The sequence below is a fragment of the Pseudomonas sp. NPDC090201 genome, assembly GCF_044746825.1.
Lineage (GTDB): Bacteria > Pseudomonadota > Gammaproteobacteria > Pseudomonadales > Pseudomonadaceae > Aquipseudomonas > Aquipseudomonas putida_AD.
Genome location: NZ_JBIVCX010000006.1, coordinates 225,870 through 268,686, shown reverse-complemented (window position 1 = coordinate 268,686; position 42,817 = coordinate 225,870). Strand labels below are relative to the sequence as shown.

At 62.8% G+C, this 42,817-nt stretch carries 35 protein-coding genes and 1 rRNA gene (1 of these 36 running past the window's edge); 20 read left to right on the top strand and 16 right to left on the bottom strand.

Annotation, left to right across the window (positions count from 1 at the left end; translation table 11 throughout):
• The 4 genes from rrf to recD all read left to right on the top strand — a co-directional run.
• Positions 1-85, top strand: a 5S ribosomal RNA gene (rrf, locus tag ACIPOO_RS18840); the annotation flags it as partial.
• 449 nt (positions 86-534) lie between these two features.
• On the top strand, positions 535-4,014 hold the full coding sequence (recC, locus tag ACIPOO_RS18835) for an exodeoxyribonuclease V subunit gamma (protein WP_400608931.1): 3,480 nt from the start codon (positions 535-537) through the stop codon (positions 4,012-4,014).
• A 2-nt stretch (positions 4,015-4,016) separates the two neighbouring features.
• Positions 4,017-7,715 (top strand): exodeoxyribonuclease V subunit beta, encoded by a 3,699-nt coding sequence (gene recB / locus ACIPOO_RS18830; RefSeq protein WP_400608929.1) that lies wholly within the window; start codon positions 4,017-4,019, stop codon positions 7,713-7,715.
• The gene (gene recD, locus ACIPOO_RS18825) at positions 7,712-9,799 is read left to right on the top strand and encodes an exodeoxyribonuclease V subunit alpha (protein ID WP_400608927.1); all 2,088 of its coding nucleotides are present in this window, start codon (positions 7,712-7,714) and stop codon (positions 9,797-9,799) included. The genes recB and recD overlap by 4 nt, the downstream gene beginning before the upstream one ends.
• A gap of 185 nt (positions 9,800-9,984) precedes the next feature.
• Here recD and ACIPOO_RS18820 read toward each other — a convergent pair whose 3' ends face one another.
• The 6 genes from ACIPOO_RS18820 to ACIPOO_RS18795 form a co-directional block, all read right to left on the bottom strand.
• Positions 9,985-10,257, bottom strand: coding sequence for a Rho-binding antiterminator (locus ACIPOO_RS18820; RefSeq protein ID WP_400608925.1), 273 nt, complete (start codon positions 10,255-10,257; stop codon positions 9,985-9,987).
• A 41-nt stretch (positions 10,258-10,298) separates the two neighbouring features.
• Complete coding sequence (locus ACIPOO_RS18815) at positions 10,299-11,849, bottom strand: amino acid ABC transporter permease/ATP-binding protein (protein WP_400608923.1); 1,551 nt, start codon at positions 11,847-11,849, stop codon at positions 10,299-10,301.
• A gap of 141 nt (positions 11,850-11,990) precedes the next feature.
• Complete coding sequence (locus tag ACIPOO_RS18810) at positions 11,991-12,806, bottom strand: ABC transporter substrate-binding protein (protein WP_400608952.1); 816 nt, start codon at positions 12,804-12,806, stop codon at positions 11,991-11,993.
• Between the two features lie 59 nt (positions 12,807-12,865).
• A complete protein-coding gene (locus tag ACIPOO_RS18805) occupies positions 12,866-13,930 on the bottom strand; it encodes an isopenicillin N synthase family oxygenase (protein WP_274135902.1) in 1,065 nt (354 codons plus the stop codon).
• Between the two features lie 13 nt (positions 13,931-13,943).
• Positions 13,944-14,795, bottom strand: a complete 852-nt coding sequence (locus ACIPOO_RS18800) for a sugar phosphate isomerase/epimerase family protein (protein WP_400608921.1) — start codon at positions 14,793-14,795, stop codon at positions 13,944-13,946.
• 362 nt (positions 14,796-15,157) lie between these two features.
• Positions 15,158-16,105 (bottom strand): LysR family transcriptional regulator, encoded by a 948-nt coding sequence (locus ACIPOO_RS18795; protein WP_400608919.1) that lies wholly within the window; start codon positions 16,103-16,105, stop codon positions 15,158-15,160.
• A 259-nt stretch (positions 16,106-16,364) separates the two neighbouring features.
• Between ACIPOO_RS18795 and ACIPOO_RS18790 the strand changes: the two genes are divergently transcribed.
• The 3 genes from ACIPOO_RS18790 to mmsB all read left to right on the top strand — a co-directional run bounded on the left by ACIPOO_RS18790 (position 16,365) and on the right by mmsB (position 20,288).
• Positions 16,365-17,699, top strand: coding sequence for an MFS transporter (locus ACIPOO_RS18790; protein WP_400608917.1), 1,335 nt, complete (start codon positions 16,365-16,367; stop codon positions 17,697-17,699).
• Positions 17,700-17,732: 33 nt separating this feature from the next.
• Positions 17,733-19,259, top strand: coding sequence for a CoA-acylating methylmalonate-semialdehyde dehydrogenase (locus ACIPOO_RS18785; protein WP_400608915.1), 1,527 nt, complete (start codon positions 17,733-17,735; stop codon positions 19,257-19,259).
• A gap of 141 nt (positions 19,260-19,400) precedes the next feature.
• A complete protein-coding gene (gene mmsB / locus ACIPOO_RS18780; RefSeq protein ID WP_400608913.1) occupies positions 19,401-20,288 on the top strand; it encodes a 3-hydroxyisobutyrate dehydrogenase in 888 nt (295 codons plus the stop codon).
• Between the two features lie 104 nt (positions 20,289-20,392).
• Here the strand turns inward: mmsB and argH are convergent, their stop codons facing one another.
• The 3 genes from argH to ACIPOO_RS18765 form a co-directional block, all read right to left on the bottom strand.
• On the bottom strand, positions 20,393-21,820 hold the full coding sequence (gene argH, locus ACIPOO_RS18775) for an argininosuccinate lyase (RefSeq protein ID WP_400608911.1): 1,428 nt from the start codon (positions 21,818-21,820) through the stop codon (positions 20,393-20,395).
• A 230-nt stretch (positions 21,821-22,050) separates the two neighbouring features.
• The gene (gene cynS, locus ACIPOO_RS18770) at positions 22,051-22,521 is read right to left on the bottom strand and encodes a cyanase (RefSeq protein WP_274135890.1); all 471 of its coding nucleotides are present in this window, start codon (positions 22,519-22,521) and stop codon (positions 22,051-22,053) included.
• 30 nt (positions 22,522-22,551) lie between these two features.
• Complete coding sequence (locus tag ACIPOO_RS18765) at positions 22,552-23,214, bottom strand: carbonic anhydrase (RefSeq protein WP_274135888.1); 663 nt, start codon at positions 23,212-23,214, stop codon at positions 22,552-22,554.
• A 125-nt stretch (positions 23,215-23,339) separates the two neighbouring features.
• Between ACIPOO_RS18765 and cynR the strand changes: the two genes are divergently transcribed.
• Positions 23,340-24,233, top strand: coding sequence for a transcriptional regulator CynR (gene cynR, locus ACIPOO_RS18760; protein ID WP_400608908.1), 894 nt, complete (start codon positions 23,340-23,342; stop codon positions 24,231-24,233).
• Here cynR and ACIPOO_RS18755 read toward each other — a convergent pair.
• Together ACIPOO_RS18755 and ACIPOO_RS18750 are read right to left on the bottom strand one after the other, a co-directional pair.
• Positions 24,230-24,544: a cupredoxin family copper-binding protein gene (locus ACIPOO_RS18755; RefSeq protein ID WP_274135886.1), complete on the bottom strand. Its 315-nt coding sequence runs from the start codon at positions 24,542-24,544 to the stop codon at positions 24,230-24,232. The genes cynR and ACIPOO_RS18755 overlap by 4 nt on opposite strands.
• 26 nt (positions 24,545-24,570) lie before the next feature.
• Complete coding sequence (locus ACIPOO_RS18750; protein WP_400608906.1) at positions 24,571-25,542, bottom strand: metallophosphoesterase family protein; 972 nt, start codon at positions 25,540-25,542, stop codon at positions 24,571-24,573.
• Between the two features lie 151 nt (positions 25,543-25,693).
• On the opposite strand from ACIPOO_RS18750, the gene ACIPOO_RS18745 reads away from it, so the two are divergent.
• Both ACIPOO_RS18745 and ACIPOO_RS18740 read left to right on the top strand, forming a co-directional pair.
• On the top strand, positions 25,694-26,206 hold the full coding sequence (locus ACIPOO_RS18745) for a sigma-70 family RNA polymerase sigma factor (protein ID WP_400608904.1): 513 nt from the start codon (positions 25,694-25,696) through the stop codon (positions 26,204-26,206).
• Positions 26,199-26,945, top strand: coding sequence for an anti-sigma factor family protein (locus tag ACIPOO_RS18740; protein WP_400608902.1), 747 nt, complete (start codon positions 26,199-26,201; stop codon positions 26,943-26,945). Before ACIPOO_RS18745 ends, ACIPOO_RS18740 begins: the two co-directional genes overlap by 8 nt.
• Positions 26,946-27,105: 160 nt before the next feature.
• Here the strand turns inward: ACIPOO_RS18740 and ACIPOO_RS18735 are convergent, their stop codons facing one another.
• Together ACIPOO_RS18735 and ACIPOO_RS18730 are read right to left on the bottom strand one after the other, a co-directional pair.
• Positions 27,106-27,450, bottom strand: coding sequence for a cupin domain-containing protein (locus ACIPOO_RS18735; protein WP_274135881.1), 345 nt, complete (start codon positions 27,448-27,450; stop codon positions 27,106-27,108).
• Positions 27,451-27,511: 61 nt separating this feature from the next.
• Complete coding sequence (locus ACIPOO_RS18730) at positions 27,512-28,435, bottom strand: LysR substrate-binding domain-containing protein (protein ID WP_400608900.1); 924 nt, start codon at positions 28,433-28,435, stop codon at positions 27,512-27,514.
• A gap of 204 nt (positions 28,436-28,639) precedes the next feature.
• Here ACIPOO_RS18730 and ACIPOO_RS18725 point away from each other — a divergent pair, with 204 nt between their 5' ends.
• Positions 28,640-29,404 carry a sulfite exporter TauE/SafE family protein gene (locus tag ACIPOO_RS18725; RefSeq protein WP_400608898.1) on the top strand — a complete coding sequence of 255 codons (765 nt, stop codon included), beginning with the start codon at positions 28,640-28,642 and terminating at the stop codon, positions 29,402-29,404.
• Position 29,405: 1 nt separating this feature from the next.
• Here ACIPOO_RS18725 and ACIPOO_RS18720 read toward each other — a convergent pair whose 3' ends face one another.
• Positions 29,406-29,720: a putative quinol monooxygenase gene (locus tag ACIPOO_RS18720; RefSeq protein WP_274135875.1), complete on the bottom strand. Its 315-nt coding sequence runs from the start codon at positions 29,718-29,720 to the stop codon at positions 29,406-29,408.
• Positions 29,721-29,854: 134 nt separating this feature from the next.
• Here ACIPOO_RS18720 and ACIPOO_RS18715 point away from each other — a divergent pair, with 134 nt between their 5' ends.
• Positions 29,855-30,751 carry a LysR family transcriptional regulator gene (locus ACIPOO_RS18715; protein WP_274135874.1) on the top strand — a complete coding sequence of 299 codons (897 nt, stop codon included), beginning with the start codon at positions 29,855-29,857 and terminating at the stop codon, positions 30,749-30,751.
• A gap of 99 nt (positions 30,752-30,850) precedes the next feature.
• On the opposite strand, the gene ACIPOO_RS18710 is transcribed toward ACIPOO_RS18715, so the two are convergent.
• Positions 30,851-31,732 (bottom strand): LysR family transcriptional regulator, encoded by an 882-nt coding sequence (locus tag ACIPOO_RS18710; protein ID WP_274135872.1) that lies wholly within the window; start codon positions 31,730-31,732, stop codon positions 30,851-30,853.
• 103 nt (positions 31,733-31,835) lie between these two features.
• Here ACIPOO_RS18710 and ACIPOO_RS18705 point away from each other — a divergent pair, with 103 nt between their 5' ends.
• The 3 genes from ACIPOO_RS18705 (at position 31,836) to ggt (ending at position 35,747) form a co-directional block, all read left to right on the top strand.
• Positions 31,836-32,753: a DMT family transporter gene (locus ACIPOO_RS18705; protein WP_274135870.1), complete on the top strand. Its 918-nt coding sequence runs from the start codon at positions 31,836-31,838 to the stop codon at positions 32,751-32,753.
• 220 nt (positions 32,754-32,973) lie between these two features.
• Complete coding sequence (locus tag ACIPOO_RS18700) at positions 32,974-33,873, top strand: NAD-dependent epimerase/dehydratase family protein (protein WP_400608895.1); 900 nt, start codon at positions 32,974-32,976, stop codon at positions 33,871-33,873.
• Between the two features lie 203 nt (positions 33,874-34,076).
• A complete protein-coding gene (gene ggt / locus ACIPOO_RS18695) occupies positions 34,077-35,747 on the top strand; it encodes a gamma-glutamyltransferase (RefSeq protein WP_400608893.1) in 1,671 nt (556 codons plus the stop codon).
• A gap of 183 nt (positions 35,748-35,930) precedes the next feature.
• Here the strand turns inward: ggt and ACIPOO_RS18690 are convergent, their stop codons facing one another.
• The gene (locus tag ACIPOO_RS18690; RefSeq protein ID WP_274135308.1) at positions 35,931-37,514 is read right to left on the bottom strand and encodes a peptide chain release factor 3; all 1,584 of its coding nucleotides are present in this window, start codon (positions 37,512-37,514) and stop codon (positions 35,931-35,933) included.
• Positions 37,515-37,847: 333 nt separating this feature from the next.
• Between ACIPOO_RS18690 and ACIPOO_RS18685 the strand changes: the two genes are divergently transcribed.
• From ACIPOO_RS18685 to ACIPOO_RS18665, 5 genes are all read left to right on the top strand, one after another.
• On the top strand, positions 37,848-38,561 hold the full coding sequence (locus ACIPOO_RS18685; protein WP_274135310.1) for an ABC transporter permease: 714 nt from the start codon (positions 37,848-37,850) through the stop codon (positions 38,559-38,561).
• A gap of 26 nt (positions 38,562-38,587) precedes the next feature.
• Positions 38,588-39,556 carry a glycine betaine ABC transporter substrate-binding protein gene (locus tag ACIPOO_RS18680; RefSeq protein ID WP_400608891.1) on the top strand — a complete coding sequence of 323 codons (969 nt, stop codon included), beginning with the start codon at positions 38,588-38,590 and terminating at the stop codon, positions 39,554-39,556.
• Entirely contained in the window at positions 39,553-40,206 is a 654-nt protein-coding gene (locus ACIPOO_RS18675) for an ABC transporter permease (RefSeq protein ID WP_274135314.1), read from the top strand. Before ACIPOO_RS18680 ends, ACIPOO_RS18675 begins: the two co-directional genes overlap by 4 nt.
• An 11-nt stretch (positions 40,207-40,217) precedes the next feature.
• Entirely contained in the window at positions 40,218-41,375 is a 1,158-nt protein-coding gene (locus ACIPOO_RS18670) for a betaine/proline/choline family ABC transporter ATP-binding protein (protein ID WP_400608950.1), read from the top strand.
• A gap of 452 nt (positions 41,376-41,827) precedes the next feature.
• Positions 41,828-42,817, top strand: partial view of a type III PLP-dependent enzyme gene (locus tag ACIPOO_RS18665; protein ID WP_274135315.1) — the 5' portion only. 174 nt of this gene lie beyond the right edge of the window; only the first 990 of its 1,164 coding nucleotides appear in the window; its start codon is at positions 41,828-41,830; its stop codon lies off the right edge, out of view.

Below are 42,817 nucleotides of genomic sequence, written 5' to 3'. Positions count from 1 at the left end.
ATCCCATCCCGAACTCAGAAGTGAAACGATGCATCGCCGATGGTAGTGTGGGGTTTCCCCATGTGAGAGTAGGTCATCGTCAAGATTAAATTCCAGAACCCCAATCGCTAACGCGGTTGGGGTTTTGTTTTTGCGCCTGGAAAAGTTTTCCACCCTGACGCCGCCCTGTAGGAGCGCGCTTGCCCGCGACCCAGGCATGACCGCCACCGCAACGCCGCCTGACCCACCGCCATCGCGGGCAAGCGCGCTCCTACAGGCGATTGTGGCGCCTATCCCGTAGCAGTCCGGCTTACCGGCGAGGCGATCTCAGGTCCGCCATCGTCTGAATGCTGCCCTTGACCCCTGTAGGAGCGCGCTTGCCCGCGACTGCGCCAGAACAAACACCACCGCACCGCCTGACCCACCGCCATCGCGGGCAAGCGCGCTCCTACACGTTGTGGCGCCTATTCCGTAGCAGCACGGCAAGCCATACCGCTACAGGTCGTCATGCCCCTCTGTTAGTCTTCTCCCTCTCCAAATGCCAAGGAAGCAGCTATGCCGGTGACATCCAGCCTCAATCCCGGGTTCATGGTGGTGCATGGCAACCGCCTGGATGAACTGCGCAGTCTTGTCGTGTCGTGGATGCGCCGTTATCCACTCACGCCTCTTGAAAACGAAGTCGCACTCGTCCAGAGCAACGGCATCGCCCAGTGGCTCAAACTGGCCCTGGCCGAAGACACCCAGGATGACGATCAGGGAGGTTGTGGCATTGCCGCAGCAATCGACGTGCAACTGCCCGGCAGCTTCATGTGGCAGCTCTACCGCGCCGTGTTGGGCAAGGACGAAATTCCGGAAACCTCGCTGCTGGACAAGGCCCCGCTGACCTGGCGCCTGATGCGCCTGTTGCCGACCCTGATCGACCAGCCTCACTTCGAGCCGTTGCAGCGCTTCCTGACCGCCGACACTGATCTGCGCAAGCGTTATCAATTGTCCGAGCGGCTGGCCGACCTCTTCGACCAATACCAGGTCTATCGCGCCGACTGGCTGGAAGACTGGGCCCAAGGCAAGCACCAGCTCAAGAACGTGCGCGGCGACATCACGCCGCTCAAACCCGAGAACTGCTGGCAGGCCGAACTGTGGCGAGCCTTGCTCCATGACGTAGGCGCCGAAGGCATGGCCCAGAGCCGCGCAGGGGTGCACCGGCGCTACATGGAACGTATCAACGCCCTGAGCGAAGCCCCAGCCGGTTTGCCTGCGCGGGTGATCGTGTTCGGTATCTCTTCGTTGCCCGCCCAGGCACTTGAGGCCCTGGCCGGGCTGGCTCGATTCAGTCAGGTGCTGCTGTGCGTGCACAACCCCTGTCGGCACCATTGGGCCGACATCGTCGCCGACAAGGACCTGCTGCGCCACGAATACAAACGTCAGTCGCGCAAGGCTGGCATGCCCGTCGTTCTCAACCCCGACGCGCTGCATCAGCATGCGCACCCTCTGCTGGCCGCCTGGGGCAAACAGGGGCGTGACTACATCAACCTGCTCGACAGCCACGACGATCCCAACAGCTACCGTTCGGTGTTCCGTGACGGCCGTATCGACCTGTTCAGTGAAAGTGATCCACAGACCGTCCTCAATCAGTTGCAGGACGACATCCTCGAACTGCGCCCCCTGAGCGAAACCCGCGAGCTGTGGCCCGCCGTCGATATAAGGAAAGACCGCTCGATCCGCTTCCACGTTGCCCACAGCGCCCAGCGCGAAGTGGAAGTGCTGCACGATCAGTTGCTTGCGCGCTTCAGCGCCAATCCTGAACTTCGCCCCCGTGACGTCATCGTCATGGTCCCGGACATCGACAGCTACGCGCCGCACATCCGCGCGGTGTTCGGGCAGCTGGATCGCGAAGACCGGCGCTTCATTCCGTTCACCCTGGCCGACCAGGGCCAGCGTGGTCGAGATCCGCTGCTGATCGCCGTCGAGCATCTGTTGAAGATCCCTGACAGCCGCTTCCCGGTGAGCGAGATTCTCGATCTGCTCGACGTCCCTGCGCTGCGTGCACGTTTCGGCATCGACGAGCGCGACCTGCCCACCCTGCACCGCTGGATCGAAGGTGCAGGCGTGCGGTGGGGGCTCAACGCCGGGCAGCGTGAAGGCCTGGGTCTGCCCGAAGCACTGGAGCAGAACAGCTGGCATTTCGGCCTGCGCCGGATGCTGCTGGGTTACGCCGTGGGTGCCGGAACAGCCTATGACGGCATCGAACCCTACGATGAAATCGGCGGGCTGGATGCGGCGCTCATCGGTCCGCTGGTGGCTTTGCTCGATGCCTTGGAAGTGGCCCATAACGAACTGTCCAGGGAGGCGACACCCGCAGAGTGGGGGACGCGTCTGCAAGCGCTCATGCAGTTGTTCTTCACTCCAGACAGCGAGCATGACGACTACCTGCTCAGCCAGCTGGAAACCCTGCGTGAAAACTGGCTCGAGACCTGCGAAACGGTCGGCCTTCTGGAGCAACTCCCGCTCACCGTCGTGCGTGAAGCCTGGCTCGCAGGCCTGGACCAGGGGCGCCTGTCGCAACGTTTCCTCGCAGGTTCTGTGAACTTCTGCACCCTGATGCCGATGCGGGCCATTCCATTCAAGGTCGTTTGCCTGCTGGGCATGAACGATGGCGACTACCCACGGGCGCAACCGCCGCTGGACTTCGACCTGATGGGCAGCGATTACCGCCCCGGTGACCGTTCGCGTCGGGAGGACGACCGCTACCTGCTGCTTGAGGCACTGCTCTCGGCGCGTGATCAGCTGTACATCAGTTGGGTGGGCCGCAGCATTCGCGACAACTCCGAGCGACCTGCGTCGGTGCTGATCGGCCAGTTGCGCGACCACCTCGCCAGCGGCTGGAAGCTCGCCGACGCCCAGGAACCTGAAGACGCCAGCAAGCGCGATCCGGGCCAGCAACTGTTGCATGCCCTGACGCTCGAACATCCGCTGCAACCCTTCAGCGCCAAGTACTTTCAGGAAAACATGGAGTACTTCAGCTTCGCCCGGGAATGGCAGGTGCTGCACGAAGCTGCCGACGAACGCAGCGAGGTCGGACCGCTGACGCGCCATGAGCAGGAAGAGCCGTTGAGCCTTGCGCAGTTGCAGGATTTCCTGCGCAACCCGGTCAAATACTTCTTCAGCCAGCGCTTGAAGATCTTCTTTGAAGTGGCCCAGGCGCCATTGGCCGACGATGAGCCGTTCGTGCTCGACGCCCTGCAGCACTACGGCCTGAGCGACAGCTTGTTGCAGGCCGCGTTGATCGACCCGGATCAGGCGCTGGAGCGACTCATCGCCCAGGCCGCTCGCTTGCAAGGCAGCGGCCTGCTGCCCATGGCAGGTTTCGGCGAACTGCTGCAGGACGAGTTGATCGAGCCGCTGCCAGCGCTTGTGCAGCGCTATCACGAGCTGCTGTCCCGGTGGCCGGAAAGACTGCACAGCGCAACTTCGGTGAAGTACCAGCATCAGGGGATCGCCCTGGATGGCTGGCTCGACGGCCTTCATCGCAATGCTCAGGGTGAGCTGCTGGCGGTCACGGCCATCCCGAACGCCATCGGCGGCAAGAAATCACGCAAGTGGCATCGCCTGGGCAAGCCTTGGGTCAACCACCTGGTGGCCTGCGCCTGCGATCTGCCGCTCACCACCGCCCTGGTGGCCAGCGATGAGACGCTGCTGCTGCCGCCCCTGGAGGCCGAGCAGGCGAAACGAACCCTCAATGACCTGCTGCTGGCCTGGGAGCAGGGCATGCACCGGCCGCTGCCTGTGGCGATGAAAACCGCCTTCGCGTGGGTCGGTCAGAGTGACGAAATCAAGGCCGAAGGCGCCGCCCGCAAAGCCTATGACGGCGATGGGCAGAACATGGCCGGTGAGCACGCCGAGAGCACTGCGCTGGCCCGCCAGTACCCGGATTTCGACGCGCTGCTCGACACCGAGGAGTTCGTCGGCTGGTGCGAGGCATTGTACAAACCGATATTCGACGCGCCCTGGCAGTCTCTGTCCAGCGAGGAGGCCTGAGCATGAGTGACGCACAACAACCCCTGGCCCTGCGCTTTCCGCTCAAGGGCAGCCAGCTGATTGAAGCCAGCGCCGGTACCGGCAAGACCTTCACCATTTCCGCGCTGTACCTGCGCCTGGTGCTCGGCCATGGCAATGAAGTCTCGGGCTTTGGCCGCGAGTTGCTGCCGCCGCAGATTCTGGTGGTGACCTTCACCGATGCCGCGACCAAAGAGCTGCGCGATCGCATTCGTACGCGCCTGGCTGAAGCGGCGCGATTCTTTCGCGAAGAGATCCAGGCCCCTGATGCGTTGATCGCCGATCTGCGTGACGAGTTCGCACCCCAGGCGTGGGCCGGGTGCGCAAGCCGGCTGGACATCGCCGCCCAGTGGATGGACGAAGCCGCGGTCTCGACCATCCACAGTTGGTGCCAGCGCATGTTGCGCGAGCACGCGTTCGACAGCGGCAGCCTGTTCACCCAGAGCCTGGAAACCGACCACAGCGATCTGCTCGGCGAAGTGCTGCGCGATTACTGGCGCAAGTTCTGCTATCCCATGTCCGGCGACGCCCTGGCCTGGGTGCGCAAGCACTGGGTCGGTCCTGTGACTTTGCTGCCCAAGGTTCGGGCGATGTTCGGCAGTGAACGTGCGCCGGGCACTCAGACGCCGGCACAGCTGATCGAAGCATCGGTCGGTGCCCGTCGTGAAGCGCTGAACATGCTCAAGGCACCCTGGGTCGAGTGGGTACCGGAGCTGTTGGCGATCTGCCGGGAGGCGTCCCGGACAAAGGCTGTCGATGGCACTCGCTTCAAGTCCAATCACTACACCTCCTGGTTCGACCAGATCAGCGCCTGGGCCAATGATCCGGATCAGGACAAGCTCGACATTCGCACCGGTTTCACCCGCCTGACTCCCCACGGCCTTGCCGAGGTATGGAAGTCCGAGCCGCCGGTCCACCCGGGCCTGGAGGCCATGGTCGGTCTGCAGGAAGCACTCGCCAAGCTTCCGACCCCTGACGCCGCCGTGCTCGAACACGCCGCGCATTGGGTCGGCGCGCGTTTCGAGGAAGAAAAACGCCGGCTTGCCGAAATGGGTTTCGACGACATGCTGTTGCGGCTGGACGCTGCCCTGCGCGGCTCGGGCGGCGAGCGTCTGGCAACCTTGATTCGCGAGCAGTTCCCGGTGGCCTTGATCGATGAGTTCCAGGACACGGACCCGGTTCAGTACCGGATTTTCGACAGCATCTACCATCTGGAAACCAACGACGAAAGCACCGGCCTGTTCCTGATCGGCGACCCCAAGCAGGCGATCTATGCCTTCCGTGGCGCAGACATCTACACCTACCTGCGCGCCCGGACTGCAACCACCGGGCGCCTGCATACCCTGGGCACCAACTTCCGCTCCAGCCACTCGATGGTCGAGGCCGTGAACCATGTGTTCGTGCGGGCCGAAGAGAACCCGGTAGGCCGGGGGGCCTTTCTGTTTCGCAGCCCCGATCAAAACCCGGTGCCGTTTCAGGCGGTGCGCTCCCAGGGCCGCAAAGAGCTGTTTCAAGTCGATGGCCAGGTGGTCGCCGCGCTGAACGTCTGGCAACTGGAGAGCGATCAACCGGTCTCGGGCACGCTGTATCGTCAGCAACTGGCCGCCAGTTGCGCCAGCCAGATTGTGGGGCTGCTCAACGCTGGCCAACAGGGGCGTGCAGGTTTTGCCAGAGAGGGGGAGCCGGTCAAAGGCCTGCTGCCTGCCGACATCGCGATTCTGGTGCGCGATGGCAAGGAGGCCCAGGCAGTCAGGGGCGAACTGACGGCTCGTGGCGTACGCAGCGTCTACCTCTCCGACAAGGACTCGGTATTTGCCGCGCAAGAAGCCCATGACCTGCTGGCCTGGCTCAAGGCCTGCGCCGAGCCCGACGCCGAGCGCACGTTGCGCGCGGCGCTGGCCTGCATCACTCTGGACCTGCCGTTGGCCGAGCTTGAGCTGCTGAACCGCGACGAGCTGGCGTGGGAGCGCCGTGTCATGCAGTTCCGCGACTATCGGCGGATCTGGCGCAGCCAGGGCGTGCTGCCGATGCTGCGGCGCCTGCTGCACGACTTCAAGCTGCCCCAGGCGTTGATCCAGCGCAACGATGGCGAACGGGTGCTGACCAACCTGCTGCACCTGTCCGAACTGATGCAGCAGGCTGCTGCTGAACTGGACGGCGAGCAGGCGCTGATTCGTCACCTGAGCGAGCACCTGGCGCTGTCCGGTCAGGCGGGCGAGGAGCAGATCCTGCGCCTGGAAAGCGATGAGCAACTGGTCAAGGTGGTGACCATCCACAAATCCAAGGGCCTGGAGTACCCGCTGGTGTTCCTGCCGTTCATTTGCTCCAACAAGCCTGTGGATGGAAGCCGCCTGCCGCTGCATTATCACGACGCACAAGGCCAGGCGCAGATCAGCCTGCAGCCTACCGAGGCTTTGATCGAGCAGGCCGACGACGAACGCCTGGCCGAAGACCTGCGCCTGCTCTACGTGGCACTCACCCGGGCGCAACACGCCTGCTGGCTGGGCGTCGCCGACCTCAAGCGCGGCAACGCCAACAGCTCGACCCTGCACCGCTCGGCGCTCGGGTATCTGCTGGGTGGCGGGCAGGTGCTGGCCGAATCGACTGGCCTGGGGCAATGGCTGCGCTCGCTGGCTGAAAACCAGCCAAGCGTCAGTGTCCAGGCCGTGCCCGAACCCACCGACGCTACCTTCAGCGCGCCGCGTAGCGAAGTCGCGCTGAGTAAGCCGCGCATGCCGCGCCGCAGCGCTCGGGAAAACTGGTGGATCGCCTCCTACAGCGCCTTGCGCATTGGCGACATCATCACCGACAGCGGTGACCAGTCCCCCGACAGCCCCCAGGCCCAGAAGCTGTTCGACGACGAACGCCTGGACCCGGATGCACCACGGGAAACGCTGGTCAGCGGCGGCGATATCCACCGCTTCCCGCGCGGACCAAACCCCGGCACCTTCCTCCACGGCCTGCTGGAGTGGGCTGGGGAGAAAGGTTTCGCTGCGGCTGCGAGCGATCGGGAGCGGCTGGAAAAGGTTGTCGCCCAACGCTGCAATCGGCGGGACTGGACCGGCTGGATCAACACCCTGACCGACTGGCTCTCGCACCTGTTGAACATGCCATTGCGCCTGGGCGGCGATGCTGCTCCCGTGGCCCTGCGTGAACTCGACCAGCCCAACCAGTACCGCGTCGAAATGGAATTCTGGTTCGCCTGCTCGAAAGTCGACGTCGCGCAGATGGACGCACTCGTGCGCCGCTACACCCACAACGGGGCACCGCGCGCGGCGACCGATACCGTCTCGCTCAATGGCATGTTCAAGGGCTTCATCGACCTGACGTTCGAACATCAGGGGCGTTACTACGTGGCCGACTACAAGTCCAACTGGCTGGGTGTCGAAGACGATGCCTACACCACCCAGGCCATGGAAAACGCCATTCTGGACAACCGCTACGACCTGCAATACGTGCTGTATCTGCTGGCCCTGCATCGCCAGCTCAAGGCGCGGTTGGCCGATTACGACTATGACCTGCACATGGGCGGCGCGGTCTATCTGTTCGTCCGTGGCAGCCGTGCGGCCAGCCAGGGCGCGTGGTTCACAAGGCCTTCCCGAGAACTGATCGAGAGCCTGGACGCGCTGTTCCAGGGCCGCCCCGTGAATGCAGATGCCGTACTGTCAGGAGACCTCGCATGAACCGCACCTTTGCCCATCTGCTGCCCACGCCGCTGGATGCCGAGAGCCTGGCCCGTCTGGCGCCGCTTGCGCGTGTCGACGACTTGCTGCTGTTGCTGGAGCGCTGGGTCGAGCGCGGCTGGTTGCGGGCGCTGGACAAGGCCTTCGTGGCTTTTCTTGCGGACCTCGATCCGACCGCCGATTCCCTGGTGCTGCTGGCGGCGGCCCTGACCAGTCATCAACTGGGCCACGGCCATGTGTGCCTGGATCTCTTTGAAACCCTGAAAGAGCCGGACTTCGCCCTTTCGCTGCCGCCCGAAGGTGATCTGCTGTCCACGCCCATGCTGCTCCCCTCGGCGCTGCTCAAGGCGCTGGACGGTGCGACCTGGTGCCAGGCGCTGGCTGACAGCGTGCTGGTGGCCAGGGCCGGGGATGACAGCGCCAGCGCCGCGCAGAAGCCGCTGGTGTTGTCCGAGCGGCGCCTGTACCTGCGCCGCTACTGGATGTACGAGCGGCGTATCGATGCCGCGCTGCATCTGCGCCTTAACCAGGCTGAACCTGCGCCCGGTGATCTTGCACAACGGCTGGATGCGCTGTTCGGGCCGGCCGATCATTCTCCCGAGGCGCTGGTGGACTGGCAGAAACTGGCCTGCGCACTGGCCACCCGTGGTGCGTTCAGCATCATCACCGGCGGCCCCGGCACCGGCAAGACCACCACCGTGGTGCGCCTGCTGGCGTTGCTGCAATCGCCTGCGGTGGAGCAGGGCACGCCGCTGAGGATTCGCCTGGCCGCACCCACCGGCAAGGCGGCTGCGCGCCTGACCGAGTCCATCAGCCATCAGGTGCAGTCACTGCACGTGCCCGACAACGTGCGCGAGAAGATTCCCAGTGAGGTGACCACCGTGCACCGCCTCTTGGGCAGCCGCCCCGGCACTCGGCATTTCCGTCACCACGCGGGCAACCCGTTGCCGCTGGACGTGCTGGTGGTGGACGAAGCGTCGATGATCGACCTGGAAATGATGGCCAACCTGCTGGACGCCTTGCCGCCCCACGCGCGCATGGTGTTGCTCGGCGACAAGGACCAGCTCGCATCGGTGGAAGCCGGTGCGGTGCTGGGTGATCTGTGCCGTGATGCCGAGGCGGGCATGTACAGCCCCCAGACGCGGGCGTGGCTGGAATCGGTCAGCGGCGAGGACCTGGAAAAGAGTGGCCTGCAGCCCGGTGACGAAAACAGGCATGCGTTGGCCCAGCAGGTGGTGATGCTCCGTCATTCCCGGCGTTTCGGCGAGGGAAGCGGCATCGGCCAGTTGGCGCAACGGGTCAACCGGCAGCAGGACAAGGAAGCGCGTGCGCTGTTGGCGACCCGCACGTATCCGGACCTGTTTTCCCTGGCGCTCAAGGGCGAGCAGGATCGGGCCTTGTCGCGGCTGTTGCTCGACGGGCACGGTAACGGGCCGCAAGGCTATCGGCATTATCTGGGCGTCATGGGGTCGCAGAGGCCGCAGGGCCTGACAACCATCGACGACCCGCGCTGTGTCGAGTGGGCGCGAACGGTGCTCGGTGCGTTTGATGAGTTCCAGTTGCTTTGTGCTGTACGAAAAGGGCCGTGGGGCGTCGAGGGTTTGAACCAGCGCATTACTCAGACGCTGTACGCCGCCGGGCTGATCGAGAGTGACCAGCAGTGGTACGAAGGTCGCCCGGTGCTCATGACCCGCAACGACTACGGGCTGGGCTTGATGAACGGCGACATCGGCATTGCCCTGCGTTTGCCTGAGGGTGCGCCCGAGGAGAATCGCCAGGCCTTGCGCGTGGCTTTCCCGCGCAACGATGGCAGTGGCGGGGTGCGTTTCGTGCTGCCGAGCCGGCTCAATGATGTCGAGACGGTGTACGCCATGACCGTGCACAAGTCCCAGGGCTCGGAATTCGCCCACACCGCGCTGATCCTGCCCGAGGCGTTGAACCCGGTGCTGACCAAGGAGCTGATCTACACCGGCATCACCCGCGCCAAGCACTGGTTCAGCCTGATCGAACCGCGACAGGGCGTGTTCGAAGAAGCGTTGCGGCGCAAGGTCAAGCGCTTGAGCGGGTTGATGCTGGAGTTGTAGCCATACCCATCCCGTAGCAGTCCGGCTTGCCGGCGTCGGCGATCTTTCGGACGCTGACGCCGGCAAGCCGGACTGCTACGGGGTGTGCGACGCCTGTAGGAGCGCGCTTGCCCGCGACGGCGTCCTTGAAATCGCCCCCGCCGGCAAGCCGTGCTGCTACGGGATAGAGGACGGCCAACACCCGCTCACGTGGCACAAAACGAATTGCCCAGCTCGACCCGCCCGAAACTCGCCCCGGCATCCAGCGGGGTGATGGCCGCGAGTTGATCCAGGCGCACCTCGGCCAGGCCGTCGGCGAACAGCAGAAACTCCTCTTTGCTCGGCGCTGTCCGGGAGGTGAGCGGCTTGCCCTCGAACGTCTGGCCGTCCACCAGCTCGACCTTCAACCGGTAACCGTGCATGCAGGCGATCTCCAGGTAGTCGTAGAGATCGCAGTTCATCGGTGTATAGCTGTCCATTTCAGGCATCCCCTGGGGCGTGGTAGGGCTACGATAGCCGCTCACGCCTCCTTGCGCACGGGCTCCTGCGGGACAACCACGTTATCGAGCCCCATGAACTTGCGCACCCGCTCGCCGCACTGGTCAGCGAGAATGCTCTGCGGCGCGGCATCGACCTGCACCACGCCGTTTTCCATGAAGATCACCCGGTCGGAAATCGACAGCGCAAAATCCATCTCATGGGTGACGATGAGCATGGTCATGCCTTCCTTCGCCAAATCACCGATGACCTTCAACACATCGCCCACCAGTTCCGGGTCCAGCGCCGAAGTCGGTTCATCGAACAGCATGATCTGCGGGTCCATCGCCAGCGCCCGGGCAATCGCCACGCGCTGTTGTTGCCCGCCCGACAACTGATGCGGGTATTTGTGGGCGTGGGCCAGCAGGCCGACCTTGTCGAGCAGCGCATAGGCACGCTGTTCGCTGATGGCCTTGTCGCGGCCGTGATAACGCGGGGCCAGGGTCACGTTGTCGAGAATGGTGCGGTGGGGAAACAGGTTGAAGCTCTGGAACACCATGCCGATGCGCTGTACCCCACGGCGGATCTGCGGCGCGTTGTGGTTGTCGCCGGCGCGAATGAAGCTGCCGCCAAACAGGATGATCTCGCCCTTGTCGATGCTTTCCAGGCTGTTGACGGTGCGGATCAGCGAGGTCTTGCCGGAGCCTGACGGGCCGATGATCGAAATCACCTGGCCGGCATTCACGTCCAGGTTGATGCCCTTGAGCACCTCATGCTGGCCGTAGCTTTTATGAATGTCCACCAGTTGCAGGGCGGGCGCCGCACCGGGCGCTGCGTCGGCTTGCCGGATTTTGCCAGGCTGGCCCAGCACGCGGGCGCGCAACAGGGTCAGGGCGCTTTCATCGAGGGTTTGCGGCTTGCGGTTGTTCAGTTCCAGATGCTGTTCGAGCCAGTGAAACAGCCAGCCGAACACGGTCACGATCATCACGTAATACACCGCCACTGCCGACAGGGTTTCCATGACCAGAAAGTTCTGCGCGTACAGGCGCTGGCCCACGGTGAGCAGCTCGGTCAACGAGATCACCGACACCAGCGAGGTCAGCTTGACCACCGTGATGTATTCGTTGATGAGGGTCGGCAGGGAGATACGAAAGGCCTGGGGAATGACGATCAGCCGCTGCATGCCGATCAGCCCGATGCCCAGCGCACGGCCGGCTTCCTTCTGGCCGCGGGCGACCGAGATCAGGCCGCCGCGATGGATCTCGGCCATGTACGCAGCCTCGGTCACGACCAGCGCCAGCAGCCCGGAATAGAAGGGATTGGACAGCACTTCGCGGGTGATCGGAAACATCTGTGGCAGGTTGTAGGTGAACACCACCAGCACCAGTAACGGGACGCTGCGGAAGAACCAGATATAAACGGAGGCGGGCACGCTGATCCAGCGCGAGCTTGAGAGTTTGGCCGAAGCCAGCAGGAACCCCAGCAGCATGCCGATGAACCAGCCCAGCGCGCTGAGCTGGATCACGGTGATGCACGATTCCCAGAAATCCGAGACCGAGAACAGCGAAAAAAAGTAGGACCATTCGAATTGCATACACACCTCAGCGAGGGCAAGACCCTGCAAACGCAACGTCTTGTAGGAGCGCGCTTGCCCGCGATGGTGGTGTATCAGTCGCCGGATTCGTTTCGGGTCGACCGCCATCGCGGGCAAGCGCTCCTACAAGCGGTGCGTCATTTAATTACTCGGCTCTTCCAGGTTGTACTTCTTCAGCAGCGCTGCGTACTCACCGGATTTCTTGGTCTCGTCGAAGGCCTTGAGCAGCGCCTGATACAGCTCGTCGTTGCCTTTCTTCACGTAGATGCCCAACGTCTGCTGGTAGATCGAGTGCTCGGTGCTGACCACCACGCGGCCCTTGGTGCGTTCGGCGATCATGCCGGCGGCGCCGTCGATTTCCACTTGGGCCTGAACGTTGCCGGACAGCAGCGCCTGGGTCACTTCAGGTGCCGACGGGAACTCGCTGACCGCGATCGGCCCCTTGTTGTTCGGCACGCAGTATTCGGTGGACAGCTTGTTGAACTGGGCGACCCAGGTGGTGCCTTTTTCCAGGCCGATTTTCACGCCGCAGAGGTCTTCCGGCACCTTGGGCTTGAGCGTGCTGTCCTTGAGCACCATGATCGCCGCGCCGGTCTTGGCGTAGGCGATGGTCTGGGCCTGGGTCTGGCGCTCGGGCGTGATGTACATGCCGGAAATGATCGCGTCGTAGTGCCCGGCGTTGAGGCTCAGGATCAGGCTGGAGAACTTGGTGTCGACGAACTCGGGCTTGAGGTCCATGTGCTTGGCCAGCAGGCGCGACAGGTCCGGGTCGGCGCCGACGACGTTCTTCTTCTCATCATAGGACTCAAACGGCGGATAGGTGATCTCCATGCCGACCTTGAACTGGCCCGGGGTCACGGTGGTTGCGGCCTGGGCAGCTGTACCAAAAGCAGTCGCGCCGAGCACGGCGGTGGCAAGAACGGTCAAGCGAACAGCAGTGTTCAAAGTGTTGCGCATCGTCGGTGACTCCACGTCAGGAAGGTAAGGCACGGTGTGTTGGAAGGTCTTGTGGGGCATCAGGAAGCGTCCTGTGCCTGGTTCTTCAGGTGGCCGAAGCTCGACGGCTTGCGGGCTTTTTCGTAGAGCTTGAGCTCGCCGCTTTCGACCTTGCGCCGCAGGTACTGATAGGTCTGCAGGGCCTGGCCGAACATGTGCTCGCCGATGGTGATCTCTTCGTACTCCGTCCCTTCTTTCTCGAATTGAGGAAGCGGCTTGATCTGGGTGTGGAAGTCGCAGGCGAAAAACAGCGGGAAGGAGTAGCGCTCCTCGCGCACGGTGCGTACCCGATGAGCCGTAGCAACGAACGTACCAGCGGTCATGACCTCCAGCATGTCGCCGATGTTGACCACGAACGCACCTTCCACCGGTGGCGCGTCGATCCACTGGCCCAGATCATTCATCACCTCAAGGCCGGGCTTGTCGGCCAGCAGCATGGTGAAGCACTCGTAATCGGTGTGTGCACCAATACCGGGCGCGTCCTGCGCAGCGCCATCGAACGGATAATGGATCAGCCGCAGCTTGGACGGCGGGCGCGTGACCATCGCCTCGAAGTAGCCTTCCTCAAGGCCCAGCGCCAGGGCGAAGCCATCGAACAGGCGGCGCCCCAGAGCGAACACGGCGGCGTAGTAGGCTTCGACGGCCGGGCGGAAGCCGGGCAGGTCGGGCCATTCATTGGCGCCGATCAGCGGCGTCCTGGCGATCACCAGCGGATCTTCGTCGCCCACTTCAAAACCGATGTCGAAGGCTTCCTTGTGATCGGGCTTGCCCTTGGCATACACCTCTTCGCCCTCGGGCACGAAGCCCTTGTGGCTGCGCGAGGTGCCGATGTAATGCTGCATCTTGTAGTCCAGCGACTGGGCAAACAGGTCCTTGGCCGCCTGGCGCAGCCCGTCGATCAGCGCAGGATCGATGCCGTGGTTCCTGACGTACAGAAAACCCACTTCGCGGGCGGCCTTGCCGAGTTCATCGGCGACGGCCTGGCGCGCGCTGATGTCGGCGCTGAACAGACCGGCGATGTCCACCACCGGGATGCTGCTGAAGTTGGCGACCTTCGTCGCCGCTGCTTGAGACTGGTCGGGCATGGCGAAACGCTCCTTATCGGCTTGTTGTATGCGTGAAACGCTTGAAGTGCTCTCGTTCGGTGCGGCCCATCCACACATTCAGCGACCACAGGTCGGCCACCGGCACGTTGGTGAAGGGCAGGTGATGCAGGTAGCCGTCGGCGCCGAATTCGGGGGTCAGAGTGGTGACCTGATAGCCGCGCGCCTGCTGGGATTGCCAGATCGCCTCCCAGTGCTGCTGATGGAAGGCCAGCTCTTTCGCGCGCTCGGGGCCGGCGGGGTGGGGGACTTGCGGGCCCTGGTCATATCCGACCCTGGCCTGGATGTGATGCACGCGCTCGACGAAGGCGCTGAGGTCGTCTTCCGGATCATCGAGCAGGCGCTCGCAGGTGACGATCCAGTGGCTGATGTCGCTGGTGAAGCGCAAATCCGGCAACTGGCGGATCAGCTCCAGGGTCACCCACGGGTTGAACAGCGAGCGGGCGCGATGGGTCTCGAAGGTGACGGTCTGGCCGTGCTTGCGCGCCAGTTCCAGCGCCTGGCCAAAGAAGTCGACCTGTTGCGGCAGCTGCCAGCGGTCGTTGCCGGCCAGCACGTTGACGAAGCGCGGCGCCAGTTCGGTGGACCAGGACAGTTTCTTTTCAAGATCGATCAGGTGCTCGGCGGTGGTCGCCGATTGTTCGGGCAGGACGTCGTAGGCGGTGAACACCGTGGCGATGTAGGGCAGGTGGTTGGCGCGCAGAAAGGCACCAAGCTCGGCACGCTCCACTGGCGTCAGCGGCAGGCGCGCTTCGATGCCGTCGAAGCCAGCCTCCAGCAATTCGTCCAGCGCCTGGGCCCGGCTTGCGGTGTAGCCCCACATCGTGCGGAAGATTTCCAGTTTCATCGAGCGTCCTCAAAGATTGCGTCTCGCAATTGACATGCCTGCGGCAAAGCTTCGCCCCGGCGCGAGCCGAAACGGGGTACAGCGGCAGTCACATCTGAAAAAGGCAATCTTCGGGCCGTGTCTCTGAATGGACGGGCTCCTTTATTGGAGCCGATCTTAGGTGCGCCCGATGAACGGAAAGAATAGGAAAGCTCAAATGCATAGTTCAGAGATTTCTAAACTATGGTGGCAAGGTGCGATCTAGAGGTTCGCGAGCCTGTAGGAGCGCGCTTGCCCGCGATTGCGTCAGTTCAGTCGCCATCGCCACGCCAGAGAGAACGCGGTCGCGGGCAAGCGCGCTCCTACAAGTCGGTGCCGGGCGGTCAATCCACGAACGACATGACCCTGGACGCCCCCAACAAAAACGCCTGATTCTGCTCGGTGGTCTGGCGGATGTAGTCCCATAACAACGTGATCCGCTTGAGCTTCCTCAGGTCCTCCCGGCAGTACATCCAGAACTGCCGCGTGATGTTCACCTGGGATTCCAGCACCGGCAGCAATCGCGCATCCTGCGCCGCGAGGAAGCACGGCAGGATCGCCAGTGCCCGGCCTTGCAGGGCGGCGATGTACTGGGCGATGACGCTGGTGCTGCGCAGCGGGGCGTGGGCACCGGGGAGCAGGTTGTTCAGGTAGAGCAATTCATTGCTGAAGGTCAGGTCATCGACGTAGCTGATGAACGGGTGGTCGGCCAGATCCTCGATGCGCTGGATCGGCGCGTGGCGCTCCAGGTATTCCTGGGTGGCGTACAGCCGCAGGTTGTAGTCGCACAGCTTGCAGCACACGTAGGGCCCGTGCTCCGGGCGCTCCAGAGCGATGACGATGTCGGCCTCGCGCTTGGACAGGCTGATGAAGTGCGGCAGCGGCAGTATGTCCACCGAGATCGCCGGGTAGGTGTCGGTGAAGTGGCTCAACTGGGGCGTGACGAAGAAACTGCCGAAACCCTCGGTGCAGCCCATCCGCACATGGCCCGACAGCGCCACGCCAGAGCCTGATACCTGCTCGCAGGCGATGTGCAGCGTGCTTTCGATGGATTCCGCCGACCCCAGCAATCGCTGGCCCTCGGCGGTCAGCACGAAGCCGTTGTTGCGCGATTTCTCGAACAGCAGCGTGCCCAGCGAGGCCTCCAGCGAATTGATCCGCCGCGACACGGTGGTGTAGTCCACCGCGAGCCGCTTGGCCGCCGAACTGGCCTTGCGGGTACGGGCCACTTCCAGAAAAAACTTCAGGTCATCCCAGTTCAGCGCGCTCAGGGAGGTGATGTTTTTTTGCATGTTGGACCTGCTTTTATGTGCGTTCTTGTTAGAAGTTTGCACATCTATACTCCGAAGCACGTCATGACGCGATCCCGCTTTTGTAGGAGCGCGCTTGCCCGCGAATAGCGTCGTGCCAGACAGCAACACTGGCACAGACACCCCCCGTCGCGGGCAAGCGCGCTCCTACAGTGGTCGATCCAACCGGAGACTTACCTGCAACATCGCATCACCCACACGCCATAACACCCTGCACAACAATAAATAAGCGGAGGAGTTTATGAAGAACGCTATAACGGCGAACGCTGGCGCACCTGACGCCAGTGCTGCCAGATCCAAGACCAAGGCCTACCGTCTGGCCGGCGCTGCAAGCATGGCCGGGACCACCATCGAGTGGTACGACTTTTTCCTCTACGGCACGGCCGCCGCACTGATCTTCAACAAAATCTTCTTCCCGGCACTGGACCCTATCATCGGTGTGCTGGCTGCGTTCGCCACCTATGCCGTGGGCTTTCTCGGACGCCCGCTGGGCGGCATCGTGTTCGGCCATTTCGGCGACCGCATCGGGCGCAAGTCCATGCTGCTGTTCACCCTGATGCTCATGGGTATCCCGACCATCATCATCGGCCTGATTCCCACCTATCAGCAGATCGGTTACTGGGCGGCGGTGATCCTGGTGGCGATGCGCTTTCTGCAAGGCATGGCGGTCGGCGGTGAGTGGGGCGGGGCGGTGTTGATGGCTGTCGAACACGCGCCCGAAGGCAAGAAAGGCTTCTACGGCAGCCTGCCGCAAACTGGGGTCGGCGCCGGGTTGGTGCTGGCGTCGCTGGCCATGGCGATGGTTGCCAAGCTGCCCGAAGAGGACATGCTCAGTTGGGGCTGGCGGATTCCGTTTCTGGCCAGCGTCGTGTTGCTCGGCGTGGGCTGGCTGATTCGCCTGAAAGTCCCGGAATCCCCTGACTTCGAGAAGCTGAAAAAGGACAAGATCGCAGTCAAGGTGCCGCTGTTCAAGGTGTTCCGCGATCACCCTCGGGAGACCCTGACCATCATCGGCGCACGCACCGCCGAGAACGCCTGGTTCTACATGTCGGTGACCTTCGCCCTGGCATACGCGGCCAACCAGTTGCAGATCCCCCGCGCCGATGTCTTGGGGGCCATCACCGCAGGCGCAGCACTGTCCCTGGTGACCATGCCGCTGTGTGGCCACATCTCCGACCGCGTCGGCCAGAAGCGCCTGTACTTCGCTGGCCTGTTGCTGCTCTGCGCCTTCGTCTATCCGTTTTTCGCCATGCTCGGCACCCGCGATCCGGTGCTGGTGTGGTGGGCGATGGTGCTGGCGGTGGGCGTGGTCTTTCCGATTCTGTATGCGCCGGAGTCCCTGCTGTTCGCCCGACAATTCCCGGCTGAAATCCGCTACAGCGGCATTTCGGTTTCCGTGCAACTGGCCGGCGTGCTGGGCGGCGGCTTCGCGCCGATGATCGCCACGCAGTTGCTTGCCATGGGCGGGGGCAGTCCGCATTACGTGATCGTTTACCTGGTGGGCATGGCGCTGGTGGCGCTGGTCTGTACCGCATTGATGAAGCGCGACCCGCCGCGCCACCAACCACGCCCATAGAGGCTGTGTCGAATCGAGAATGGAGTATCTGCAATGAACGTTTCACTGAATCAGAACAACACCACAGTGGCCCGCGTGAAACTGCTGATCGACGGCGAATGGGTCGAGTCGCAATCCGGCGAATGGCTGGACGTGGTCAACCCGGCGACACAGCAAGTGCTGGCCAAGGTGCCGTTTGCCACCGCCGCTGAAGTGGACGCCGCCGTCGCCGCCGCGCACAAGGCCTTCAAGACCTGGCGCGACACGCCCATCGGCGCGCGCATGCGCATCATGCTCAAGCTGCAGGCGTTGATTCGCGAGCATTCCAAACGCATCGCCGTGGTGCTCAGTGCCGAACAGGGCAAGACCATCGCCGACGCCGAGGGCGACATCTTTCGCGGCCTCGAAGTGGTCGAGCACGCCTGCTCCATCGGCACCCTGCAGATGGGCGAGTTCGCCGAGAACGTCGCAGGCGGCGTCGACACTTACACCTTGCGCCAGCCACTGGGCGTGTGTGCGGGCATCACACCGTTCAACTTCCCGGCGATGATTCCGCTGTGGATGTTCCCGATGGCCATCGCCTGCGGCAACACCTTCGTGCTCAAGCCATCCGAACAGGACCCGATGTCGACCATGCTGCTGGTGGAACTGGCGGTCGAGGCCGGGGTTCCGGCGGGCGTGCTCAACGTCGTGCACGGCGGCAAGGAGGTGGTGGACGCGATCTGCACCCACAAGGACATCAAGGCGATTTCCTTCGTCGGTTCGACCGCGGTCGGCACCCACGTCTATGACCTGGCGGGCAAGCACGGTAAGCGCGTGCAGTCGATGATGGGCGCCAAGAACCACGCCGTGGTGCTGGCCGATGCCAACCGCGAGCAGACCCTCAACGCACTGGTGGGCGCAGGTTTTGGTGCGGCCGGGCAGCGCTGCATGGCGACCTCGGTGGTGGTGCTGGTCGGCGCGTCGAAGCAGTGGATTCCTGACCTCAAGGCACTGGCGCAGAAGCTCAAGGTCAATGCCGGGAACGAGCCAGGCACCGATGTCGGGCCGGTGATTTCAAAGCGTGCCAGGCAGCGGATCCTGGACCTGATCGAAAGCGGCGTTGAGGAAGGCGCGAAGCTGGAACTGGACGGCCGCGGGATCCAGGTGGCCGGTTACGAGGAGGGCAACTTTGTCGGCCCGACCCTGTTCACCGGTGTGACCACCCAGATGCAGATCTACACCCAGGAAATCTTCGGGCCGGTGCTCTGTGTCATCGAAGTCGACACCCTGGATCAGGCCATCGAGCTGGTCAACGCCAACCCCTTCGGCAACGGCGTCGGCCTGTTCACCCAGAGCGGCGCGGCGGCGCGCAAATTCCAGAGCGAAATCGACATCGGCCAGGTGGGCATCAACATCCCGATTCCGGTGCCGGTGCCGTTCTTCAGCTTCACCGGCTCGCGCGGCTCGAAACTCGGCGATCTGGGCCCGTACGGCAAACAGGTGGTGCAGTTCTACACTCAGACCAAGACCGTCACCAGCCGCTGGTTCGACGACGACAGCGTGAATGACGGAGTGAACACGACGATCAATCTGCGCTGAGCAGCGCTGACGTCATACCGCTGTAGGAGCGCGCTTGCCCGCGATGGCGTCGTGTCAGACACCACCATAGGCACAGACACACCGCAATCGCGGGCAAGCGCGCTCCTACGGGGGCTGCTTGAATCAGTAAAGGAGAACACCATGAAAATCGCATTCATCGGTCTGGGCAACATGGGTGCGCCGATGGCGCGCAACCTGATCCGGGCCGGGCATCAGCTGCATCTGTTCGACCTCAACAAGCAGGTGCTGGCCGAGTTGTCGGAGCTGGGCAGCCGCATCAGCGAGTCGCCCAGACACGCCGCAGAAGGGGCAGAGCTGGTCATCACCATGCTCCCGGCGGCCGCTCATGTGCGGGCGGTCTATCTGAACGAGGACGGCGTGCTGGCCGGGATTTCCGCCGGCGTGCCTGCGGTGGATTGCAGCACCATCGATCCGCAGACCATCCGCGATGTCGCCGCCGTGGCCGCCAGGCAAGGTGTGGTGGTGGGCGATGCGCCGGTGTCCGGTGGCACGGGCGGCGCACAAGCTGGCACCCTGACCTTCATGGTTGGCGCGAGCCTGGAGCATTACACCGTGCTCAAGCCGATCCTGGCGCAGATGGGCCGCAACATCGTGCATTGCGGCGATGTGGGCACCGGGCAGATCGCCAAGATCTGCAACAACATGCTGCTGGGAATTTCCATGATCGGCGTGTCCGAGGCCATGGCCCTGGGCGACCGGCTGGGGATCGACACGGCGGTGCTGGCCACGATCATCAACAGCTCGACCGGGCGCTGCTGGAGTTCGGAGATGTACAACCCCTGGCCCGGCATCGTCGAAACCGCGCCGGCTTCGCGGGGATACACTGGCGGTTTTGGTGCCGAGCTGATGCTCAAGGACCTGGGCCTGGCCACCGACGCAGCCAAGGCGGCGCATCAACCGGTGATCCTCGGCGCCATCGCCCATCAGCTGTATCAGGCGATGAGTTTGCGTGGGGATGGCGGGAAGGATTTTTCGGCGGTAATTGAGGGGTATTTGAAGAAAAGCTGACAGACCACCTGTAGGAGCGCGCTTGCCCGCGATTGCGTCAGACCAGACACATGTCTGGTGAATGACACACCGCCGTCGCGGGCAAGCGCGCTCCTACGGGGTACTCAGGCGCGGGGGCCGTTGTAGTCCTTGGCCCATTTCTCCTGCGCGACCAACTGCGCCTTGAACCGCTCGACCTGCTCCGCCACGCGCACCGGCGAGGTGCCACCCCAGCCACTGCGGGCTGCCAGGGCAGCATCCAGGGTCAGGGCTTGCAGCACTTCAGGCGTCAGCCGTGCATCGGTGTCAGCCAGCATCTGCGGGGTCAACTCCTCAAGGCCTATCTCTTGCGCTTCGCACAGTTGCACCAGTTGCCCGGTGATCTCGTGGGCCTCCTTGAACGGCACGCCGCGCACCGCCAGCCAGTCCGCAACTTCGGTGGCCAGAGTGAAGCCCAACGGCGCCTGACGCAGCAGTTCGTCCTTGCGCACGGTCATGGTCCGCACCATTCCCGCGAACGCCGGGAGCACCAGATCCAGAGTATCCACCGCGTCGAACACTGCGTGTTTGTCTTCGCTCAAATCACGGTTGTAAGACAGCGGCTGGGCCTTGAGCACGGACAGAATCGCCGTCAGCGAACCGATCAGACGGCCTGACTTGCCCCGGGCCAGTTCGGCGATGTCGGGGTTTTTCTTCTGCGGCATGATCGAGCTGCCGGTGGCATAGGCATCGTCCAGCTCGACCCAGCGGAACTGCCGTGAAGTCCACAGGCAGAATTCCTCGGCCATGCGCGAGATGTTGATGCCCAGCATGCTGGCGCAGAACAGGAATTCGGCGACGTGATCGCGGCTGGCGACGGCGTCGATGGAGTTCTCGCACGGGCCTGCGTAACCCAGCTCTTTCGCCGAACTTTGCAGGTCGCGGGCGATGGCCGAGCCCGCCATGGCCGCCGCGCCCAAGGGCGAAAGGCTGAAGCGGCGGTCCCAGTCCTGCAGGCGCTGGATATCCCTGGAAATCGCCTGGGCATGAGCCATGAGGTGATGGGCGAAGACAATCGGCTGGGCCTGCTGCAGGTGCGTGAAACCGGGGGCGATGGTGTGCAGGTGCTGTTCGGCCTGGGCGACCAGGGCCTGTTGCAGCTCGAGGATCGACAGGGTCAGGGTGCGGACCCGGTCCCGCAGGAACAGGCGCATGTCGTTGGCGGTCTGGTCGTTGCGCGAGCGACCGGCTCGCAGCTTGCCGCCCAGCGCGCCGAGGCGTTCGGTCAACAGGCGCTCGATGAAGGTGTGCACGTCCTCGTCGGCGGCGATGGGCTGAACCTTGTCCTCGGCGAAGTCGTGCTTGATCGATTCGAGGCAGGCGATGATGCGATCGGTTTCATCGGCGCTCAACAGGCCTGCGCGTTGCAGTTCATGGGCGTGGGCGCGAGAGCCTGCGACGTCGTAGGGCGTCATGCGGAAATACACGGCAGGCGAGCGCGACAGGTTGGCCATGGCCTCAGCGGGACCGGATTTGAACCGCGCCCCCCACAGGCGTTCGGTGGTATCGGACATCAGCATTCTCCCTCGGATACGTGGAGGGCCGATCCTAGGAAAAACCAGCGGGCGGGGACATGGTTCAAATGGCAAGTGGACTTGGCAGAAATGGAAACCTGCCAGCTTTTGATTCCGTAGCAGCACGGCTTGCCGGCGGGGGCGGCGTATCAGACGGCAAATTCGTCATAGATACATCGCTCCCGCCGGCAAGCCGTGCTGCTACGGTGATGTGCGAAGCGGCCGTAGGGTCAGAACGGTTTGTAAGGCAGGAACTTGCCGTCCAGGGTGATCACCGCGCGGGAGCCGCCTTCCGGGTCTTCGACCTTCTTGATGTCCATCTTGAAGTTGATGGCGCTGATAATGCCGTCGCCGAACTGCTCGTGGACGATGGCTTTCAAGGTGGTGCCGTAGACCTGGATCATCTCGTAGAAGCGATAGACAGTCGGGTCGGTCGGTACGCCGTGGCCGATGCTGCCGCGCAGCGGGATGGATTGCAGCTGGCGAACGTCGTCATCGTTGAGCTCCAGGCGCTGGCCGATGATCTGCGCGACGTTGGCGGGCAGCGGGTGTTGGCCCAGCAGCGCGGCGGTGACGTAGGTCAGGCTCAGGCCGGTGCCTTCGGCCAGTTGCTCGAACGACAGGCCCTTCTGCGACTTGATGTCGATGATCTTGGCGGTCAGGGCCAGGCTTGGATCTTGATAGGCGTTGGACTGTTGCATGGTGATTCTCCTCGGGGACGGGTGTGGGGTTCAGGCGACGTCGCTGTTGCGTTGGGCCTGTAGAGCGTAGGTGTGGGGGTGGCGGGCCAGCGGCACGAAGCGACGGGTTGCGCCATCGAGCGCGTCGACCGTGCCGGTTTCGATGTCGTAGACCCAGCCGTGCAGGTTCAGGCGGCCTTGCTCCAGGGCCAGGCGCACGCTGGGGTGAGTCTGGATATTGGCCAGTTGGGCGATGACGTTTTCACGGACCATCGAGCCCACCTTGGCGGTGTCACTCACATGGCTGCGGGCGCTGTTGATGACGCGCGCCGACTCGGCGTGACGCAACCAGCTGGCCACGGCAGGCAGGTGGTCCATGCATTTGCACTGGGCGATGGCGGTCATGGCGCCGCAGTCGGAGTGGCCGCAGATCACGATGTCGGTCACGCCGAGCACCGCGACCGCGTATTCCACCGTGGCCGACACACCGCCCGGTTCAGGGCCGTAGGAGGGCACGATGTTGCCCGCATTGCGGATCACGAACAGCTCGCCGGGCTCCTGCTGGGTCAGCAGCTCCGGGACCACGCGGCTGTCGGAGCAAGTGATGAACAGGGTGGCCGGGCTTTGTGTGCTGGCCAGGTGTTTGAACAGTTCGGCGCGTTTGGGGAACGCTTCGCTCTGGAATTTGAGCAGACCGTCGATGAGCGCTTTCATGGCAATGGACCTGTTGGCTGGTGTCTGTGGAGTCGTGCTGTGGGATCGATACTGATCTCGCCCTGCTATAGCGTCCAAGACCCATCTACAATAGTTTCTATAAGTGATGCCTATAGGAATCAGCCATGCTGCTGCGTCATCTCAAATACCTGTTGGCCGTGGCCGATCACGGCAATTTCAGCCGCGCCGCCCAGGCGTTGCACGTCTCGCAACCGACCCTGTCGCAGCAGATCCGGCAACTGGAAGAAAGCCTTGGCGCCGAGCTGCTCGACCGCTCTGCGCGGGTGGTCAGGCCCACCGATGCCGGAGCGGCGTACATCGAGTACGCGCGCAAGGTGATGCGTGATCTGGAGGCCGCCAACCGGGCGATCCACGACGTGAAGGACCTTTCGCGGGGCACCCTGCGGCTGGCGATGACGCCGACTTTCATGGCGTACCTTGCCGGACCGCTGATTCGCGAATTCAGCAGCCGGCACCCGGGTATTCGCCTGAGTGTGTTCGAGCTGTCGCTGGACGAGATCGAGGCGCGGCTGGCCGATGACAGCCTCGACCTGGCCATTGCCTTCACCGGCGTGCGCGACCCGGACATCGACTGCGTGCCGCTGTTCGTGGAAACCCTCAGCGTGATGGTGGGGCAGGTCCATCCGCTGTTCGGGCGCGAAGCGGCGCTGACAGGCGAGGAGCTGGCGAGCCTGCCGCTGGTGCTGCTGACCAGGGATTTCATCACCCGCACCAGCATCGATGATTACTGCCGCGAGCATGGCATCGCGCCCACGGTGAACATGCAGGCCAATTCAGTCAGCGCGATTCTGGAGATCGTGCGGCATATGCCGGTGGCCACGATCCTGCCCCAGGACACCGCCACCCAGGCGCGCGGGGTGTTCGCGATCCCGCTGCATAGTGGCGCGCCGCAACGCAGCGCCGCACTGCTGCGCAGGCGCAATGCCTGGCAGAGCGCGGCGTCGGTGGAGTTCGTGCGTACCTTGAATCGCTGGTGCGAGGGGCTCAAGCAGCCTTAACCGCCGACCACGATCCTGCCGATCATCTGCGGGTGCAGCGCGCAGAAATACTCGAACGTGCCGGCGTTATCGAACTGGAAAGTGAAGCTGTCGTCGGTATCCAGCGCCGCCGAGTGGAAGGCCTTGTGGGTTTCCATGACGGTGTGGGGGATCTGGTCGTCGTTGACCCAGGTCACCGTGCTGCCCACGGGAATGTTCAGTTGCGTGGGGGCGAACATGAAGTCCTTGATGTTGATGCGCACGTCCTGGGCGAAGGCGGGGAGGGTGATGATGAGAGTCGAGAGCAAAGCGGCGTGGATGAGGGTTTTCATGATTGATCCGTGTTTTTGGGTTGTGGCTAGGCCAGGGTTGAATCAATCAACGCCAACGGATGCTCGCCCTGGGTGGCGCGCACATCGGTGATGCCCAGGTAATTGCGCAACTGATCGGCGGGCACCGTGAGCGGGCCGGGGGAGGGCGCCATGCCGGGGGCGGGCTGCGGGTAGGCCGTGCCGCGGGCCGTATGAAAGGTAATGTTGCCCTCGACCTTCTGGATCACCTGATGAATGTGGCCGTTGAGCACCGTGACCGAGCCGTAGTTGCGCAGCATGGCAATCGCCTGGTCGCCGTCCTCGGTGCCCCAGCCCCAGGGCTGATACAGCGTCCACAATGGAATGTGGGTGAACACCACCACCGGCGTGCTGGCCGACACTGCCCGCAGGTCGTCGGCCAGCCACGCCAGTTGATCGGCACCCAGGTTGGCTTCACGCCCGGCCTGGAAATTGAACACGTTCACCAGGGCGATGAAGTGCACGCCATGGTCGTCGAAGCTGTACCAGCCTTTGCCTTTCGTGCCCTTGCCGTAGCGCTCCAGATACAGCTTGCCGCCGCCTTCATCGAGCGTGTCGTGCTCACCGGGCACATAATGCACGGGGGCGGGCAGTCCCTTGAGAATTTGCGCGGCGGTGTCGAATTCCGCCGCCTTGGACAGGTGCGTGATGTCTCCGGTGTGCAGGATCAGTGAGGGTGGCCGGGGCAGAGCGACCACCTTGCCGATGGCTTCCTGCAAAGTCTTCACCGGCTCCGGGTTGGCCTCCTTGTTGAAGCCGATGTGCGAATCGCTGATCTGCACGAATTGAAACGTGCTGTTCATCGCTGCAGGGTCAGTGGGCTGACCGTTGTTGTCCAGCGCGAAGGCACGCGGCACGCCACCGGCCATGGCCCAGATCACGCCCGCGCCGGCCCAGGCCGAGCACTTGAGCAAGGTTCGGCGGTCAGGGTCGAGCGGGCCGTCGGTGCGTTTTTCGGATGGGGTGCGGTGGCGGTTCATGGCGGTGCCCTCGGTGATGGCTCGGTAATTGAGCGGACACCCTTTACAACCCCGCGCCATGAGCTTTTATTCCGGGTGCAAAAATATGTTTTTTTCCGGGAATAAAACCTGGGCGGGCGCGGTTATAGGGGGATCAGTGACCGGAGCCGACATGAAGCGATTCGAGGAATTGTTCGCGCCCCACATGGACGCCGCCTACAACCTCGCCCGTTGGCTGACAGGCGATGAGAGCGCGGCGCAGGATGTGGTGCAGGCCAGCGCATTCCGGGCGTTTCGCTTCGTGCATCAATTCGTCGACGGCAATCCCAAGGCCTGGTTCCTGACCATCGTGCGCCATGAAAGCTACGGCTGGCTCAAGGCAGCGGCGGGTGGGCGCTGGGTGGCGCTGGGGGATGAAATCGCCGAGGACGACTTGGCGCTCAGCCACGCACAGACCCCTGAGGTGCTGGCCATGCATGCCGAAGATGCCGCCCTGCTGCAGCGAGCTTTGCAGGCGCTGGCTCCGGCGTTTCGCGAGGTGATCGTGCTCAAGGAACTTGAAGACCTGGCCTATAAGGACATTGCCCGGGTGGTGGATATTCCCATCGGTACGGTGATGTCGCGCCTGGCCCGGGCGCGGTCGATGCTCAGGCTCGAATTGCTGAGGTTGCATGCCCATGACTGACCTCACGTGTGCCACTTGCCGGGTCAGCCTTCACGGTTATCTGGATGATGAACTGGACGCCGCCGCAGCGGCTGAAATCGTCACGCATCTGCAGGGCTGCGCCGAGTGTCGGCAGCAGTACGATCAGGCCAGGCTGTTGACCGACAGCGTCAAGCGCCACGCGCCCTACTACGCCGCGCCGGACCTGCTGGTGCGCAGTGTGTTTGCGCCCCCGCCGGCACAGCGCGTGTCGTGGCTGGCGAGGGCCAAGGGCTGGCTGGCACCGGCGTTTTCCGCGGCGGCTCTGGCGCTGGCGTTGGTGTTGTACATCGCCAGGCCAACCGGCGAGCAGCCGTGGATGGAGGAGGCGGTGTCGAGCCACGTGCGCTCGCTGATGGCCGGGCATCTGAATGACGTGGCCTCATCGGACCGGCACACGGTCAAGCCCTGGTTCACCGGCAAGCTGGACTTTTCGCCGCCGGTACATGACTTCGCCGCGCAAGGCTATCCGCTGCTCGGCGGACGGCTGGACTACCTGCAACATCAGACGGCGGCGGCCTTGTCATACGGGCGGGCGAAGCACGTGATCAACCTGTTCATCGTGCCGACCACAGAGGCCGACACGCCGCGCCAGGATCAGTCGCTGCGTGGCTACAACATCGTGGTCTGGCAGCAGAATCACATGCGCTTCATCGCGGTGTCGGATGTGGAGAGGGGGGAGCTTGAGGCGTTCAGTGCGCTGGTGGAAAAGGGGCTTTGAATCTTAACGGTGATGCCATGCCAACAGCGATCCGTAGCAGCGCGGCTTGCCGGCGGGAGCGGTGTATCAGACGGCACATTCGTCACAGACACACCGCCCCCGCCGGCAAGCGGAACGCCGCCCGGCCGGGCTGCTACGGGGGGGCGCGGCGTTTGCCTGATCAGGCAAACACGAAATACTTGCGCACGGTCTCGACCACTTCCCAGGTGCCTTTCATGCCGGGTTCGATGATGAACTTGTCGCCGGCCTTCAGGTGGATCGGCTCTTTCCCTTCAGGGGTGATGATGCAGTAGCCTTCCTGGAAGTCGCAGTATTCCCACTTCACGTACTCGACGTACCATTTGCCCGGGGTGCAGATCCAGGTGCCCATGATCTTCTCGCCGTCGGCGCTGGTGTAGGCGTTGAGGTTGACGGTGTGCGGGTCGCCGCCGATGCGCTCCCATTTGCAGGCGTCTACGACGGGCAGTGGCGTGGTGTCGCGAAGAAGGACGATCGAGTTGCTCATGACAGCTCCAGATGAGGTTGCGAAAGTTGCGCTCGCGTACCTTAGGGGCGTCGTGGCGGGGTCAGTTGTCTGTGCTCGACATCGAGGTGTCCATTAACGCAGTTTCAGCCCCCAGATGACGCACCAGCGCCTTGGCGTATTCGGGTAGTACGGTAAAGTCCGGCGCGCACAGCAGCAGCTTGCGGTCGGCCCAGGGTTCCCTCAGCTGTTGGGCCTTCAATCGCCCTAAACCTGCGAACCGCTCGACCGCCGCCTGCGGCACCACACCCAGCCCTGCGCCATGCATGACCATGCGCATCACCCCGTCGAAACTCTCGGCCCGCACCCGGGTTTTCAGGCGTCGGCCCAGGTGCAGCGCCTGTTCTTCCAGATAGATCGCCATGGCGCTGTTCACGCCCAGGCCGACGAATTCGTATTCCAGCGCCTGGCTGAAGCGCACCTGGTGCAACTGCGCCAACGGATGATCGGCTGGCATGACGAGGCTCAGCGGGTCGGCGCAGAAGGGCAGGGTTTGCAGGTCACTGGCGTCTACGGCGTTGGAGATGATGCCGATGTCCGCCGTGCCATGGCGCACAGCGTGGAGGATGCGCAGGCTGGGGTGTTCTTCAAGGTTGATGTCGATATTGGGATGGGTCGCCAGAAAGCCCGCCAGCCGTTCGGGCAGGTATTCGCTCAGCGCCGAGGTGTTGCACAAGAGGCGAATCTGGCCCTTGAAGCCCTGAGCGTAATCCGTGAGGTCGGCCTGCATGCGCTCGACCTGACGCAAGATCAGCCGCGCGTGCTGGGCCAGCGCCTTGCCCGCAGCGGTGGGCGTGACCCCGCGTCGACCACGTTCGAGCAGGGCGATGCCCAGAGACGATTCGAGCCCGCGAATCCGCGCACTGGCCGAGGCCAGGGACAGGTGGCTCAATGCAGCGCCAGCCGTGATATTGCCTGCTTCGCTGACGTTGAGGAAAAGCTTGAGGTCGATCAGGTCGAATGGCATGGCGGATTCCGCTTGGTGGACGCATCCGTAGCAGCACGGCTTGCCGGCGGGAGCGTCGTGTCAGGCAGCACATCACTCTCTGATACACCGCCCCCGCCGGCAAGCCGTGCTGCTACGGGTGTGTGTGGTGGGTATGTAAAAGCCGAAGGCTGGCTCAATATATCGCAGATTTTCAACGGCGCAGAACCGGCTCACCATACCCCCATGAATACTTTCCTCGCGCTGTATCAAAACATTGGCTGGAGCCTGACAGCTCTGGTGTTGCTCACTTTCCTGCTGGCCGGCACGGTCAAGGGGGTGATCGGCATGGGCCTGCCCACCGTCGCCATGGGGCTTTTGGGCGTGGCTATGCTGCCGACGCAGGCTGCCGCGCTGTTGCTGATCCCCTCGACCTTCACCAACTTCTGGCAACTGGCGGCAGGTGGCCATCTGCGCAGTTGTCTGGCCAGGCTCTGGCCGCTGCTGGCGATGATCGTCGTCGGCACGGCGCTGGGCTCGTACCTGCTGGGCATGGGCAGCGCCCACAGCATGGGCCGGGCGTTGGGCGGGGCGTTATTCGTCTATGCGATGTGCGGGCTGTTCCTGCCCACGCTGAAAGTGCCATCCCGCGCCGAGCCGTGGCTGGGGCCGCTGTGTGGGCTGGTCACCGGGCTGATTACCTCGGCAACCGGCGTGTTCGTGATCCCGGCAGTGCCGTACATTCAGGGGCTGGGTCTGGACCGCAACCAGTTGGTGCAGGCACTGGGGCTGTCGTTCACCGTCTCGACCCTCGCCCTGGGTGCGGGGCTGTTCTGGAACAATGCGCTGGGCAGCGCCGAGATGAGTGCCTCGTTGCTGGCGGTGATCCCGGCGCTGTTGGGCATGATGATCGGCCAATGGCTGCGTCAGCGCATCAGCGCCCTGGTGTTCAAGCGCGTGTTTTTCATCGGCATGGCGATGCTCGGCCTGCACCTGCTGATTACCGGTTGACTCAGCGAACGGCAGACGAGGGGCTGATCATGTCGACGCGACGGATATCGAAATCCCGCACCAGGTAATCCATGCGTCGCTCGAAAAAACTCGCCATGTGCGGCAGGGCAGAGTGCACGTCCAGATGCGCCGTCGATTGCCAGATCTCATAAAAGATAAACAGCGTCGGGTCCTGCTGGTCGCGCAGCATGTGGTACTCGATGCAGCCGTCTTCGCTACGGCTGGCCGCCACATAGCTGCTGAACAAAGCTTCGAACTCGGCCGCTTTTTCAGGCTTGGTCTGGGCATGAAGGATGAAACCGTGCAGCTCGCTCATAGCGGCCTCCTGTGATGAAAGTGGCCAAATTCTAAGTCAACAATTGCTCGCGAATTTGTGCTTTTTAAGCAAAGGTTTTTTGCCTGTGTTCTAAACGGCGCTAATATCCAGGCTGTTTTGAGCGGAGGACAACAGTGAAAGCCCGATCCGATGAATTGCAGGTGTTTGTCTGCGTGATTGAAAGCGGCTCGATTTCGGCCGCCGCCGAACAGATGGGGCAGACCCCATCGGCCATCAGCCGCACCCTGTCCCGGCTGGAGGCCAAGCTCGACACCACGTTGATCAACCGCACCACGCGGCGCATGGACCTGACCGAGGAGGGCAAGTTCTTCCTTGAGCGTGCGCGGCAGATTCTGGGCCAGATGGAAGACCTCGAAGAACGCATGTCGCTGCGCCAGCAGACGCCTTCCGGGCGCTTGCGGATCAATGCCGCATCGCCTTTCATGTTGCATTCCATCGTGCCGTATGTGGCCGAGTTTCGTACGCTCTACCCGGACATCCAGCTGGAGTTGAACAGCAACGATCTGATCATCGATCTGCTGGAGCAGAGCACCGACGTGGCGATCCGCATCGGCGCGCTGGCGGATTCGACCCTGCATGCCCGAGCGCTGGGCACCAGCCCGCTGAACATTCTGGCCAGCCCCGATTACCTGAAAAAACACGGCACGCCCAAGAGCGTCGAGGCGCTGAACGGGCATTCGCTGTTGGGCTTCACCCAGACTGAAACCCTGAACCACTGGCCCTTGCGTCATGCTGGCGGCGACCGTCTGTTCATTCAGCCGACGGTGTCCGCGTCCAGCGGTGAGACCCTGCGCCAACTGGCGTTGGCGGGGGAGGGCATCGTCTGCCTGTCGCACTTCATGACCCACGAAGACATCCGCGCCGGGCGGCTCAAAGTGATCCTCTCCCAGGCCAACAGCGGCTATCGCCAGCCGATCCACGCGGTGTACTACCGCAACTCGCAGCTGGCGCTGCGGATTCAATGCTTTCTGGATTTCATTGCGCAGAAGCTGGCGGTCTACGCCGCTTGATGATTCTGCCGAAGGCGTAGGAGCGCGCTTGCCCGCGATTGCGGTGTGTCATATGGCATCGATGTGTCTGACACGACGTCATCGCGGGCAAGCGCGCTCCTACAAGGGTTGCGCGGCGCCGGAGAATTCTGCGCGCAGCATCTCCACGAACGCCTCCCGCGCCGGGTGGTGTTCGGCGTTTTCGTGCCAGTAGAACAGGTTGTCGATAGACGTCAGTTCGGCGAATTCATAACCGACCCAGCCCGAGCCTTTGTGGTACTGCTCGAACACCCCCTTGGGCACCAGCGCCACGCCAGCGCCGGCACTGACGCAACCGACGATGGTGCCGTAGCTGGCGATGCTGATGATCGGCTGGCTCTGACCGTTGTTCAGCAGCCAGCGCTCAAGCGCCGCGCGATAGGGGCAGCCCTCGGGCCACATGAAGATCGACTTGCCGGCCAGGTCCGCCGCGCTGCGGATCGGCCCCAGGGATTCGGCGGCGATCAGCACCAGGTCCTCGCGGTACATGGAGGTGCGCTTGAGGCGCGGGCGTTTGACGTCGATGGCGACAATCGCGCCATCGAGCTTGTGGTTGAGGGTGGCGTCGAGCAGTTGCGGGCCGGTGCCGGTGGTCAGTTCTAGGGAGACGTCGGGATAGCGCGCATGAAAACGCGCCAGCAATCGAGGCAGCCGCGAGGTGGCGGACGACTCGATGGCGCCGATGCGCAAAGGCCCGGAAGGCGCCGCATCAGGATGCACCGCGCGCTTGGCTTCCTCGGCCAGGCTGAGCATTCGTGCGGCGTAGTTCAGAAAGATTTCCCCGGCAGGGCTGATGCGCAATCCGCGCCCATGGCGGAAGAACAGCTCGGTCCCAAGCTCCGCCTCCAGCGCCTTGATGCGCGCCGTGACATTCGACGGCACGCAGTGCAGCAACTCGGCTGCGCGGGCAATGCTGCCGGTGTCGGCAACGGTCTTGAACATGCGAAGCTGGGCCAGTTCCATGCATCACCAAAAGTGAACGGTTGAGTCATTATTGTTCGGTTGTGGTGAGCATAAGTTGTTTCGATACTCATTGCCAAAGGGGTCTTTCGGCAGGAGTGGGAACATGAGCGTGGTGAGTGAGCCGGTGGTGATTGCGCCCGGTGGTCAGGAACTGAATGTCCGCTGGCAGGGGGTGAAAGTCGCGTTGGCGACGGTCTTCGTGATCGCCTGTTGGGGTTACTCGCCGGCGGGGATTCGCATCGGATTGCTGGCCTACGATCCGGGGCACCTGGCCCTGTTGCGGTTTCTGATTGCCTCGGTGTTCATGGCGCTGATCGCCTCGTCGATGAAAATCAGCTTGCCGCGCCTGCGGGATCTGCCATTGCTGGCGGTGTTGGGCTTTTTCGCGGTCAGCCTCCACCACATCGCCCTCAACTTCGGCCAGCCGGGAGTGAGCGCAGGAGCGTCAAGCGTGCTGATCCAGTCGATGCCGCTGTTCACCGCGCTGCTGGCGCATTTCGTGTTCAAGGAGCGGGTCAACCCCTGGCGCTGGTTCTGCGTGACGTGGGGGCTGGTCGGTGTGGGAATCGTGATTCTGGGAGATCGCGGGTTTGGCCATGTCGATGCTCGCGCCCTGTTGATCCTCTTGGCGGCGTTCTCCTGGAGCCTGTATTTCTCTCTGCAAAGGCGCCACAGCCATCGCTATGACGGGCTGACCATGGTCTGCTACACGGTCTGGGCCGGTACGTTTTTTCTGCTGGTGTACTTGCCGGGGCTGGTCGGCGAGATCGTCAATGCGCCGCTGCGGGTCAATGTGGCGGTGGGTGTCCTGGGGCTGTTCCCCAGTGCGCTGGCCTACCTGGCCTGGGCCTATGTGCTCAAGCACATGGAGGCCAGCCGCGCCACGATGAGCCTGTACCTCACGCCACCCATGGCGATTGCCATCGCTTCGGTGCTGTTGGGTGAAATCCCCTCGCCGATGGTGATCGTGGGGGCGGTCGTGGTGTTGAGCAGTGTGGTGGCGTTGAATCTTCGCAGGTAGCGGGTAGGGCGACTTGTAGGAGCGCGCTTGCCCGCGACGACGGTGTACCGGAGATCACAGATGCGCCAGATACTCCGCCATCGCGGGCAAGCGCGCTCCTACGGCCGGGGGGGGGCATTCGTGATTTCTACGCAAGAGTCATTTGGCGCGGCGGTGGTTTTTTGCAAGGAATCCCGGGCAGATACTGTGTCCATCTTTTCCACGACACGGGATCACGCTCATGAATATCTTCATCTCCGGCGCAGCAGGTTTCATTGGTGGCTCCATCGCAACCGGCCTTACCCGCAAGGGCCACCACGTCACGGGCCTGGTGCGCAGCGCCGAGCAGGCGGACGAGCTCAAGGCATTGGGCATGTCGGCGGTCGTCGGCACCCTGGATGACAAGGCGCTGCTGATCGAGCAGGCGCGCAAGGCCGACGCGGTCATCAACGCTGCCAGCAGCGACCACCGTGGCGCGGTCGAGGCGTTGATCGAGGGCCTCAAAGGTTCCAACAAACCATTTCTGCACACCAGCGGTTCGAGCATCGTCGGCGATGCGTCGGGCGGCAAGGGCACCGACAAGATCTACTACGAAGGCCAGTTGCCTGCCGCCACCCCGGACAAGGCCGCTCGCGTGGCCATCGACGATCTGGTGCTGGCCGCAGCGCAACAGGGCGTGCGTTCGGCAGTGCTCTGCAACACATTGATCTACGGCCACAGCCTGGGCGTCAACCGCGACAGCGTGCAGTTGCCGCGCCTGCTCAAACAGGCTCGCAAGAGCGGCGTGGTGCGTCATGTCGGCACCGGCGGCAACATCTGGTCCAACGTGCACATCGATGATGTGGTCGAGCTGTATGCACTGGCGCTGGAGAACAATCCCGCCGGCACCTTCTATTTTGTAGAGAGCGGCGAAGCCTCGTTCCTCGACATGAGCAACGCCATGGCGCACGCGATGGGCCTGGGCAAGGCGCAGGACTGGCCGCTCAAGGACGCAGAAGCCGAATGGGGTTATGAAATGGCCAACTATGGCCTGGGCTCGAACAGCCGTGTCCGCGGCAAGAACGCCCGCGAACTGCTGGGCTGGGCGCCCAAGCGTACGTCGGTGATCGAGTGGATCGAGAACGACATGCTCAAGGGGTAATGGGGCTTTGAACCCAGACCCGTAGCAGCACGGCTTGCCGGCGGGGGCGTCCTCAAGATCGCTCCCGCCGGCAAGCCGTGCTGCTACGGTCACATTTGCCGATACACAGCGGCCACCTTCGGGTGGCCGTTTGCGTTAGTCTCGTCAGCATTCAGACAGCCTCCACAGACCAGTCTATTGCATCCCGCAATCAAGGAAGCCCTATGCGCGTCGTGACCCTCAAGACCCTCGCCTTATCGGTAGTCTTTGCCGTCAGTTCCCCGGTTTACGCGGCCATCGTCCTGGAAGGCGGCGCCGTTGCAGCGCCCGATCAGTACGGCGCGCAGGTCGCTGCGCAAATCCTCAAGAAGGGCGGTAACGCCGTCGATGCCGCCGTGGCCACCGCCTTCACCCTGGCCGTGACGTACCCGGAGGCGGGCAATATCGGCGGTGGTGGCTTCATGACCCTGTTCATGAACGGTCGGCCCTATTTCATCGACTACCGCGAAACCGCTCCCAAAGCCGCGACCCGCGACATGTACCTGGATGAGAAGGGCGAGGTGATTCCCGGCATGAGCCTGGTGGGCGCTCGCGCTTCGGGCGTGCCGGGCACGGTGATGGGCTTGTGGGAGGCGCACAGGAAATTCGGCAAGTTGCCCTGGGCCGAACTGCTGACACCGGCCATCGGTTACGCGAAGAGCGGTTTCAAGGTCGCCGACAAACAGAACATGTACGGCACCGAGGCCCTCAAGCAGCTCGAGGGCAAGACCAACTTCGCCGATTACTTCGGCACCATGAAAGCCGGCGAACTGTTCCGTCAGCCGGAGTTGGCCCAGACCCTGGAGCGCATCGCCGACAAAGGCGCCAGCGAGTTCTATCAGGGCCAGACTGCCGACCTGCTGGTGGCCCAGATGCAACACGACAACGGCTTGATCACCAAACAGGACCTGGCCGACTACAAGGCCGTGTGGCGCAAGCCGTTGCACGTGAACTTCAACGGCAACACCCTGTACACCGCACCGCTGCCCAGTTCCGGCGGCGTGGCGCTGGCGCAACTGATCGGCATCAAGCAGCAACTGGCCGAGGATTTCAAAGGTGTGCCCCTGAACTCGGCGCGTTACGTGCACTTGCTCGCCGAGATCGAGAAGCGGGTGTTTGCCGATCGCGCCAACTATCTGGGCGATCCGGATTTCTCCAAGGCACCGGTGAGCGAACTGACCGATCAGGTCTACCTGGCCCAGCGCGCCCATGAGATCAACCCGACGGCGATTTCCCCGACCGAAAACATCAAGCCCGGACTCGAATCGCACCAGACCACCCACTTCTCCATCGTCGACGCCAAGGGCAATGCGGTCAGCAACACCTACACCCTGAACTGGGACTACGGCAGTGGCGTGGTGGTCAAGGGCGCGGGCTTCTTGATGAACGACGAGATGGATGACTTCAGTTCCAAACCCGGCGTGGCCAACGCCTTTGGTGTAGTGGGAGGCGATGCCAATGCCATCGAGCCGGGCAAGCGCATGCTTTCATCCATGAGCCCAAGCCTTGTGACCCGCGACGGCGCGGTGACGCTGGTGCTGGGCACGCCGGGTGGCTCGCGGATTTTCACCACGGTGTTTCAGGTGCTCAACAATCTGTATGACTTCAACATGCCGCTCAAGGACGCGGTGGCGGCGCAGCGCGTACATCATCAGTTGCTGCCCAAGGACACGATCTTCACCGAGCGCTTCGCGCCGATGTCTGTGCAGGTCGCCGATGAGTTGAAGGCGATGGGCTACACGATCAAGGATCAGAATTGGGCGATGGGCAATGTGCAGGCGATCAGGATCAACGGCACGAAGGTCGAAACCGCAGCGGATCCGCGGGGGAGGGGTGTGGGGATGGTGGTGAAGTGACAGGCTGACTCGGTTCTTGCCACTTGCACAAAACAACTGTGGGAGTGAGCTTGCTCACGAAGAGGCCGGTACATCCGTCAGATATTCTGCGGCTGAAACTCAGCATTCGTGAGCAAGCTCACTCCCACAGGGGTACGGCTTGAACCTCAGTGTGTAGTGTCCACGTGAGGTTTTTCGTACTGCTTAATGATGCTCGCGCGTCGCGCGGAATTTGATGTCCGGCCAGCGTTCTTCCATCAGGCTCAGGTTGACCCGCGTAGGCGCCAGGTAGGTCAGGTGACCGCCGCCATCCACTGCCAGGTTTTCCACGGCCTTGTTCTCGAATTCCTCGAGCTTCTTCTTGTCCGCCGAGTCGATCCAGCGGGCAGACCACACGGTGATCGGCTCGTAGGCGCATTCGACCTTGTACTCTTCCTTCAGGCGGCTGGCGACCACATCGAACTGCAGCACACCGACGGCGCCGAGGATGATGTCGTTGCTGCGCTGCGGGAAGAACACCTGGGTGGCGCCTTCTTCGGCCAGCTGTTGCAGGCCCTGACGCAGCTGTTTGGACTTAAGCGGATCCTTCAGGCGCACGCGGCGGAACAGTTCCGGCGCAAAGTGCGGGATGCCGGTGAAGCCCAGGGCTTCGCCTTCGGTGAAGGTGTCGCCGATCTGGATCGTGCCGTGGTTGTGCAGGCCGATGATGTCGCCGGCGTAGGCCTCTTCCAGTTGCTCGCGCTCGCTGGAGAAGAACGTCAGGGCGTCACCGATGCGCACGTCCTTGCCGGTGCGCACATGGCGCATCTTCATGCCTTTTTCGTACTTGCCCGAGCAGATGCGCATGAACGCGATACGGTCGCGGTGCTTGGGGTCCATGTTCGCCTGAATCTTGAAGATGAAGCCCGAGAACTTCTCTTCCACCGGCTCCACGCTGCGCTCGTGGGTGGCGCGTGCCAGCGGCAGCGGCGCCCAGTCGACGACGGCGTCGAGTACATGGTCGACCCCGAAGTTGCCCAGTGCGGTACCGAAGAACACCGGAGTCATCTGGCCGTCGAGGAATTCCTGCTGGTTGAATTCATGGCAGGCGCCCTGCACCAGTTCGAGCTGGTCGATGAAGCGATCGTACTCGTCACCCAGGTGGGCGCGGGCTTCGTCGGAATCCAGCTTCTGGATGATCTTGGTTTCGGTGCGCTCGTGACCGTGCCCCGGGGTGTAGACGATGATGTAGTCGCCTGCCAGGTGGTACACGCCCTTGAAGTCGCGGTAGCAGCCGATGGGCCAGGTGATCGGCGCGGCCTTGATCTTGAGTACCGCTTCGATTTCGTCGAGCAGTTCGATCGGGTCGCGGATGTCGCGGTCCAGCTTGTTGATGAAGCTGACGATCGGCGTGTCGCGCAGGCGGCAGACGTCCATCAGGGCGATGGTCCGCGGCTCGACGCCCTTACCGCCGTCGAGGACCATCAACGCCGAGTCGACCGCAGTCAGGGTGCGGTAGGTGTCTTCGGAGAAGTCTTCGTGGCCCGGGGTGTCGAGCAGGTTGATCATGTGTTCGCGATAGGGGAACTGCATGACCGACGTGGTAATGGAAATACCCCGCTGCTTCTCCATCTCCATCCAGTCGGACGTCGCATGGCGGTCGGATTTGCGGGATTTCACCGTGCCGGCCACGGAAATGGCCTTGCCCATGAGCAAGAGCTTTTCGGTGATGGTGGTCTTACCGGCGTCGGGGTGGGAAATAATGGCGAAAGTGCGGCGTTTCGCGACTTCGGCGGCCTGTCTGGTCATGGGAAATCGCCTGAGAGGTGATTCAAAAAAGGGCGGCGATTATAGCCCAAACCAATCCAATATCCGAACCGTTCAGTCGATCAAGGGTGGCCAAATACCATCTTACGTGGGAACCTTTGCGGTTGTGGAGACGTCCACTCCCTGGCAATGCAAACTGCCAAGGGTTGCAAAATCAGCAAGTTAGCTTGACGAAGCTGCGCTCATGGCTCGTGAAATCGCCCAGGTTAACCCTTAACCGGCGACCCACCCGCTGCTCTTCGCGAACGCTGGCAGATGGCCTGAAAAGGACCGTCACGTGCCAGACGTACGCCGACTGAAATAAGGAGTCCGCCCGTGGCTAATCGCTATGGCAAGGGGCTGATGGGAGGTGTGATCGTCATCGCACTCCTGGCCCTGCTGGTCCAATGGATCGGCATCGACACGCTCAAGCAGTATCAGGATGATCTGCTGTTTTATCTGCAAGCCCACGTGATGCTGGTACTGGCATCGATGCTGGCGGCACTGGTGGTCGGAATCCCGACCGGCATTGTGCTCAGCCGACCGAACATGGTTGGCCGCGCCGAACGCTTCATGCAGATCTTCAATATCGGTAACACTGTTCCTCCTCTCGCGGTACTGGCCATTGCTCTGGGCGTCCTGGGCATCGGCAGTGGGCCTGCGATCTTCGCTTTGTTCCTCGCCTCTCTGTTGCCCATCGTGCGCAACACCTACGAAGGCCTCAAAAACGTTCAGGGTTCTCTAAAGGAAGCCGCCACCGGCATCGGCATGACACCGCGTCAGGTGCTGTGGCGTGTCGAGCTGCCCAATGCCGTGCCGATCATGATCGGCGGTGTGCGGGTGGCGCTGGCGATCAACGTCGGCACCGCGCCGCTGGCCTTCCTGATCGGCGCCAACAGCCTTGGCAGCCTGATCTTCCCTGGCATCGCCCTGAACAATCAGCCTCAGCTTGTGCTGGGTGCCGCGTGTACCGCGCTGCTGGCCCTGTTGCTCGATGGCGCCGTGACCCTGGCGAGTCGTGTCTGGCTGGAACGTGGCCTGGCTCGCTAACGGGCCGCGCAGAGAAAGGAATTCAGATGAAAAAGTTATGCACATTATTACTGGGCGCAGGCCTTATGTTGTCTGGCGTTGTCCAGGCGGCTGACGCTGCGGCCGAGCGCCCGGTGCTGCGAATCGGCGCACGGGTCTTTACCGAACAGACGATTCTGGCCGAGCTGACCGCGCAATACCTGCGCGACAAAGGCTATCAGGTACAGATCACTGGCGGCCTGGGCAGCAACCTGGCGCGCAGTGCCCAAGAATCCGGCCAACTGGACATGCTCTGGGAATACACCGGGGTGTCGCTGGTGGCCTACAACCATGTCGACGAAAAACTCGACAGCGACCAGACCTACCAGCGGGTCAAGGAGCTGGACGCGAAGAAGGGCCTGGTCTGGCTCTCGCCGTCCAAATTCAACAACACCTACGCGCTGGCGGTGCCGGACAACGTCGCGAAGAAATACCCGCAGATCAACAACGTCTCCGACCTGACAACCTTGCTCAAGGATGAGGCCAAGGAGGGTCATATCGTCGCGCTCGACACCGAGTTCGCCAACCGTTCGGACGGTCTGGTGGGCATGGTCAAGCACTACGACATGAACCTGAGCCGTGAAAACACTCGTCAGATGGACGCAGGGCTGGTCTACACCGCACTGCGCAACGGGCAGGTCTTCGCAGGGCTGGTCTACACCACCGACGGCCGCCTGAACGCTTTCAAACTCAAGGTGCTGGCGGACGACAAGCACTACTTCCCGGATTACACCGCAGCGCCGGTGGTTCGCAAAGAGTTTCTGGACAAGCACCCGCAACTGGCCGAGCAACTCAAGCCACTGGCCGCGCTGCTGGATAACCAGACCATGATCGACCTGAATGCGCGCATCGACGTCAATCATGAAAGTCCTACCGTCGTGGCGGCAGATTTCCTGCGCAGCCATCCGATCAATCCTTCCGCCGAGAGCGTGCCGATCAAGCAGACGCCGGTGGAGAAACAGGAGGAGAAACTATGAGCTTCTTGAGCGCCTTCTCCCATCTGGACTGGAACCAGGTCTTTCACCTGACCCTGCAACACATCACGCTGGTGGGCATCGCGGTGTCGCTGGCGATTCTGATCGGCGTGCCGCTGGGCATCTTCATGACGCGCTTCCCGGCGCTGGCCGGTCCCCTGCAGGCCAGCGCCACCGTGCTGCTGACCATCCCGTCGATTGCCCTGTTCGGGTTGCTGCTGCCGTTCTACTCCAAGTTCGGCCAGGGCCTTGGGCCGCTGCCGGCGATCACCGCGGTGTTTCTGTATTCGCTGCTGCCGATCATGCGTAACACCTACCTGGCGTTGACCGGCGTCGAGCCTGGCATTCGTGAAGCGGCCCGTGGCATCGGCATGACCTTCGGTCAGCGCCTGCGCATGGTCGAGTTGCCGATTGCCGTGCCGGTGATCCTCGCCGGTGTACGCACCGCCGTGGTCATGAACATCGGCGTCATGACCATCGCCGCCACCATCGGTGCCGGTGGCCTCGGTGTGCTCATCCTCGCTTCCATCAGCCGCAGCGACATGTCGATGCTGATCGTCGGCGCCGTACTGGTCAGCATCCTGGCCATCTTCGCCGACCTGCTTCTGCAATGGCTGCAACGCTCGCTGACTCCAAAAGGACTGCTCAAATGACTGGCAAAACCATGATCGAACTGCAAGACCTCACCAAGACTTTCCAGAGCAACGGCAAGGAAGTGAAGGCCGTCGATTCCGTGAGCCTGACCGTCAACGAAGGCGAAATCTGCGTGTTCCTGGGGCCATCGGGTTGCGGCAAGAGCACCACGCTGAAAATGATCAACCGCCTGATCATGCCGACCTCGGGCAAGGTGCTGATCAACGGTGAAGACACCACGCAACTGGACGAAGTGACCCTGCGTCGCAACATCGGCTACGTGATCCAGCAGATCGGCCTGTTCCCCAACATGACCATCGAGGAAAACATCGTCGTGGTTCCCAAGCTGCTGGGCTGGGACAAGAAACGTTGCCACGACCGGGCCCGCGAACTGATGAGCATGATCAAACTCGAGCCCAAGCAGTACCTGCATCGCTACCCGCGCGAGCTGTCCGGCGGGCAGCAACAGCGCATCGGGGTGATTCGTGCGTTGGCCGCCGAGGCGCCGTTGCTGCTGATGGACGAGCCCTTCGGCGCGGTGGACCCGATCAACCGCGAGATGATCCAGAACGAGTTCTTCGAGATGCAGCGGGCGCTGAACAAGACCGTGATCATGGTCAGCCACGATATCGACGAGGCCATCAAGCTGGGCGACAAGATCGCGATCTTCCGCGCCGGCAAGCTGTTGCAGATCGACCACCCGGACACCCTGCTGGCCCATCCGGCGGACGAGTTCGTCAGCAACTTCGTCGGCCAGGACAGCACCCTCAAGCGCCTGTTGCTGGTCAAGGCCGAAGACGCCGCCGACAACGCGCCGTCGGTCAGCCCCGAAACCCCGGTGGCCGATGCGCTGGAAGTGATGGACGAGAACGACCGCCGCTACGTGGTCGTCACCGACGCCGACAACAAGGCCAAAGGCTATGTGCGCCGCCGCGACCTGCACCGCCAGAGCGGCACCTGCGAGCAGTACCTGCGCGCGTTCAACGCCACCGCCGCCTACGACGAACACCTGCGCATCCTGCTGTCGCGGATGTACGAGTTCAACCGCGCCTGGCTGCCGGTGCTCGATGCCGAGAATGTGTTCCTGGGCGAGGTGACGCAGGAGTCGATTGCGGCTTACCTGAGTTCCGGCCAGTCGCGGGGCAAGAAGACCAGTATCGTTTCGCCAGCGGAAGTGGCGTCCGTCTGACCACCGTCAATCGGTGCAGGAGCGCGCTTGCCCGCGACGACGGCGTGTCAGACACATCATTGGCGTCTGACACGGCCTCGTCGCGGGCAAGCGCGCTCCTACAATGGGGGCATACGACATTCAAGGGGAACATCGTCCTGTCACATCGGTCGGTTACTACAGGGTGATTGAACAGATGCTGATGCCCGTCTGGCAAAAACGGGCAGAAAAGCGACATTTTTTGTTGATCTTGAACCCCTCAGGTCCTACAGTTCGCGCCGAACGTCCATGCTGGAAACGATCCATCCGGCTCAAGTACTGACGACGAGACAGCAAGGCCAAGGGAACCCGCGTCCCATGGCCTTTTTGCTTTCGGTCAACGGCCTTGGGAAGTAGGCGAACCAAAGTGGGGATACGGAGGACGTTCATTTGCACCCATTGTTTTTTACCGTTTGCCAACAGGAGTCCCCCGCATGTCGATTCAGGTCGAAGACTATTTCGAGAAAAACACCTTCGCTAAAATGAAGGCGTTCGCCGACAAGCAAGAAACCCCGTTCGTGCTCATCGACACCGCGATGATCAGCCAGGCCTACGATGACCTGCGCGCAGGTTTCGAATTCGCCAAGGTGTACTACGCGGTCAAGGCCAACCCGGCCGTCGAAATCATCGACCTGCTCAAGGAAAAAGGCTCGAGCTTCGACATCGCCTCGATCTATGAGCTGGACAAGGTGCTGGGCCGTGGCGTTGGCCCGGATCGCATCAGCTACGGCAACACCATCAAGAAATCCAAGGACATCCGCTACTTCTTCGACAAGGGCGTGCGTCTGTACGCGACCGACTCCGAAGCCGACCTGCGCAACATCGCCAAGGCCGCGCCGGGCTCGAAAGTCTACGTGCGTATCCTCACCGAAGGCTCGACCACGGCTGACTGGCCTCTGTCGCGCAAATTCGGCTGCCAGACCGACATGGCCATGGACCTGCTGATCCTGGCTCGTGACCTGGGCCTGGTGCCTTACGGCATCTCCTTCCACGTCGGCTCGCAACAGCGCGACATCTCCGTGTGGGACGCCGCGATCGCCAAAGTGAAGGTGATTTTCGAGCGCCTGAAGGAAGAAGACGGCATCGAACTCAAGCTGATCAACATGGGTGGCGGCTTCCCGGCCAACTACATCACCCGTACCAACAGCCTGGAAACCTACGCCGAGGAAATCATCCGCTTCCTCAAGGAAGACTTCGGTGATGACCTGCCGGAAATCATTCTGGAGCCGGGCCGTTCGTTGATCGCCAACGCCGGTATTCTGGTCAGCGAAGTGGTACTGGTTGCGCGCAAGTCGCGTACCGCCGTCGAACGTTGGGTCTACACCGACGTGGGCAAATTCTCCGGCCTGATCGAAACCATGGACGAAGCCATCAAGTTCCCGATCTGGACCGAGAAGAAAGGCGAAGTGGAAGAAGTCGTGATT

Bases quoted from the DNA above. Each gene is read 5' to 3' on its own strand.
- recC (WP_400608931.1), top strand. From the start codon at position 535: ATGCCGGTGACATCCAGCCTCAATCCCGGGTTCATGGTGGTGCATGGC.
- recB (WP_400608929.1), top strand. From the start codon at position 4,017: ATGAGTGACGCACAACAACCCCTGGCCCTGCGCTTTCCGCTCAAGGGC.
- recD (WP_400608927.1), top strand. From the start codon at position 7,712: ATGAACCGCACCTTTGCCCATCTGCTGCCCACGCCGCTGGATGCCGAG.
- ACIPOO_RS18820 (WP_400608925.1), bottom strand. From the start codon at position 10,257: ATGGACAGCTATACACCGATGAACTGCGATCTCTACGACTACCTGGAG.
- ACIPOO_RS18815 (WP_400608923.1), bottom strand. From the start codon at position 11,849: ATGCAATTCGAATGGTCCTACTTTTTTTCGCTGTTCTCGGTCTCGGAT.
- ACIPOO_RS18810 (WP_400608952.1), bottom strand. From the start codon at position 12,806: ATGCGCAACACTTTGAACACTGCTGTTCGCTTGACCGTTCTTGCCACC.
- ACIPOO_RS18805 (WP_274135902.1), bottom strand. From the start codon at position 13,930: ATGCCCGACCAGTCTCAAGCAGCGGCGACGAAGGTCGCCAACTTCAGC.
- ACIPOO_RS18800 (WP_400608921.1), bottom strand. From the start codon at position 14,795: ATGAAACTGGAAATCTTCCGCACGATGTGGGGCTACACCGCAAGCCGG.
- ACIPOO_RS18795 (WP_400608919.1), bottom strand. From the start codon at position 16,105: ATGCAAAAAAACATCACCTCCCTGAGCGCGCTGAACTGGGATGACCTG.
- ACIPOO_RS18790 (WP_400608917.1), top strand. From the start codon at position 16,365: ATGAAGAACGCTATAACGGCGAACGCTGGCGCACCTGACGCCAGTGCT.
- ACIPOO_RS18785 (WP_400608915.1), top strand. From the start codon at position 17,733: ATGAACGTTTCACTGAATCAGAACAACACCACAGTGGCCCGCGTGAAA.
- mmsB (WP_400608913.1), top strand. From the start codon at position 19,401: ATGAAAATCGCATTCATCGGTCTGGGCAACATGGGTGCGCCGATGGCG.
- argH (WP_400608911.1), bottom strand. From the start codon at position 21,820: ATGTCCGATACCACCGAACGCCTGTGGGGGGCGCGGTTCAAATCCGGT.
- cynS (WP_274135890.1), bottom strand. From the start codon at position 22,521: ATGCAACAGTCCAACGCCTATCAAGATCCAAGCCTGGCCCTGACCGCC.
- ACIPOO_RS18765 (WP_274135888.1), bottom strand. From the start codon at position 23,214: ATGAAAGCGCTCATCGACGGTCTGCTCAAATTCCAGAGCGAAGCGTTC.
- cynR (WP_400608908.1), top strand. From the start codon at position 23,340: ATGCTGCTGCGTCATCTCAAATACCTGTTGGCCGTGGCCGATCACGGC.
- ACIPOO_RS18755 (WP_274135886.1), bottom strand. From the start codon at position 24,544: ATGAAAACCCTCATCCACGCCGCTTTGCTCTCGACTCTCATCATCACC.
- ACIPOO_RS18750 (WP_400608906.1), bottom strand. From the start codon at position 25,542: ATGAACCGCCACCGCACCCCATCCGAAAAACGCACCGACGGCCCGCTC.
- ACIPOO_RS18745 (WP_400608904.1), top strand. From the start codon at position 25,694: ATGAAGCGATTCGAGGAATTGTTCGCGCCCCACATGGACGCCGCCTAC.
- ACIPOO_RS18740 (WP_400608902.1), top strand. From the start codon at position 26,199: ATGACTGACCTCACGTGTGCCACTTGCCGGGTCAGCCTTCACGGTTAT.
- ACIPOO_RS18735 (WP_274135881.1), bottom strand. From the start codon at position 27,450: ATGAGCAACTCGATCGTCCTTCTTCGCGACACCACGCCACTGCCCGTC.
- ACIPOO_RS18730 (WP_400608900.1), bottom strand. From the start codon at position 28,435: ATGCCATTCGACCTGATCGACCTCAAGCTTTTCCTCAACGTCAGCGAA.
- ACIPOO_RS18725 (WP_400608898.1), top strand. From the start codon at position 28,640: ATGAATACTTTCCTCGCGCTGTATCAAAACATTGGCTGGAGCCTGACA.
- ACIPOO_RS18720 (WP_274135875.1), bottom strand. From the start codon at position 29,720: ATGAGCGAGCTGCACGGTTTCATCCTTCATGCCCAGACCAAGCCTGAA.
- ACIPOO_RS18710 (WP_274135872.1), bottom strand. From the start codon at position 31,732: ATGGAACTGGCCCAGCTTCGCATGTTCAAGACCGTTGCCGACACCGGC.
- ACIPOO_RS18705 (WP_274135870.1), top strand. From the start codon at position 31,836: ATGAGCGTGGTGAGTGAGCCGGTGGTGATTGCGCCCGGTGGTCAGGAA.
- ACIPOO_RS18700 (WP_400608895.1), top strand. From the start codon at position 32,974: ATGAATATCTTCATCTCCGGCGCAGCAGGTTTCATTGGTGGCTCCATC.
- ggt (WP_400608893.1), top strand. From the start codon at position 34,077: ATGCGCGTCGTGACCCTCAAGACCCTCGCCTTATCGGTAGTCTTTGCC.
- ACIPOO_RS18690 (WP_274135308.1), bottom strand. From the start codon at position 37,514: ATGACCAGACAGGCCGCCGAAGTCGCGAAACGCCGCACTTTCGCCATT.
- ACIPOO_RS18680 (WP_400608891.1), top strand. From the start codon at position 38,588: ATGAAAAAGTTATGCACATTATTACTGGGCGCAGGCCTTATGTTGTCT.
- ACIPOO_RS18675 (WP_274135314.1), top strand. From the start codon at position 39,553: ATGAGCTTCTTGAGCGCCTTCTCCCATCTGGACTGGAACCAGGTCTTT.
- ACIPOO_RS18670 (WP_400608950.1), top strand. From the start codon at position 40,218: ATGATCGAACTGCAAGACCTCACCAAGACTTTCCAGAGCAACGGCAAG.